The following is a 57,671-nucleotide window of genomic DNA, read 5'->3' on the forward strand; positions in this document are numbered from 1 at the left end:
ATTAATATTCAATTAAATAACAATAAGAAAAGTACATATGCAATAGTAATTTATTTAATGCGTCGGCCCTGTACCGGGAAAAGGAACGTTCCTTTCTGAGAAAGCCAAAGTACAACACCGGACAAGGGGATCGATGCCGTTCAGGGGCACTTCCGCCACCGAAAAGACAGGGCCATCATCTTCGTTACTGTGCGGTTTTGAATGTATTTCACCACAGAGTAATACGGAGTTCCACAGAGTTTGAATCTTTATTGAAACGCAGATGATCGCAGATTTTCGCAAAGGGAAACAAATGTATGATAAAGAACCACAGTCTTTTAATCTGTGTCTATCTGTGTTAATCCGCGTTTTATCAGATAAATAGTACTCTGTGGAACTCTGTGCGATTCTGTGGTGAGTTTCATTTCTGATCTATAATGAGTTAAATTCAACTACTGATTCGCATGGTTCATAAACTACTATTCCATCTGTTACCAACTATAATTCCGCTAACTTTTGTCCTCTCTTGTCATTTTGTCAGTCTTTGTCTGCCAAACCAACATCTTTCCAACATCTTTTCGCTTTGGCACAGTTTTCGCAATTTGTTTTTCGTCCTTCCAAAAGGATGATGAATAATATAATTATGTATAACATATAAAACAAAAAAGTAACTATGAACATTAAACCATTAGCAGACAGAGTGCTTATACTCCCTGCACCTGCAGAAGAAAAAACAATTGGCGGTATCATTATTCCTGATACAGCAAAAGAAAAACCTTTGAAAGGTGAAGTTGTGGCAGTAGGTCACGGTACAAAGGACGAAGAGATGGTATTAAAGGTAGGTGACACCGTTCTTTATGGTAAATATGCCGGAACAGAACTTGAAGTGGAAGGTGCAAAATACCTTATCATGCGTCAGAGTGATGTTCTCGCTGTTTTGGGATAATTCATAATTGAAAATTAATAATTTATAATTGATATAGACTTATGGCAAAAGAAATATTATTCAATATCGATGCCCGTGACCAATTGAAAAAAGGTGTCGATGCTTTGGCAAATGCAGTAAAAGTAACACTTGGCCCGAAAGGACGTAACGTAATTATTGAAAAGAAGTTTGGCGCTCCTCACATCACTAAAGATGGTGTAACAGTGGCTAAAGAAGTAGAACTGGCAGATGCATACCAGAATACGGGTGCACAGTTAGTAAAGGAAGTTGCTTCTAAAACAGGTGATGATGCCGGTGACGGTACAACAACTGCAACTGTTCTTGCTCAGGCTATCGTAGCCGAAGGCTTGAAGAATGTAACTGCCGGTGCAAGCCCGATGGATATCAAACGTGGTATGGATAAGGCTGTTGCCAAAGTGGTTGAGTCTATTAAGAACCAGGCTGAAAAAGTAGGTGACAACTATGACAAGATTGAACAGGTTGCTACTGTTTCTGCCAACAATGACCCGGTTATCGGTAAATTGATTGCTGACGCCATGCGTAAAGTTTCCAAAGATGGTGTGATCACTATCGAAGAGGCTAAGGGTACTGATACTACTATTGGTGTAGTAGAAGGTATGCAATTCGACCGTGGTTATCTGTCTGCTTACTTTGTGACTAACACAGAGAAAATGGAATGTGAGATGGAGAAACCTTACATCCTTATATATGACAAGAAGATCTCTAACCTGAAAGATTTCTTGCCTATCCTTGAACCGGCTGTACAGACAGGCCGTCCTTTGTTGGTGATTGCAGAAGATGTAGATAGCGAAGCACTGACTACTTTGGTTGTGAACCGTCTGCGTTCTCAGTTGAAGATTTGTGCTGTGAAAGCTCCGGGCTTCGGTGATCGTCGTAAAGAGATGTTGGAAGACATTGCTATCCTGACAGGTGGTGTGGTGATCAGCGAAGAAAAAGGGTTGAAACTGGAACAGGCTACTCTCGAAATGTTGGGTACTGCTGACAAAGTGACTGTTTCTAAAGATAATACAACCATCGTAAACGGTGCTGGTGTAAAAGAAAATATCAAAGAACGTTGCGATCAGATTAAAGCACAGATTGCTGCTACTAAATCAGATTACGATCGCGAGAAACTGCAGGAACGTCTGGCTAAATTGTCAGGTGGTGTAGCAGTTCTTTATGTTGGTGCTGCTTCTGAAGTAGAGATGAAAGAGAAGAAAGACCGTGTAGATGATGCACTTCGTGCAACTCGTGCTGCTATCGAAGAAGGTATCATCCCGGGTGGTGGTGTAGCTTACATCCGTGCTATTGATGTGCTGGAAGGTATGAAAGGTGACAATGCCGATGAAACAACCGGTGTTGAAATTATCAAGCGTGCTATTGAAGAACCGCTTCGTCAGATTGTAGCTAATGCTGGCAAAGAAGGAGCTGTAGTAGTTCAGAAAGTTCGTGAAGGAAAAGGTGACTTCGGTTACAATGCCCGTATGGATGTTTACGAGAACCTGCATGCTGCCGGTGTAGTAGATCCTGCTAAGGTAGCCCGTGTAGCTTTGGAAAACGCAGCTTCTATCGCTGGTATGTTCCTGACTACTGAATGTGTAATTGTAGAAAAGAAAGAAGATAAACCCGAAATGCCTATGGGCGCTCCCGGAATGGGAGGAATGGGTGGAATGATGTAATATCATCCCATGATTAAAAAGAGAAGCCGCTTCAGATAATCTGGAGCGGCTTTTTTGTTTTATCAAATAAGTTCTGTTTCTTCCGGAAAGTCATTACGGACTTCCGGAAGCAATCAGAATATAAATTTAAGGGATATTGGGATTGGCATTGGTTTCACTTTCCGGAATCGCATATAGATAGTATGAACTGTTCGGAGTAAATTCTGTTCCATTAGGGAATGCTACTTCGTAGTGTCCGATTGGCTCGTTCTCTTCATACGTGCCATCTTCCTGCCAGCAATCTATCAGGTATTTAGTATCTTCCGGCTTGTCACCAGGAATGATCTTGATACCTTCTATCTGAGCCATTTCTTCTTTAGTCAGCATTTCACGTTCCAGGGGTTTTTGAGTTCTTAAGATGTCAGTCATGCTGAATCCTTCTCCCCATAGTTCGCGACGGCGTTCTACTAAAATTTCCTCAACGAGGTCTTGCTTGTTTTTTCCTGTTACATCATAATCGGTCAGTCCTCTTGCGTTTCGCAATGTGTTGAGCGGAGCCACAGCATCTGTAATAGATGTTGTATTGTCTCTGGCCATAGCTTCGGCTTCAATCAGATACATTTCGGCAGAACGCATGACAACAATGTCACCAGTCTGGTCAGCGCGGATACGGAATTTACAATATCCCATATATCCTTCTCTCATCCATTTGAATAGTTCTCTACGGATATCATTCTTGGAGAACAGATTATAGAAATGAGGATCTGCCATAAAGCTATTATAGGAGTCGGGTTCCTCTGCATCTACATAGTAGAAGTTGTAGCTGGGATCGGACTGAGTCGTAGATTGAGGATGTCCCCATATCCATTCAGAATTACTTATATCATTGAAACCTTTATAGGTAGCAGCGTCTTTCATTAAAGGATATCCTTCCTGAGCCGCTTTTGCTGCTTTCGCCGCTTCTTCATATTGGCCTGTCAGTAAATAGGCACGTGCCAATAATCCGTTGACTACACTTACATTGGGTTTGTACTTTTCCTGTGCTGTGGATGGAGTAAAACCGTCCAAATCAGTTTTCGCCTGTTCGAGATCCTTAAAGATTTGTGTGTATATCTCTTCTACGGTAGCTCTGCCTTTAGGTTCTGTTTTTGATGTAGTAGGTTCTGTGTACAGCGGAACACAAGGCGCACTTTTATCTTTCAGGTACGTGAACTGATAATGCTGTACAAGATGCAGATAACAGAAAGCACGCAAAGCAAGTGCTTGTCCTTGTGCATACCGGAAGTCTTCATCTTCTGTATCTCCTTTGATGGAGATTACAGAATTGCAGTTGTCTATGGTCTTATAGAATGTAGTCCATGCAAAACTGGCTCTACCTGCAGTTGGAATAGAAACCTCATTTAATTTGTAAGTCGCACTAAATCCGTATGTGTTGGCAGTACGTAAAACAACATCACTACCCATCATGTCATCTGCTAAAGATAAGGCACGATAACCAATGTTTGCATAAGTTGTTCCGTATTCCATTAAGTTATACCATGCACCGATGAATATACGTTCGGCATTTTCGGGAGTAGGAGCCAGCCCCGAATCAACGGAATCTGTTGGAGTATGATCAAGGAAATCACCGCTACATCCGGTTACCATCAGTAAACCTGTAGCAAGTATAGCTGTATTCTTTATTAATTTTTTCATATTAAATTGTTGAATGCTGATTAGAATGAAACATTAATACCACCTGTTATCGATCTCATAGCAGGATATCTGTAATAAGTAACTCCTGTTATACCTTGTTCCGGGTCTAATCCCTGATGTCCGCTTAGGGTTAATAAATTATCTCCCTGAACAAAGATCTGAAGATTGCTCAAACTTATTCTTCTTATTAATGACTGAGGAAGAGAATAAGATAACATCACATTCTTTAGACGTAAATATGAGTTATTGTACAGGAATCGCGTAGATGTACTGGTCCACTGGTTGCTTGTTGTACTAAGGGCGGGAACATCAGTATATCTGTTTTCAGGAGTCCAGCGATCTAACATTTCTGTTGACCAGGAGCGTCCGGCGGCAGAACCTGAGTGAAGAATCATTATTTTATCACGGTCATAAACATATCCGCCAATGCTATAAGAGAACATAGCCGATAACTCAATACCTTTATATGAGAATGAAGTATTGAAACCACCATATACTTTAGGTAAAGACGATTTGTTGACAAAGTAATAATTAGCTTTGCTATAATCATTGGTAGTAACTTTGATTGTATGGCCGTTTTCGTCTTTCTGATTCATATACCACAATGGTTCTCCATTGTCGGGATTGACTCCGGCCCATTCTTTGAGATAGAAATCATAGACAGAACGACCTTCCTGCAGTTTTGTGAAACTACCCTGAGGCATATCTTTCAAAGGCAATTCCGTTACTTTATTCTTGTAGTGGGTTAAGTTTAATCCCATATTCCATTTAAAGTCTTTCACGTCGATGATTGTACCTTTCAGTTCAATCTCGAAACCCGTATTTTTCAATGCTCCCACATTTTCATCAACGGAGGTGTATCCGAGTGAAGAAGCCAAAGGACGTGAATATAACAAATCTTTGGATTTACGTTGGAAGAAGTCGAAAGAACCCGATAGACGGTTGTTCCACAAAGAGAAGTCGATACCGACATTGAAATTTAAGTTGGTTTCCCATTTCAGATTAGGAGTAGCCAGACGGTCGGTTACCAATCCGCTTTCGTTGTTGTTCGAAATGATGGTATATAGACCGCTACTTGCATAATACGAGCCTAAATTGTCGTTTCCTTGTGCACCATAGCTTGCTTTCAACGTCAGTGCAGACAACCAGTTTTCGGTACCTTGCATAAAGGCTTCACGGTTTATTCTCCAGGAACCACCTACCGACCAGAAGTTACCCCAACGTGTCTCCGGAGCAAAACGTGAAGAACCATCGCGACGGTAAGAGCCACTCAGATAATACCTGTCTTTATAATCATACTGAGCATTCATCAGATATCCTACTAAAGAATAGTCAATGCGGTATCCTGAACCTCCTGTCACCTGTGAGCCTACAACCAACTCCGGATAATCAGGAATAGCCATTTTAGAACGTGAGGCTGTTAATTCGTCATAACGATAGGAGTATGCTTCTTGTCCTGCAAGGATGTTGAAGTGATGATCGCCTATTTTCTTGTCGTATGAGATAATATTATTCCAGGTCCATGAAAGTGTACGGTCATTTTCCCGGCTGGAGCCACCTCCTGTATTAACAGCAGGACCAATTTTAGGATTTGTGTAGTCCAATGAATTGAAATTGATCAGGTCAAAGTTGAAACTTGTCTTAAACTTTAGTCCTTCAATGAATGTCACTTCTAAGAATGTACGGGCTGATACTTCATCTCTCATACGTTCTGATTTGTCTAAAGGCAGTGTTGCCGGCAAGTTCCAGTTCGCATTGTTTGCACGGTATGAACCGAAGTCCGGAACCAGTTCGCCATCTTCTGTATCAAAAGAACCGTCTGCTTTCACTTTATAGATAGGGTAGAAGTTGGGCATTGTACGTCCTGCATTGATAACATTACTTGTTTTAGTATCAGATGATGTAGGGTAGTTTTGTTTAGAGTGGGCAAAACTGATGTTAGCACCTCCTTTTAACCATTTAGTCATCTCACTGGTGACATTGGTGCGGAGATTAAAACGTTCATAACCTGACTCTAAAGCAATACCCTTATCATTCAGGTAGCCTGCTGAAAAATAATACTGGTTTGTTTTGCTACCGCCGGAAGCATTTAGGCCAATTTCTGTACGCAGAGCCTGTTGTTCCATGGCATCCTGCCAGTCGAAATCCCATAACGGAGTTGCTCCTGCCAGCAATTTTCCATCTGTGCCTACCGGCTGAGGATAGTTGGTCCCGTAAGGGTTAGGGCCACTGTTCATCAGTCTTTTTACTAAGTTGGCAGAGGCTGCGGCAGCTGCTGCTTCAGGTGTTGGATAGTTCTTTTTGTCTTTGGCATATTGATTGCGCATTGCTTCCCAATATAGCTCAAAATAATCATTTGTACCTACCCTGTCATAGTCTCTGATAGCTCGGTTGGACCCTCCGAACGTAGCTTTAAGGTTTACGCTTGTTTTTGAATCAGTTTTACCTTGTTTGGTAGTAATGATGATGACACCATTGGCACCACGCGAACCATACAGAGCAGCAGATGCAGCATCTTTCAATACGGTCATAGATGCAATGTCTTCAGGATTAATAGCATTAATACTACCGTCGTAAGGAACTCCGTCTACTACATATAACGGAGAACTTGATGCATTGATAGAACCAATACCACGGATACGGATATCGGCATCAGTACCGGGCTGTCCACTGGTTGCACTGGCCTGTAATCCGGCTACTGTACCCTCTAATGCCTTTGATATACTGGATGTTTGCAGTTTAGCGATGTCTTCTCCTTTTACAGTGGCTGCAGCACCTGTGAAACTGTATTTTTTGGCAGTTGCATAGGCTACAACCATTACCTCATCCAGTTCTTTACTATCGCTTTCTAACGCCACATTGATTACTTGTTTGTTGTTGACTGCTATTTCAACTGTTTTCATTCCTACAAAACTAAAAACCAATGTTCCGTTAGAAGGAACCTGAATAGAGTACTTACCGTCAATATCGGTAATAGTTCCGGTGGTGGTACCTTTCAATAAGACAGAAACTCCTGGCATGGGTTCTCCATCTGCTGTTGCAATACCTGTTACGTGTAAATCTCTCAGTGTTTCAGCATGAAGTATTCCTACTGAACAAATGAGCAAGAACGCTGTCAGAAAGCGTAAATAGATTCTCATAATTAGTAATGTTGTTTTAGGATTAATAATAAAAAAGAAATATAAAGTTTAGTATCTGTTTGAAATTTATTTTATTGGCCACAGAGCTGCAGTGGTAGGGAGTATTTTTATTCTGTAGTGTTGCTGATTCTCCTGTTATGTTGTTTCTCTGTGTGCAAATCATTTATTTCTAAACAGATTATTAATATTAATTATAGTGAAAGCGGTGCAAAGATATAATATATATAATAATAATTAATAAAGTCTGAAGGTTTTTATTAGCAGGAAGTTATGAATATCTTCCGTTTTTGTATATTTATTGATGTTTTATTTATGTATTTCAGAGCATGAAGAAATGAAAAAGCTGTTTTTCTTTGATTTTATGTTAGTTCGTGATATTTAAGATAAAAGCAGGATTGTTGGAAGATGTTATTTGAGATTTATTGGATACAGAGTTAGAGCCTGTTTAAATTTTGCTCAGCATTAGCTTCGCTCAAAACATCTTCTATTATTAAATCTAATGTATAGTCTTTTGAGAGGAAAATTTAAACAGGCTCTTAGATTGTTCTATTTTATTGTAGCTATTAATGTTTTGTGTATAAGTAATTCATCCGTTTGTTATTCAGAACGTTTATAAAGTAAACGGGGAGGGTAGACTGCCATTATTTTCAATGCAGCTAAAGATAATAAATGTGATAATCTGATTTTATATTCATTCAACAAAATCAGGTTACGACCATTGCTTAGTATGTTAAGGAAGAGTTTTGAGACGATTCTTATTCTAATTTTGATGAAATGACAGATATTTGTGGGGGGAGAGTGGATCAGTAGTTATTTTACTTTTATATGATCGAATCCTTCTCCATAGACTCCGATAACGGCACTTTGTGAGACAAAAGCGTTTGGATCAATGTCCTTGATAATTCGGAATATGATGGTTGATTCTCTCTTTTTGGCCAGAATAAACATCATCTTTTGTTCTTTTCCTGTATAAAAGCCGGTAGCATTAATTATAGTTACCCCACGATGTGGATATTCGTTGATTTGTCTTCCTATCTCTTCGTATTTGGTGGAGATAATAAAGAATTGAACAGATTGTCGTGCACTGTTTACCACCTGATCCAGCACAAAACTGCAAACATAGAGGGTTACATATCCGTAAACGACTTTTTCCCAGTCCTTCAGGATAAAGTAGCTGGATGAGATAATGATGAGGTCACAAATGAGCATAACTCTTCCCAATGTGATGTCCCGGTATTTATTGATAACGGCAGCGATAATATCGGTTCCTCCGGTACTTCCGTTAGCAGAAAAGGCAATACCAATGCCACTGCCACAGAAGGAAGCTCCCAGCACGCAAGCCATGAAGGGTTGATCGTGTAATAGAGTTACTCCTGCTGTCACTTTTTGAATGAGCGAAAGGAAAAAGGTGAGTGTTAGTACGCCAAATATCGTTTTCAGGCTAAATTTGAATCCTAATACTTTGAGAGACACCACTAATAAAATAGCATTGATGGCAAAGTATGTATATTGTACCGGAAAACCGGTAGCAAAATAGACAATGGAGGCGATACCGGGTACTCCTCCGGTAGTGATGTCATTGGGAAGTAAAAAAAGGGTCCAGCCAATTCCGTAGAGAATCATTCCTAAAGCTATCATAAGGTAGTCTCTTGCTTCTCTGGTTATAGTCTGTCCTGAGGGTTTTGATAGGATTGTTTTCATTGATATAGCCTTTGTATCTGTCCGTAATTTATTTTTTTATCCGTTTCTTTTTGTATGTGCTATAAGGACACACTGTTATGTGATAACCCTTTATATGAATAATTGACTTTATTATATTTTAACAATATAAATTCTGCTGTATGGAGTGTCTGTACATCCCTACACAATAAGAGTGTACGCCTTTGTAATGTAAAGGTGCACACTCTTCCAATTATAACTGAAGGTTTGCTTTTTTATTGCAAATCTACATATTATTACTGATCTTATTTCAGAAAGAAGATTTTCTAAAATACTTCTCTTATGTGTTTGTAATTTGAATTGATTGTATCAATTACCTCTTGTGAGCGTCCGTTAATCAATAGTTTGTACATGGATTGTGCAAAACCGACCATTTGTCCTATTTCAATTTTAGGAGGCATGGCTAACGCATTCGGATCAGTCATGATATTAACCAGAACAGGACCGTCTATCTCGAAGGCATTGTATAGGGTAGTGAGCACTTTGTCGGGATCTGATACATTAAATCCGGTCATTCCCATTGCTTCTGCTACTTGTGCAAAATCCGGATTGAGCATGTTGGTTTGCCAGTCCGGCAATCCGTCTACTTCCATTTCGAGCTTCACCATGCCTAAGGAACGATTATTGAATACGATGATTTTTATCGGAAGCTTATATTGTACAACGGTTTCCAGGTCGCCGAGTGTCATGGACAATCCTCCGTCACCACAGAGTGCAATAACTTGCTGGTCGGGGCGAGCCAGTACTGCACCGATGGCTTGTGGCAATGCGTTTGCCATTGAGCCGTGATTGAAAGAACCGAGCATATGGCGTCTCTCTGTTGCTTGTAAATAGCGGGCGCCCCATACACAGGTCATTCCCGTATCAACGGTGAAGATAGCATCATCAGAAGCTAACTTGTCTATTTCGGACATGACGTACTCCGGGTGAATCAGATTTTCTTTTCCTCTGTCTTCGGTGTAAGCAATCAGATCTTTTTTCACACCTTCATACCGTTTCAGTTGCTTTAACAGGAATGAGTTGTCCTTTTTCTGTTGTAACATCGGCAGAAGTGCTTGTAGTGTTGATTTTACATCTCCACATAAGCCGATATCTACTTTGGTGCGGCGTCCCAGTCTTTCAGCTTTTATATCTATCTGAGCGATTTTTATGTCATCGGGCAAGAAAGCAGAATAGGGGAAATCTGTTCCTAACATAACCAGTACTTCTGCTTCATGCATGCTGTAGTAGCCCGAAGGCATTCCCAGAAGTCCGGTCATACCCACTTCATAAGGATTATCATATTGTACTTCCATTTTTCCTTTAAAAGTATAGGCAACCGGGGCATTGAGCCTTTCGGATAGTTGAATAACTTCGTCGTGAGCCCCTCTGCAACCAATACCGCAAAATAGTGTGATACGTTTGTAGTGATTCAGCATTGCTGCCAGTTGTATTAAGTCTTCTTCTGCAGGACAGACCGAAGAATCTTTTGGATAAATATGAACGGAAGAATCTATATTAACTGCCGATTTTTTTGCCAGGTCACCTGGGAGTCCTATTACGGAAACTCCTTTGCGGGTGGTTGCGGTTTGTAGAGCGGATTGTAACATACGGGGAAATTGTTGAGGAGTTGTTGCCACTTCGTTGTAATAACTGCAATCGCTGAACAATTTGATTGTATTTGTTTCCTGAAAATATTCTGTTCCGAATTCTCCGGTAGGAATAGTGGAGGCAATAGCCAGAACCGGTGCACCTGAGCGTTGAGCGTCATAAAGCCCGTTTATCAGATGAACATGTCCGGGACCACTGCTTCCTGCACAACATCCTGGTAATCCGGTTAGTTGTGCTTCTGCACCGGCTGCATAGGCACCTGTTTCTTCATGGCGGACATGTATCCATTTTATTTCTTCGTTTTGCCTTACGGCTTCATTCACTTCGTTTAAGCTATCGCCTGTGACTGCGTAAATGCGTTTTACACCTGCTTCAATCAATGTCTCTACAAGTTGATTTGCTACCTTCTTTGCCATATTTGTTATTCAGTTATAGGTTAATGTAATAATGAAATAACATATTGTAATGGAAAAAGGTTGTACGTTTAACGTATGCTAAGAACAGTAATGTATTGGCCTATAAGATGATAATTGTGTTAAAAATGCCTTGTGTAATAGATTTTTAGTACTCTTGTAATAACTATATTTGTGCTGATTTGTTAACTTTAAAGCATAAATGGTAACCGATTGTATTTTAACCCCTAAATAACTGTATTAAATGGATAAAATGGAGATAGGCTTGAATGCCGGGAAAGTTTGGCAATTACTTTGCAACAATGAAAAGTGGAGCTACGGTAGCCTTAAAAGGAAATCCGGGCTGAAAGACAAAGAATTGGGAGCAGCTCTTGGCTGGTTGGCCAGAGAAGATAAAATTGAGTTTGAGCAGCAGGAAGAAGAACTATACATTTATCTTTGTGTGAATGTTTATATCGGATAGTTGAGCATAAGAGGGTATGTCAAAAGTTGTATTAGCTACCAATAGAACGCAGATTAACGCTAATTTGTGCAAAGATAAAATTGCATCTGCGCCAATTTGCGTTAATCTGCGTTTCTAAAGTCACATATTGATAGCTTTATCAGGCTTTTGACATAGCCTATGTCAGCTTGTTTATTGTTCCTTGTTTTTTTTACTGATTTTGTTTTCAATAAGGAAAGCAGTGATAAGTCCTGCCCCTCCGAATAGCAATACGCTGGCACCATAAATGATGCTGGTCATTTGGCGTACATTCCAACTGATATTTTCCATAAATACATAGCGGGGAATAGAGATTGCACAGATAATGAACCCTATTAACAGTCCTAATCCTATACCGAGCATCAGGCATCCTCCTTTTAGTGCACCAAAAGACCGGTTGTGACTGTAGTCTGGCAAAGAAAATTTTCCATTCAGGTCCGTGGTTGTAATTTTGTCACTTAGCTTTTCAATAATCGCCATTCGTTCGCGTCTGCAAACAAAGAGTTCAAACAATTTATAAATTCCCAGTGTGATAATTCCCATAATAAGCGGAACCATAATAAAATCCATCATAATTGTATGTTTTTAAATGAATAATTTCGTTCTTTGTACTGTTTGACGCAGAAGAAAGGAAAAGGTTACAATCAGTAGTAAGTAGATAGTAGTAAGTAGCCAGTAGTTGGTAATTAGAATCCTTTTGGAATGGCAACGCCAATATGCTGCATAGATTCTTACTACTTACTACTATCTACTTACTACTGATTGTAACCTTTTTCTTCTCCTTGCGTCTAATGGATATCATGGTACAGAACGAAGAAGCACAATACATCGCACGAATCCTGAATGGAGAAACAGAATGTTTTTCTGTCTTTCTCGATCGTTACGGTCGTCCTCTTTATTCATTGATTGTGCAGATTGTGGGTTGTCCCGAAGATGCTGAAGAACTGGTACAAGATGTGTTTTTGAAAGCTTTTAAGAATCTGAGTGGATATAAGGGAGATTGTATTTTCTCTACCTGGCTGTATCGGATAGCTTACAATACGGCTATATCGGCTACCCGTAAAAAGAAGCATGAATTTCTTTATATAGAGGAGAATGCCATTAATAATGTACCGGATGAAAAAGTGGCAACTTTGTTTGAACCAACGGATGATGAAGAGCGTATTTCCCGCTTGGCACATGCTGTTGATTTGTTGAGTGTAGAGGAAAAAGCGCTAATAACTCTTTTCTATTATGAAGAGAAATCGATAGAAGAGGTTGGAGGAATTTTAAAATTAACCGTTGCCAATGTTAAAGTGAGATTATACCGTGTTCGGAAGAAGTTATATTTACTAATGAATGAGGGTTGATTATGGATGTGAATGGAAATAATACTATTAAGAAAGCTTTGGAACGGAGGCAAACGACTGGACTTCCTTCCAATTTTTCCTTCCGTATGATGGAACAAGTACGGGCTGAGGCTCTGAAAATGGAAAGACGAAGAAAACGGATCACTGTTTTTTCTTTGAGTATTGCCGTTACTGTATTGATAGCATTGGTAGTGTATTGTTTGTTTTTCTATTTAGACTTTAGTGTGGTTGATTTTATACCTCGTTGGAAACCATCAGGAGCATCCTCCTCACTTTTAGGATTTTACAGCTACATCGCTCTACTATCTTTGGGACTGTTGGGAGCTGATTATTGGATTAGAAAAAAGAAAAAGTCAGCCTATAATAAATAAGTATAAGTAATACATCACAATTAAATGATTATTTAGCGGGTTATTATTGAAACGCAGATTAACGCGGATGAACGCAGATTTTCTGTAAGGGATATTATTTTCAAGCATAACGCAGCAACCTAATTTGCGAAAATCTGCGTTCATTTGCGTTTCAATAAATTCGTATTTATAGAGTATACTAATTTTGAATCAGTACTTATAAAAGAATTATGATTATGAATAAATTTTTTGCAAACTGGGATTTGGATCAACTTTTAGAGAATATTAAAGATATGGGTAAAAGTCTTGGCCGCACTTCAATGCGTCCGGTATTGTCTCTTTACTATGTGTTAAGGAGTCCGGAAACGCCACTGTCGGATAAACTTTTGATTGCTTCTGCTCTTTCTTATTTAGTTTTACCTATTGATTTGATATCTACAAGGCGGTGGCCGGTGATCGGATGGGTAGATGAAATGGCAGCCATAATGATAGCATATAAGAAAGTAAAAAGACACATTACTCCTGAAATAGAGTCCAAAGTGGATAATATATTGGAGAAATGGTTTCCGGCTTTAAAATATGAATTAATATCTTAATCTGCCTTGATTTAACATTATTAACGGATTTTGGAACTATTATTTTTTATCTGTATAAAAGTACGTATTTTTCATATCAGAAAGTACGTACTCTTTGTATATAAAAGTACGTATTTAATACATAGTTAAGTACGTATTTTGGCTTACCATATTATACAGGCTTGACAGGCTGAACTATTCCTTGTTAAGCCATCGTTTTTCTTTTATCACTCTCCTATGTTATTGTACGATTCTCCGGAATATTTTAATTGTTAAAAATCGATCTGTTTACTACCCTGTTTTCTTATATTCCTGTCTTATGATAAATACATTAAAACTTTGAATAAACTATAGTCAATTATGAAAAACCATCACGTGAGCAGGAAAGCAAAGGTGTTTTCTGCCTGTTTTTTCTTGGTAATAATAGGTTTGTGGAGCACTACTATAGAAGCACAGGAGCAATATGCCTATAAGTATAATGTTACTTCCAATGGAGAAGATACGCTTTATTACCGATGTTTACAACCGGATAATCTTTGCTCCGGAAAGAAATACCCTTTGGTTTTGTTTTTACATGGTGCGGGAGAACGTGGGAATGACAATGAAACTCAACTAAAACATGGCTCTGGATTATTTCTCAATCCGGTAAATAGAGAAAAGTTTCCGGCTTTTGTAATATTTCCGCAATGTCCTAAAAAAAACTTTGGTCCTTTTATTACTGAGCCTTCTAACTTTAATGGAAGTAGTTTCCCGGAAACATTCGAGATGAGCCCTTTTATTACTCAGGTGAAAAACTTATTGGATGATTATATGAGTAAGCCTGAGGTTGATAACGGCAGGATATACGTTATTGGTTTGTCGATGGGAGGAATGGGTGTCTACGATATGGTATGCCGGTTTCCGGATCTTTTTGCAGCGGCTGTTTCTATTTGCGGATCTGTGAATGTACAGCGGTTACCAAAAGCAAAGAAAGTATGTTTTCGGATATTTCACGGAGAAAAGGATATGGCTGTGCCTGTAGAGTGTTCCAGGCAAGCTTATGAAGTATTAAAAAGATGCGGTGCTAAAGTCGAATATATTGAATTCTATGGATGTGATCATCTTTCCTGGAATCCGGCTTTTAATTTTCCTGATTTTATGGATTGGCTATTTGAGCAGCAGAAGTAAATAATGAGTTTTTGTGAATAGTACAAATGTTTTTATTTATCTTTGAAGTACAACAATCAAATCTTTTACTTAATTTGGCTAAAATAATAAGCCGATCTGGGAATTAACTATGGCTATTACACTAAAAGATGCCGTTATTATCACTGATAATAATGTCATAGAGCATTTGAAAAAGGGAAATGAGTGTGCTTTCCGTTTTATTTTTGATAAATATTATGATTACCTGTGCTTGATTGCAGATAGTTATCTGAGGGATAATTTTATATCGGAAACGATAGTAGGAGAAATCATTTATAATTTGTGGGAAATAAAAGAGAGTGTGGATATTAAATATTCACTGCGGTCGTATCTGGTGCGAAGCGTGAAAAACCGATGTATCAACTATCTTCAGCAGGAATATGTGCAACGGGAGGTCAGTATTAATCAATATGAAGATAAAGCGGCTATCGAAGAGCTGTTTTTTATCGAAAGTAAACATCCGTTGGAGAGTTTGCTTGAACAGGAATTGGAAAATAAAATAAATGAGGTGATAAATAGCTTGTCGCCCGAGTGTCGGCAAGTATTCCGGATGAGTCGTTTTGATAATATGAAATATGAGGAGATAGCGAGTACGTTGAATATCTCTGTTAATACAGTAAAGTATCATATGAAAAATGCGTTGATGAAGTTAAGGGCAGAATTAAAGGATTATGTGATATCAATTCTTGTGTTATTAACGATCATTTAATAATTTTGAAACAAAATAGAAATATCAGACTACACAAAAACACGAGATACTTGTCTTAGTTATAGATTATGGAGAAAAATATAACAAATATAGATAGCTTAATACTCTCTTTTCTGGAGAGGAGCATTTCTTCCGAAGAATTACAGGCTTTGAGGAAATGGGTAAAGGAGTCTGCCGAAAATGAAACCTATTTCCGGCGGTTTGAAGAGTCATGGTTAGTTTCTGCCGGTTCCGCAGAGAAATCCCGTTTTCATAAAGAACAGGCTTACAAGAACTTCGTGGCCCGCATTAATAGTACTAATAAGAAAATAAAGAGCAGGACTTTTCCTCTTCGTAAGGTGTTTTACTATGCAGCCTGTGTACTTCTTATTTTCATGGCAGGAATTGGAACGCAATACTTATTTGAACGCTTTCAGGATAAAGAACTTCTGACTTATTCTTTGGAAGCTCCCCGAAAAGCAAAGGTGAAGATGAGTTTGCCGGACGGAAGTTTGATATGGTTGAATGCGGCATCTACTTTGTGTTATAACAACGAGTTTGGAGTAAGTAACCGTGATTTGACTTTGCAAGGTGAGGGATATTTTGAAATCAGTAAGAATCCTGAATTACCTTTGATTGTAACTTCGGGCAATGTAAAGGTGCGAGTACTGGGTACTAAATTTAATGTACAGAACTATCAGGATGATGATGAGATTCGAGTGGCACTTCTGGAGGGTTCTATTGATTTTTCCGATAGCAGATATGATAAGTCTATTGTAATGAAACCCAATCAGTTGATAACCTGCAATAAAAGAACCGGGGTCTTGACTTTGAAGGATATTAATGCTGAGTATTCTAATTCATGGATTCATGGTGATGTTTTCTTTAATGAAGAGAAGTTGGGCACTATTGCTAAAGTTTTAGAGAGGGCTTTTGACGTAGCTATTCATTTTGAAAATGATGATTTGAAGAACTTGATATTCTATGGAGACATCACGATAGAAGCTGATAATATAGTACAGATTATGGACATTATGGCAGCTACGAATAAGTTCAATTATCGTTATGATATGGATAAAAAGGAGATTCGTATTTATCATTAGTTTTTCTTTCTTCTTCTGACTCTGTCCACCACAGAGTCGCACAGAGTTACACAGAGTTTTAAATCTCTGATGAAACGCGGATGAACGCAGATTAAAAGACTGTAGTTCTTTATCATCTATTTGTTTTTCTTTGCGAAAATCTGCGTTCATCTGCGTTTCAATAAACCATCGCCTGTCGCACCTCCCCGTGCGGGAAGCACAAAATACAATTCACATGAAAGAGCAGCGCAAATGTTTCGTTTTTTACTGCATTGTTTTTGTATTCATAATTCAGCCTTTATCTCTTTATGCTAAAGATTATCTGACGCTGGGTAGTGAACAACAGGGATGGAGAGTACTCATTCATCCCGAAAGTGGAGTTATTCATCAATATCAGCAGCAAATAGGGAATGTATGGGAAATAATTCCTTTCAGAGAGGATACGTTGGCCGGTCCGGCCTGGAAAGGCATACGGCTGTCTCCATCCTCTGGTCAGACCGGCACTTTTGAAGCAGAAACAGGAGCTATCCATTATGCACTCCGTTATCGTCCTGCAGCAGATCATTTGATTGTAGAGTGTATACTCTCCAACCGGGGAAAAGAAATCTTTGAACCGGAGTATTCCCGTCTTTTTATTGGAATAGACTCAGAGATGAAAACATTTCCGGAGTGGGACACTAAGTTCTTTCCTACTTTACTACGGTGTGAGAAAGATTTTACCTGGGGATATTTCATGTCTCCGAGGCAGGTTATTATGGGAATTGGTATAGAAGAACCGGTTGCTTCCTATGCATTGAATTATGTATATGAAGGTTTGTTGGAGTGGAAATGGGGACATCAGATAAAAACTGCAAGTCTGGACTTGCTGCATTGTCTGCCTTTACCGGAACGACATCCGCAGAACAAAATCTTGCTGAAACCTGGCGAGACTAAAAAGTGGATACTCCATTTGGGAGGTATCGGTCAGTTGTCCGAAGTGAAAGAAACCTTGTCTCAATGGATACAAGCCCCGATGATTGAGTGTGACAAATACACGATCAGTGGAAAAGAGAAGAGTCGTCTGTATATTCACAGCCGGTATCCTTTGAAAAGTCTTATTGTAAAAGCTCCGGATGCTACATTAACCGAATTATCCGTTGATAAGGTTTCTGAATACTTATATACAGCCAGTTTCGTTCCTTCTGCTCAAAAAGGAGTTTATCAGATTAAGGCCACAACCACAAACCGGAAAACTGCAGAAGCAAGTATTTATGTACGCCATCCCTGGTCATGGTACATGAAAAATGCCCGCGACTTTGTTGCGCAGAATCCGCCTTTGTTCTCCAATGGTTGCGAAGCTTTCTATGGTTACTATACTGCTTTTCTTGCCGCCCGGCATTTTCCGGATACTTCTAAAGATAAGGGACTTGAAGAACGGTTCAACCGTACACTTCCGTTTTTTATAGATACTCTGACCTGGATTCCGAAGAAAGAAGCAGCACCGGACCGGGTGCAAAACTTCTCTTCGCTGATTGGTATGCTTGTTGATTTATGGGAGGCGACAGGAGAAATTAGTTATTTGGAGAAAGCGGCTCATATTGGTGATTATCTTTGTTCGGAGAAGGTTCAGTCCGCGGATGGTGCCTATCGTTCTAAAGGAACACATTATACAGCTGTAATTTATCCTGCAAAATCCATGCTTGAGCTGGTTGCAGCCGAAAAGAACTTTATGGGGCTTCCCCAATGGAAAGAACGCTACGAAAGGCATCAAAAGTCGGCCTACAAAGCAATCGACGATCTGTTGTTGCGTCTGGATGATATTCAGACAGAAGGAGACATGACTTTTGAAGATGGGATGATAACCTGTAGTGCTTTACAATTGGCTTTGCACGGTTTATCTGAAGAGGATTCTGTCAAACGTCAACAGTATACGTCGGCAGCAGTTTATTTGATGGACAAACACCAGTGTCTGGAACAGTTACTCATTCCCGATTGTCGTATGCGGGGCGGGACGCTTCGTTATTGGGAAGCGCTCGATGTCTATTTCGTTCCCAATCAGATAATGAATTCTCCTCACGGTTGGACGGCCTGGAAAATTTATGCTTCTTATTACCTTTATTTATTGACGGGGAAAGTACATTATCTTACTGATTTTATGGATACGTTAGGAGCATGTGCTCAGATTATGGACTTGAATGGGCATTTACGCTGGGGATTTGTTCCCGATCCTTATATAAAAGGGATGGTTTGTGTGGAACGGAGTGACAAACGGCATGACTGGCATCCGGTAGATTCTATTGTTGGAGAGCAATATCTGGATATGATCAGTCCCTGGTTACGCCCTGATGACGAGAACTCTGTTTGTGCTTTTGGCGAACGGGGTGGTTCGGGAGATAATACAGTACAGGAAATTTTTAAAGTAATGGAGGAGTGTACCCTGACTTCTGCCTATGTAGTGATAGATGAAACGGGCAGGATACAAAGTTGGAATTGTTCGGCGGGGTATGAAAACGGAGTTCTTCGTATTGTCCCCGATGAAGATTTGATTAACGCTATTCATCTTAATTCATTCCGTAAGATAGAGGTGGAAACCAGTCTGGCAGGAAAACGCATCCGTAAAAGTTGTTTGCCCGGCATGAGATGGGTAAGAGATGAGCTTTAATTCAATATTTGTTCTCTTAGAGATACTTTTCTTTTATTCCTGAACCTCCTTTTTCTTATCGGCGAGGAACGATGTACGAGATGTACATATAAAGCAGTACGAGATGCACATGTCGTACTGTATGACATGTACATCTCGTACATCGTTCCTCACCGGCTTTCGATCGGTTTCGTTAGAACTTCCGGTGGGTTTTATTCTATTGAAATATATTTTAAAAAAGTCGGTTTTCAGACTACACAATTTCTTCCCGTACCTGTCTCTTATATAAACCGGAATACTTCGATCTATGTATACTATGTTTTGAGATTCCTGCTTTATTGTTTTTTCCGTATTAATCTTATTTAATCCTTATGATGAAAAAAAAATTAGGACTATTTACATTACTGCTGTTTTGCTGGTGTACCCTGATCCAGGCACAGAATGTATCGCTTAACCTAAAGAATGTAACGGTTAAGGAAGCGCTTGAAGCCGTAAGAAAACAGACCGGGAAGTCTTTTTTCTTTAATGTAAATGACGTCAATATGAATCAGCGTATCACGATGAATATTAAAGACGAATCTTTGGAAAAAGTTCTTGCACTTATTTTGGAAGGGCAACAGTTGAATTATGAAATAAAAGATAATCATATTATTCTTTCCAAATTACAAGCGAAGACTCAAGTTGAGAAAGAACTTACTATAAGTGGAAGAGTGACGGATGCAACCGGTGAATTATTGATTGGCGTGAATGTAGCCGTGAATGGAGTAGGAATGGGAATTACCGACATCGATGGTAATTACCAGATGAAAGCGCCGGTAGGAAGTACGCTTACTTTTACCTATGTGGGCTATAAATCCCTTTCCGTAAAAGTGAAGGAGCGGACTACCATTAACGTAAGAATGGAAGAAGATAATAATGCATTGGACGAGGTAGTAGTGATTGGTTACGGTACGCAAAAGAAGGTAAACCTTACCGGAGCTGTAGGTTATACCGATTCAAAAGCGATAGAAAACCGTCCGGTAGCCAGTTTAGGACAAGCCATTCAAGGAGCTATTCCTAACTTGAATATATCCTTCGGATCAGGAAAACCGGGAGAGGTTACCAATATGAATATCCGTGGTTTTGCTTCGATCAACGGAGAGTCTAAACCACTGATTCTGATTGACGGAGTGGAAGGAAGCATTGATAATCTGAATCCGCGTGATGTTGAGTCAATCTCTGTATTAAAAGATGCTTCCTCGTCAGCCATTTATGGAGCCCGTGCACCGTTCGGAGTTGTTTTGGTAACTACGAAAAAAGGAAAAAGCGGTAAGATGCAAATCAGCTATAACGGTCGGTATAGCTTTTCTACCTCTACCACTAAGACTGATTTCATCACTACCGGTTATGATGCTGCCCGGTTGGTAGATGGATTTATGCGCTCTTATAATGGAAACTCGTATACCCGGTATACGGAAGATGATTATAAAGAGTTGGAAGCGCGTCGTTATGATAAAGTAGAGAATCCGGAACGTCCCTGGACAGTTGTACAGAATAGGAGTGGAAAAGATACCTATATGTATTATGCTAATTTTGACTGGTATAATTATCTGATCGATGCAAGTCGCCCGACTTGGGATAACAATGTTAGTATCTCAGGAGGAGATGATAAAATCAACTATTTAGTTAGTGGAAATTTCAATACGCAGAGAGGTATTTATGTGCAGAATTCCGATCGGTATAAAACTGGAAACCTCAGGGCAAGGCTAAATGCGGAAGTTACTTCCTGGTTCTCGCTTAGTTTCACTTCCAGCATGTTTTCTTCCAAATATTCAGCACCGGGATTAGGGCATGGAAACAACATACCGAATTATACTTTCCATGCAATGCCTTTCCTGATGCCATATAATCCGGACGGTACTCATGTGTTCCAAACTCCGGTGATAGGTGAACAGCCGTCAGACGGTGTACACATTATGACAGCAGACGGTTTCTCTAAATCAGTAGAAGATAAAAAGCAATATACCAATTCGGTAGGTGCTATTTTCAAAATATATAAGGGGCTTTCATTCCATGCCAATTATACTTTCAAACATAATATCGTAGATTACATGGAGCGTACGGCTATGTCTCAATTTTCACAGTATCCGGGTGAATTGGAAGAAGTTACGGGCTCTTTGTTTAAGAATAAGTTACGCCAGCTGGACGAACGTATTTATTACCATAGTACAGATGCTTATTTAAACTATGAGCAGAGCTTCCATGGACACAACGTGCGTGCTGTAGCCGGATTCAACTATGAACAGAACGCTTACAAACGGATTTATGGTACAAAATTGAATATACAGTCTAATACTCTGAATGACTTTAACCTGGGAGAAATAGGTAAAGATGTAACTTTAGAGGGTGGACAAACAGAGTGGGCTATATTAGGTTATTTCGGTCGTTTGGGATATGACTGGAAAGGTCGTTATCTGGCTGAATTTAATATGCGTTGGGATGCTTCATCCCGTTTTCCGAAAGATAAACGGTCCGGGATATTTCCTTCGTTCTCTGCCGGATGGCGTGTGAGTGATGAAAACTTTTTTGAACCCCTCAGAAATGTTGTTTCCAATCTGAAGATCAGAGGCTCTATCGGATCTCTTGGCAATCAAGCCATTGCAGTAAAAGAAAGCCAGAAGAATTTACCTGCCAATTGCTATCCGTATATACAGTCATTGAATATGGCTTCAATGGGAGGTTATTTGCTTGATGGAGAACTTCTTACTTATGCCAATGTAGGCGATCCTGTATCCGGTAACTTTACGTGGGAGACAATTGTTCATAAAAACGTTGGTATTGATCTGGGGCTTTTCAATGACCGGTTGACTTGTAGTGCGGATTTCTTTATTCGCGATACAAAAGATATGCTTGTTCCCGGGAAATTATTACCTGCTTTATACGGAAGGGATGCTCCGCGCGAGAACGCAGCTGATTTAAGGACAAAAGGGTTTGAGGTGACGATAGGTTGGAATGATAACTTCTATTTGTTGGGTAAACCTTTCAATTATAATCTTTCACTTAGTTTGGCCGATAGTCGTTCGCACATTACAAAATACGACAATCCCCTGAAAGAATTCAGTGCGCCTTATTACGAAGGAATGGAGATCGGAGAAATCTGGGGATACCATATTGAGGGCTTGTTCGCGACAGATGAAGAAGCGGCTGCTTATCAGGAAGCTGTAGATAATAGTTTTGTATGTAAGAATATTCTTGAAACTGCTTCTCAGGACTACAGAGGCTTGAGAGCTGGTGATATGAAGTTCGCCGATCTGGATGGGAGCGGTCGGATTGACGATGGTGAGAAAACTGCAAATAATCGCGGTGATATGCGCGTGATCGGTAATTCACGCCCCAGATACACATATAGTGGAAATGTCGGTTTCAATTGGTTGGGATTTGACTGTTCAGCTTTCTTTCAGGGAGTAGGTAAACAAAATCGTTATCCGGGTGGCAATGCTATGTTGTTCTGGGGTGGATATGCCCGTCCTTATAGCTCATTTACTCCGATAGATCTTCCGGATAAAATTTGGTCGGAAGATAATCCGGATGCTTATTTTCCCAAGATGCGTGGATATTCTGCACAAGGAGATCGTTCGTTGGCAAAGGTGAATGATCGTTATCTACAGAATTTGGCCTATTGCCGTTTGAAGAATTTCACATTCGGCTATACACTACCTAAGGAGTGGACCTCAAAAGTAAAGATGGATCGTGTAAGATTCTATTTCAGTGGTGACAACTTGCTTACGTGGACCAAACTGAAAAGCAAATATATTGATCCGGAACAATTCTCGGCAGATGCTGATGCACGGGTTTATCCTTATGCCAAAACATTCTCCTTCGGATTGGATGTAACTTTTTAATAAACTTTTAAGAATATAGATGGATATGAAGAAATATATATATGCCTTTTCGTTGCTTTTATGCACCAGCAGCTGTGCTGATATGTTGGATCGCTTCCCATTGGATTCTCTTTCTCCGGAAACTTATTATAACAATGAGCAGGAGTTGAAGACCGCCACAAATAATTTTTATGGGATGTTTCCGGGAGCTCCGTCCGGATATGGTGAGAAAGAAGATGTAGTATGTACTTTCAACCTCTCTTCGGAGGTGCTCGGAACCCGTACCGTACCTACCTCCGGTGGTGGATGGGATTGGGGATATCTGCGGAATATCAATTTTTATCTGGAACACTCTTCCCGTTGTACCAATCAGCAAGTACGGGAGCATTATGATGGAATAGCCCGTTTCTTTCGTGCTTATTTTTATTTTGAAAAAGTGAAACGCTTCGGTGATGTTCCTTGGTGTGACAAAGCACTTCTCTCTGGCGATGAACAATTGAAGAAACCGCGTGATCCAAGAGCTTTTGTCATGGATAAAGTACTGGAAGATATTGATTATGCCATTGCACATATCTCTGATAAAGTAGAACTGTATCGGGTTACTAAATGGACGGCTATGGCTTTAAAGTCGAGAATATGTCTGTTTGAAGGTACTTTCCGCAAATACCATGGGATCGACGGCTCTGAAAAATTCCTGGATCTGTGTATTGAGGTATCTGATGATTTTATTAAAACAAGCCCTTATTCCATATATAAAGATGGAGAAAAACCTTATCGCGACTTGTTCTCTTCGATGAATGCCATAGCGCAGGAAGTGATTCTGGCGAGAGATTATGACAAAGAGAAGGGTGTTATGCATGAAGCCAATTACAATACAATGGCGCCTACCTATGGCCGTCCCGGTATGAATAAGAAGGTAGTGAACAGTTATCTGATGACTGATGGCAGCCGCTTTACCGATAAGGCAAATTACGAAACGATGGAATATTATGATGAAATGCAGAATCGTGATCCGCGCTTGACACAAACAGTTGTAAGCCCGGGGTATACGCGCATTAATAGTGATATTGTAGAGTCTCCGAATTTTAACTCTTCTGTTACCGGATATCAGATTATAAAATGGGTGACCGATGCTTCGGGTGACGGTTATTTAGGATCGTCCAACGATTACATTCTGTTCCGTTTGAGTGAAGTGTATTTGAACTTTGCTGAGGCTAAAGCCGAGCGGGGTACACTGACACAAAGTGATTTGAACAATTCTATCAAACACATCCGGGATCGTGTAGGGATGCCTAATATAGATATGGCGGCAGCCAATGCCAATCCTGATCCTTACTTGAGTGCGAAGGAAACCGGATATGTCAATGTATCCGGTGCCAATAAAGGAGTTATTCTTGAAATTCGTCGTGAACGCACCATCGAACTGATACTTGAGGGCTTCCGCTATTATGATATCATGCGTTGGAAAGAGGGCAAAACTTTTGAACAGCCTTTTAAAGGAATGTATTTCTCGGGACTCAACGAAGGAGAAGGCGAAAACAAGTTTGGAGTATTCGATATGAATGATGGAACGCTTCGCGATAATGCCAAGGTAGATATCTGTATTTATACAGGCAAAAGGCCGTCAGGAGCATTAGTGAAAAACATTCGTAAATTCTATAAACTTGGTGATGAGTTTAAATTGACTGACGGAACATCCGGAAACATCATTTGCCATGACATCGAAGATGAACCTCGTACATGGCGTGAGGATCGGGATTATTTCTATCCTATACCGGTTCAGGACCGGGTACTGACTAATGGAAATATTACGCAGAATCCGAATTGGATTGATGGATTGGATTTTTAAGAATTAAATAGGAGCCGTTTAATGGCGGCTCCTGTTTAACTAAATAATTGTTTAACTATTAATGAATAAACTTATGAAAAGTATTACTTTAATTGGAAAGAAAGTATTGTCAACCGTATTACTTTCTTTATGTGTAACAACAGGTTTTGGACAACATATTTTCAATGTTGATCCTGTACAGGCTGCAGAAATAGCAGCATTTATGAAACAGCCTTCAGCTGTAGAAGGAAAATGCAATGCAGAGGTTTTGGGAATTGTAACCACTGCTTCTGAATTTAGCTGGGATGATATTAATACATGGAAAAATGCGGATGGAAAGGTTTGGGCTGACGGAGCGACAGCAGATTATGCTCCTACTGTATTTGGTTTTGGATTCAAAAAAAATGCTCCTTACAATGGTGGAGCATCCTGGATTTGCTTAATTACTAATAAGGATGACGACAAATGGAATCCTGCTATTCCGGGAGTTGCTGATTTGAAAGGTAATTTTATACTTAGTAATTGTAATGCAACTACAGTAAAAATAGCCAATTCACAAATTAATACTATAAAAATATGTATGAATAACCCTACTGAGGATTGTTATATAAGTACAAAACGTAATTCGAATCTCGAACAGTTAGATATCAGCGGCTCTACCGGTAAGTTACGCCAGATTGAGGCGTACAAGAATAAATTTCGGGACGAAACTTCTCTTGTAGCCGATAATTTAGGAGAAAAAGTACTAATTGACTGGCTATTCAATATAGAGAACAATCTCTATACCTTTTCTACATTGCCTAAACATCCGGTAACCGGTGCTATCATAAAAACAGGTTATAAAGATCAATGGTTGGCTGCCGGAGGACTTCCTATCGGTGAGTATAATGAAAAAGAAAAGATATATGAAATTAAAATTGGAGATGATATAGATTTGTCACAAGAGTATGATATTGATGGAAAGATGACTGTCTATACCTGGAAGAATGAGGATGGGGAAACGATAGTACCGTCATCGGCTACGGCGGACGGATGGTTCTGTTTTGAAACAGATGATTTTGCAGGTAAAACTTTCCGTTGCGAATTGAGAAATGAATCATATCCACTCCTGGCATTAAATACAGTTTGGGTGAAGGTGGTTAAAGAATATAGTGGTACAGGTATTCGGAATGTGGATCAGGAAGTAGTTAAAGTAGGACCTAATCCAGCAGAAAATACATTGAATATTTATACTTCCGGTGTAAAAGCTGTTCGTATTTATTCTTTGACAGGTCTGTGTGTTAAGAATGTTTCTGATGTAACGAACGCAATTGATATTTCTGAACTTGCAGCAGGTTTGTATACTGTTAAGGTACTTACTTCGAACGGAGAAAAAGTTGCTAAGATAATAAAAAAATAAGAATATTGATTATGTGAAATATGGAAGATATATCAATTAGGTTATAATTGATATATCTTCTAAAATAAAGAAACGATTATGAAAAAATATCTACTTCTTTTAGTTGGAGCCTTATGCTTTTGTTTAAACATTGTTGCTCAGACTTATCCTAAAAAGGCTAATGTAATACGATTGCTTACTTATAATTCGCATTATTGTAAAGGAGGTACTGATCCAGGAAATATCAATAGTTATAATACACAACGGTTTGCTCTTGTGATTAAAACGCTTGATGCAGATATCGTTTCTTTACAGGAATTAGACAGTGCGGCTAATAGTCGTGGAAAACGTTATTTATTAAATGAAATAGCACAAGCTACAGGACTTAATTATACTCCGGTTTACGGCAAAGCGGCTAGTTACGATGGAGGTAGTATAGGATGTGGTACATTGGTAAAAAAGGATTTGACTATAACTAAAGTGAAAAAAATTCCTTTGCCGGGTGATGAGCCTAGAGTAGTGGTCAGAACGGATTTTGAAGATTTTGTCTTTATGAGCACTCATTTCGATTTGAATGATAATAAACGTATTCAGGGAGCGGGGATTATCAGTACTGAATTAGATTACATTCGTAAACCGGTTTTTCTGGCCGGTGACCTGAATGATTCACATCGTTGGGGAAATGGTGGAATTGCATTTCCTACTTTAATGAATTGTTTTGAAATAGCGAGTGATACGGAGGGTAATTCGATTCCGGGCAGGACAGATAATAGTGCACTTATCGATTATGTCCTTTTTCGGGATTATAACAACTCCGGAATAAAAGTGGTTGATACGCATATTGTAAGGAGTTTAACAATAAACGGATCAAATGTGGATCTAAAAGATGTTTCTGATCATTATCCGGTTTTTGTAGATGTAGAATTACCGGGTGCAACCGGAATAACAGACCAAGTGAAGAAAAATGTTCAATTGTACTATGATTCAGAACATGAGTCTATAACAATTTTGTCTTCAGAAGATATTGATAACGTAGAAATATATCAAATCACCGGACAAAAAATAAAAGAGGTATATGGTGAAAACACTGATAGAGTAAGTTTATCTGGTTTGAACAAAGGAATTTATTTGGTAAAGATTATAATTGGCAATAAATATATTGTAGAAAAAATAATGAAGAATTAACGGTAGAGCGGAGCTTATATTAGGAATAAAACTACTTTGGAGTTGTATTTTAATGATATGACTTCGATGGATACTGTAACTCTGCTTGTAGCAATCACTTAGTGATGTATAAGTTTGGTAAATAATTTATAGAAATATGATAACTCTGGATGTGATGGTTAAAAAAGTGATATCAACATTAGTATTCGTTCTGTCTGTTATTACGTTGTCTGCTCAGACATATTCCAAAGAGCCGGGAGTCATACGTATGATGACTTATAATGTAGCTTATTGTAGAGGGTTTGACGGATATCAGGATGGAAGTAAAACCGATAAGCAGAATACGGAACGGATTGGGAAGATAATCAAGGCACTTGATCCGGATGTTGTTGCTTTACAGGAATTGGATAGTGGCAATATAAATAAACGTTTCTTACTGGAAGAGATTCAAAAGGCTTCTGGCATAGACTACGAGGTTATTTATGGAATGAGTGATTTGGCTGACGTGGGAAATTATGGATTGGGTATTTTAATAAAAAAGAAATATCCAGTGTTGCAGGTCCGTAAATATAAGTTGCCGGGAACAGTGTACGGTTCCAATCCTCCGATTAAGAATAAGGATCGTTTAATGCTTCGCATTATGACCGACCGTTTTTATTTCATGTGTACACATTTGGATTTGAATGATGAGCAGAGAATCATTAGTGCCGGTATTATCAATAATGAATTGGAATATATGCGTAAACCTTCTTTTTTAGCTGGAGACTTGAATGATTCTCATCGATGGAATGGGGGAGCTTTTACAAATTACTTTAATGATACATGGGATTTATTTAGTACAACAGAATATACAATCAGCAATCCGAATAATAAAAATACTATAGATTATATTTTGTATCATGCTTACAACGGAGAAAGTCAGTATTCGGTCGTATCAACCCATGCGGTGAGAGGTATGCTGCAAATCCCCAATGAACCAACTCAGATACTGGTAGAGTATGCATCGGACCATGTACCTGTTATTCTTGATATCAGAGACAATAAATCAGTAGGAATAAGTGACTTGGAAGAAGATTCATTTTTTATTATCCAAAAAGAAAATAGTTTGTATGTTGACAAGTGTATGGAAGGCGATTTCTCTTATAAAATATATTCTATTTCAGGTGGCTGTATCAATATTGGAAGCGTGAATGAGAATCGTCAACTTATACCTATTGGGCAGTTACAAAAGGGAACTTACTTTTTGACTTTACATGCAACAGGTGGACACATGGTTTATAATCAAAAGTTTATAAAGTAGTAACACGAATGCTTCAGTCCGTTTGATTTATTGTGACTTAAATATTTAATATTATGCTAAAGATAGTTGTTTCATTTTTTATGTCGGTCCTTTTTATGGTGACTTTATCTGCACAAACATTTCCAAAGGAAAAGAAGGCAATAAGGATATTAACTTACAATACTCATTATTGTAAAGGAGCTACAGATCCGGGTGAGTTGACCAAGGATAATATTGAGAATCTTGGTAAAGTGATAAAGGCTTTGGATGCGGATGTGGTTGCTTTGCAAGAGTTGGATAGTGCTGCTGTAGGTAGAGGGGCGCGTTATTTGTTGAAAGAGATTGCTGATGCAGCTGGTAGCGGATATGTACCTTATTATGGCAATGCAGCTCCATTTGACGGAGGTAGTATAGGTTGTGGAGTATTGGTAAAGAATACGTTGCCCGTTAAGGGGATACAGGTCATTCATTTACCAGGTGATGAAACCCGGGCAGCGGTAGCTGTGGAATTGAAAAATTTTATATTTATAGGTACGCACTCAGATCTGAATGACGAGAAGCGTAGGGAAGGAGCTCAAATAGTTTGCGATTGGATCGGGAAAAAAAGTAAACCGGTATTTCTTGCCGGTGACTTGAATGATTCTCATCGCTGGCCCAATGGTGGTGTTGCATTCCCGGTGTGGATAAAGTACTTTGATATTATTAGTGATACTACAGGAAATTCTATCCCGGGACGAACAGACTCCGAAGCTCTAATTGATTATGTCCTGTTGCTGAAAAACAGAAAAGCTTCAAAAATAAAAGTTCTCCGGACACACATTTTACGTACTGTTTCGGTGGATGGTAAGAGTGTGGATACAGCTACTGTGTCCGATCATTATCCCGTTTTTGTAGATGTGAAGTTCTAAAAATAATAGTTGTCCGATAGCAGGTCTCTCCCCCTTACGAGTAAAAATATCTCGTAGAGACACTTGCATGATCTTAATTAATTAAAATATATGCTGATGCGAAGAATCCTCTTACTTTTTTTTACATCCATGGTAATGTATGGATGTTCAATGTCTACTGAATCTGATCAACCTGTTAGTGAATTAGCAGAACGGTTATTGCCGGACAATAATTCTTCTTCCTTCGTCTTCGAGAAGCTTTCTTCGGATTCCGACTTTTTTGAACTGGAGCAGGCTGCAGATGATAGAATTATCATCAGGGGGAATAATGGTGTATCTATAGCGCGGGGATTGAATCATTATTTGAGGAATTATTGCCACAAATCGGTTTCGTGGTGTGGCAATAACTTATCAGAGTTACCCGTGCCCTTGCCACCGGTTAGAGAAAAAGTGAGAGTTACGGCTTCTTTTCCCTATCGTTATTATTTGAATTACTGTACATACAGTTATTCCATGGCTTTTTGGGATTGGGAACAATGGGAGAAAGAGATAGACAGAATGGCACTTCAAGGTATCAATATGCCGCTGATGGCTGTGTATAGTCAGTATGCGGTATGGCAGAATACGTTGCGGAGATTAAACTTCAGTGAAGATGACATACGCAAGTTTTTGCCGGGAGCAGGTTATGAAGCCTGGTGGTTAATGGGAAATCTTGAAGGTTTTGGTGGTCCGGTAACTCCGGAATTTATAGCACGACAGACCGATTTGCAGCAGAAGATGTTGAAGCGAATGAGGGAGTTGGGAATGAAGCCCGTGTTTCAGGGATTCTATGGTATGGTTCCGAATGCATTGAAAGAAAAATTTCCCGATGCCCGCATTAAAGATCAGGGGATATGGGGTACTTACCAACGGCCTGCATTTCTGGATCCTACCGATCCACTTTTTGATAAACTTGCTGCTATCTATTATGAAGAGCAAAAGAATTTATTCGGTGAAGCACAGTTCTTTGGTGGAGACCCTTTTCATGAGGGAGGAACCTCTGAGGGAATTAATGTGAAACTTGCTGCGCAAAAGATATTACAGGCTATGCGAAAAGTAAATCCGCAGGCTGTGTGGGTATTACAGGGATGGCAACACAATCCGGTAAAAGAGTTAATGGAGGGGTTGAAGCCCGGTGAAACCATTATTCTGGATTTGATGGCTTGCGAACGCCCGCAATGGGGGGGAGTTAAAACTTCCATGTTCCACAAGCCGGAAGGACATTGGAATCATCAATGGATATGGTGCGCTCTGCCCAATTTCGGAGGAAAAACAGGATTGCATGGTAAGATGAGTAGTTATGCGTCAGGACCAGTCTTTGCCAAACACCATCCGATGGGGAAAAACATAAGTGGTATTGGCACGGCTCCCGAAGGAATAGGGACCATCCCGGTTGTCTATGATATGGTGTATGATATGGCCTGGCGAACGGACAGCATTCATATTCCTCAATGGCTTGACAATTACACCTATTATCGGTATGGGACAGAGGATAACAATTGTAACAAGGCCTGGAAATTATTATCCGAAACAATCTACGAATGTCATAATGAGTTGGGAGGTCCTGTAGAGTCTTATATCTGTGCCCGTCCTTCTGATACCATTCAGCATGTATCTACCTGGGGAAATGCCGTGATGTTTTATGATCCGATGAAGGTGGTAAAAGCGTGGGATCTTCTTTATCAATCGCGTAAGAGATTTAATCATTCGGATACGTATGAATACGATTTAACGGATGTCACTCGTCAGGTTTTGTCCGATTATGCCAAATATCTGCATGAAAGAATGGTGCTGGCATTTCAGAAAAAAGACAAAGAACGTTTTATGGAATATAGTGGCAAGTTCCTGAATATTATAAAGGATGAAGACCGGTTGCTATCTACGCGTAAGGAGTTTATGTTGGGTACGTGGCTGGCAGAAGCAGAAAAGGCAGGGTGTACACCGGAAGAGAAGAGACGCTTTGTTACCAATGCCAAGAGGCTGATTACGACCTGGACGGATACTGATTCGGATTTGCATGACTATGCTAACAAAGAATGGAGTGGTTTATTGATCGATTTTTATCTTCCTCGCTGGGAGGCTTATGTGACATACAAAACCAGTTTGCTATATGGAAAGAAACTGCCGTATCCGGATTATTCCAAAATGGAACAGGAATGGGTACTTACTAATTCAACTTATCTTTCGCGGGTGAATCCTGAAGGAACCATAGCCGTTGTTGAAGATCTATATAAACGTTACCATACCGAAATAGAACAAAATTATCAGAAAAATTGAAAAACAAGTATATGATGATAAAAATGAGTATATCCCGGTTGTTATTTTGCAGTAGTTTATTCCTGTCGGGAATATCTGTGTTTGCTCAGGAACTTCCTTATAAGCAACCCAATCTGCCCATAGAGGAGAGAGTGAATGATCTTTTAAGTCGTATGACTCTGGAAGAGAAGGTTGCACAGATCAGACATATCCATTCCTGGAATATATTCAATGGACAAACATTGGATACAGAGAAACTGAAAGCCTTTTCTAAAGGAATGAGTTGGGGATTTGTAGAGGGTTTTCCGCTTACAGGTACAAATTGCCGGAAAAATATGCAATTAGTACAGAAGTTTATGGTAGAGAATACCCGGCTTGGTATACCTGTATTTACAGTTGCGGAGTCGTTGCATGGTTCTGTACATGAAGGTTCTGTCATCTATCCTCAGAATGTGGCTCTTGGTAGTACGTTCTCTCCGGAACTGGCCTATCGTAAAGCTGCAATGATAACGAAAGATCTGCATGCCCAGGGGATGCATCAGGTATTGGCTCCTTGCATTGACGTAGTACGCGATTTACGCTGGGGGCGTGTGGAGGAATCTTTTGGAGAGGACCCGATTCTTTGTGGTCTGTTTGGAATTGCAGAGGTAAAGGGATATATGGATAATGGCATTTCGCCAATGCTGAAACATTACGGACCACACGGCAACCCTCTTAGTGGTTTGAATCTGGCTTCTGTAGAATGCGGGCTCCGTGATTTACACGAGGTATATCTTAAACCTTTTGAAATGGTGATTCGGAATACATCTGTCCTGGCGGTAATGTCTACCTATAATTCATGGAACCGTATTCCTAATTCTGCTTCTCATTATTTGTTAACTGAAGTACTTCGTAATCAGTTTGGATTTAAGGGATATGTATATTCTGATTGGGGAGCGATTGAAATGTTGAAAACATTGCATTATACAGCCCATAATTCGGAAGAAGCAGCCATGCAGGCTTTTACTGCCGGACTTGACGTAGAAGCTTCCAGTAACTGCTATCCGTTATTGGCTGATCTTATTAAAGAAGGCAAACTGGATGAAGAGATTCTGAATGAATCTGTCCGCCGGGTATTGTATGTGAAGTTTAAAATGGGGCTTTTTGAAGATCCTTATGGTGAACAATACGCTCATTGCAAGATGCATCCGCAGGAAGGAGTGCAGCTTTCAAAAGAGATAGCAGACGAATCTGTAGTATTACTGAAAAATGAAAACGGACTTTTGCCACTAAATGCCGAAAAGTTAAGATCGGTAGCAGTAATCGGACCTAATGCCGACCAGGTGCAATTTGGTGATTATACATGGAGCCGTAATAATAAAGACGGAGTGACTCCATTGGCTGGAATCAGACAGCTGTTGGGGGACAAAGTAACGGTGCGTTATGAAAAAGGGTGTAGTCTGGTCTCTCTGGACACCAGTGGGATAAAGAAGGCGGTTGAGGTAGCCCGGCAAAGTGAGGTAGCCATTGTTTTTTGTGGTAGCGCCAGTGCCGCTTTGGCTCGTGATTATAAAAGCTCCACTTGCGGAGAGGGGTTTGACTTAAATGACTTGAACCTAACCGGAGCACAGAGCCAGTTGATAAAAGAGGTTTATGAAACCGGAACACCTGTAGTGCTGGTCTTAGTAACCGGTAAACCTTTTACTATTTCCTGGGAAAAGAAACATATACCGGCCATTTTGACACAATGGTATGCAGGAGAACAAGCCGGAAATTCGATTGCTGATATCCTTTTTGGCAAAATTTCTCCTTCGGGCAGGCTTACTTTTTCTTTCCCCCAGAGTACGGGACATTTGCCTGTTTATTATGACTATCTTCCTTCTGACAAAGGTTTTTATAAAAATCCCGGAAGTTATGAAACTCCGGGGAGAGATTATGTTTTCTCCAGTCCCGATCCTTTGTGGGCGTTTGGGCATGGGCTTACTTATACATCCTTTGTATACAAGTCTATGGAAACGGATAAGGAACACTATGATCCAACTGACACGATATATGTAAAAGTAGATATAAAAAATACTGGGAAAAGAAATGGTAAGGAAGTGGTTCAATTGTATGTGCGTGACAAAGTGAGTACGGTGGTCACTCCTGTTAAGCAGCTTCGTGATTTTGAAAAGGTATTGGTTGAGGCTGGAAGTACCCGGACTGTCCGGTTGAAAGTTGCCGTGAAAGATTTGTATATTGTTGATGCCGGAGACAGGAGGATAGTTGAACCCGGCGAGTTCGAACTGCAGGTAGGAACTGCTTCTGACAACATCCTTCAAAGAAAAACGGTGATAGTAGGTGATTTTGAACGTTCGGCTTCTGCTGAAGGTATGAAAGTAGCTAAAAGTAGCAAGAATATTTCTATTCATGGTGAAGTGCGTGATGTACAGGCTACTCTGATTGCTGGTGTGAATATCTATGCCGGGAGTTCAGGAAAACTATTGGGGCAGAGTGATGATAAAGGGCAGTATCGGATTGATGCGGGAAACCATGAGATTTTGGTTTTTAGGAAAAAAGGATACCAATCTTTGGAAGTTCCTGTAGACAATTTAGGAATTATCAATGTCCGTATCAATTATGGAGAAAATTAAATGAATTGTTATTATCAATAAAACTTAGAATATATGCGAATTAAATCTTTTTATCTGATACTCTTTGTCTTGGTGACATTATTCTCCTGTGAGAACAAAAATGAAGTGAAATCTTACAATGAAGGGCTTCATATTGTGCCCGAGCCTAAAATGATAGAGCAACAAACCGGTGAATTTACATTAACATCTCAAACTGCTTTTGTTACTGATAATGATAGTCTAAAAACGGTTGCCGGCTATTTTGCGGAAAAGATACAACACTCTACCGGACATCGTCCTGATATTGTGAAAGAAGCAAAAGATAACTGTATCCGATTGACTCTGAATCCTGCTTTAAGTATGAAGGACGAGGGATATAAGCTCATTGTTACTCCCCGTGAAATCTCTGTTCAGGCAAAGTCTGCACACGGTATCTTCTATGCTATGCAGACTGTAATGCAACTTCTGCCTGCAGAGATTGAAAGTGAAGAACCGGTGAAAGATGTTGCATGGACACTTCCTTGTGTTGTAATAGAGGATGAACCGGCTTATCCTTATCGGGGAATGATGCTTGATGTTAGCCGGCACTTTCATGATGTGGATTTTGTGAAAAAACAATTGGACGTGATGGCAATGTTTAAGATAAATCGTTTCCATTGGCACCTTACGAATGATCATTTGTGGACGATTGAAATAAAGAAATATCCGAAACTGACTGAAATAGGTTCTATCCGTCACAATGCCGATGGTACCATTCATCAAGGTTACTATACACAGGAACAAATAAGAGAGGTAGTGGCTTATGCTGCCGAACGGTTTATTACTGTTATCCCGGAAGTAGAGTTACCGGGGCATGCCTTGGCTGCTTTGACTGCTTATCCGGAGTTGTCTTGTACCGGAGGTCCTTTTCAGCTTAGAAACAAATGGGGAGTAGAGGAAAATGTGTATTGTGCGGGCAATGAGCAGACTTTTAAGTTTCTTGAAGATGTATTGGAAGAGGTGATCCCATTGTTTCCGGGAAAATACTTCCATATCGGAGGAGATGAATGTCCGAAAAAGAAATGGAATGCTTGTCCGAAATGTCAGAAACGCATACGGGATGAGAAGTTGAAAGATGCACATGGACTGCAAAGTTATTTTGTACATCGTATTGAGAAAGTACTTCTTGAACACGGAAAGAGTATGATAGGCTGGGACGAGATACTTGAAGGAGGTTTGGCTCCTACGGCTACAGTGATGTCATGGCGTGGAGAAGAGGGGGGAATAGAAGCCGCCTCTATGGGACATGATGTCATCATGACTCCTGCCAAATGGTTGTATCTTGATTTTGGGCAGGGTAATATTGAGGTAGAACCTATTGCGATTAATTTTACAACACTACTGAGCAAAACATATAACTATAATCCTGCTTCGGAGAAAATACCGGCAGATTTACGTTCCCATGTTCTGGGTGCCCAGGGTAATATGTGGACGGAATATGCCACTACTCCGGATTATACCGAATACCTGCTTTATCCCAGAATACTGGCAGTAGCCGAACTGACCTGGACTCCTTTGGAGAAGAAGGATTATGCCTCCTTTGAACGCAGGTTAAATAACCAGTTGGTACGTCTGGATGAACATCACATCAATTATCATATTCCACTGCCGGAAGGTCCGATGGCAGATCGTGTTGCTATTGTCGGAACAGATACACTGAGCTTTTCGAACAGTCGTAATCTGCCAATGGTCTATACGCTGGATGGAAGTGAACCAACGATACACTCGACAGTTTACAATGACCCTATTATTGTCAGTGATAATCAAGTGATACGTATTGCTACTTTTTTGCCTTCGGGCAAGATGAGCAGAACCCGGGTGATTGAAGTAGTGAAAGAAGATTTACTTCCGGCATACAAAGATGATACGAAACCCGGCATACAGTTGACACATGCCGATGGAGATTTTTATTATGTAAAGGATACAGAAAATGCTGTATGGAAAGAGTCTAAGGCAGTAACGGATTTCGAATTAAAACCGGTTTTGGAAGATAAAGGGGCATTTTGTTATTCTGGATATTTTGAGGTTCCCTGTGATGGAGTCTATTATTTGTCAACCGAAATGGATGAACTTCAGGTAGACGGGAAAGTTGTATTGAGCAATGATGGTAAGCTGATACGTCATTCTCATAGCCGGACTTCCCTTGCTTTGCAGCAAGGAAAACATGCATTCCGTCTGTTGTTTATTAATAATAATATCGGAGGGTATCTCCGTGTGTGGAACAATAAAGGTTTTATTATAGGACAAAAAGGTGAAGAGTTGAAATTACCGGTTTCATTTACACATTGAGTGTGAGTTGTTTTTAGGATAATAAAGGAGAGCTACTTTTTTCAATCGGGATAAAAGTAGCTCTTTCTTTTATAAATCTTTATTTAGAGGCATCCTTTTTCTGAGAATAATTTTATTCCTTTGCAGAAAATTTTATTCAAAAAGACTATGAGAAGTTTTGCCTCTGATAATAATTCCGGTGTGCATCCTGCTGTAATGGAAGCACTGATGCAGGCTAACCGGAATCATGCACTGGGTTATGGTGATGATCCATGGACAGAAGAAGCGGTCCGGAAAATTAAAGAAACCTTTACTGCCGATTGTGAGCCTCTGTTTGTATTTAATGGTACGGGAAGTAATGTGGTTGCTTTGCAACTAATGACAAAGACTTACCATTCGATTCTTTGTGCTGAAACAGCCCATATATATGTAGATGAATGTGGTGCTCCGGTAAAGATGACCGGTTGTCAGATTCGTCCGGTAGCTACACCGGATGGCAAACTTAACCCTGAACTTATTCTTCCTTATCTTCACGGTTTTGGCGATCAGCACCACTCGCAGCCAGGTGCTGTTTATCTCTCTCAGTGTACCGAACTGGGTACTGTTTACACACCTGAAGAATTAAAAGCTATTACCTCATTGGCACATCAGTATGGAATGCGCGTTCATATGGATGGTGCACGTATTGCAAATGCTTGTGCTGCCCTCAATCTCTCTCTGAAAGCATTGACGGTAGATTGTGGTATTGATGTTCTTAGTTTCGGTGGAACCAAAAACGGTTTGATGATGGGAGAGTGCGTTGTTATCTTTGATGATACATTAAAAGCGGAAGCAAGATTTGTACGGAAACAGTCGGCTCAATTAGCTTCAAAAATGCGTTATCTCTCTTGTCAGTTTACCGCTTATCTGACGAATGAGCTTTGGTTGAAGAATGCTTCTCATGCCAATGCCATGGCTCGTAAACTTTATGAGGCTTTGAAAGATTTTCCGGGCGTTTGTTTTACTCAAAAGATGCAGAGTAATCAATTGTTTTTGACGATGCCTCGTTCGGTAATAGACAGAATGCTTCAATCCTATTTCTTCTATTTCTGGAATGAAGGGAATAATGAAATTCGCCTTGTCACCTCATTTGATACAACAGAAGAGGATATTGACCAATTTATTCATCTGCTAAATATCTGATAATAACTTATTTTTGAGCAGGGAGGGAATAAAACAGGTTCGTCTGACAAATAACCGGTTTGTTAATATTGTTAATGTGTTTTTTTAACCCTTTGGGCTTGCTTTGCATAAGTGTACATTTTAGCATAGTAAGAATGTACAATATAGTATGGCAAAAGTGTACAATTAACACTCGGATAAGTGTACACTCTTGCCTGTCTTTAAACAGGAGGTTTATATTCGTTATAAATCAATAGATTACATCAGAATAAACGTTTATATTCTCTCTCACATTTCTGCTTGAAAAAATCCGGTGATTACTTTTTTGATAACTACATATTTATCGGATAAACTATAAAACAAAGGTTCGGGCCTTCACAGGTACGAACCTTTTTCATGATAACCTAATAAACTAACCTTTTGTACCTTTATTTATATTCCTGTTGCTGTACGTAGGGGAACAAATCTATAGCCTTTTTTCTTGAGAGCTTTTATCATTGTTTCTAAATAATTATTGTAGAATTTGTCTGTTCGCAAGTCGGATGTTCCAAGGTGTATTAGCAGTAAATGTCCATTTAGACCTTCTTCTTTTTCTAACTGCATGATTCTTTCATAAATCATTTTACTGCTTTTGTAGTTTTTCATATCCGGGGTAGTATAGTCTGCATTGCTGCCACTCCCCGGAGTGAAATTGATAAGTTGTATACCCATGGCTTTTGCCCATGCTGCTATCTTTTTATTATAGTATTCATAGGGAGGAATGTAGAGTGGGGCATCTTTGTACTTAATTCCTGCTTCGCTGAGTGTTTCATAACTTTTCAGCATATCTTTTTCAAACTCCTCACGTGTGACGAGGAGTGAATCTCGATTCTCCCAGGGGCTATATAGTAAATGTCCATAACTATGACTGCCGATGTAATGTCCTTCTGCTTTTAGTTTTTGTACTACTTGCGGGTAAAGTTCAAAAAACTCACCGGTGAAAAAGAAAGCTCCTTGTATTTTCTGTTTATTCAATATACGAATGATGGCATCAGCTCCATCTGCCTTATTGGCTGCTGTAAAAATAAGTGTGAGTTGCTTTTGAGAAGGGTCAGTACGTATAATACCTCCTTCGCTATAGATGTTTTTATCATTGTCGGATTGGGCTTGTCTCATTCCTTCTTTTTGAAGGGCAGACAAATAATAGGTCAGGCTGGCAGTTCCATCCATTGTCGGTTCGTTGGTAGAATAGTCGTGTGTGCTGTCATGGTATACCATTGTGCCAGGTTGGAAGCGTTGATAAGTTTCTCCGGTGGAAATGTTTACTCCTCTCAAACTGTTGAATATGTTGGTATAAACAGGACCGTCAACAAGTCCGCCAGTCGCGTTTCCTGTGTTGTTGGTAAAGTAGGAAGAGTGAGGTTCTGAAGGATAATCCCCATATAAAGGGAGTTCTACAATCATGCTGCTTCCCCAGGGGTTACAACCAAATAGCCAGTCGCGCAGAGAGGCTTCCATCTCCTCGTATGTAGAATCTCTGGTAACTTCTCTATACAATCTGCATTGAGTTAACATGGCTGTGGTAAGATTATTGGAACACCAGATAGCAGGGATGCCGTATAGGAATGGATTTTGCCGGGCTTTTTCATAAGTACGTTGAAGTCCGGTACGGATATTGCGGATGAATTCTTCATTCAACCGTGTATTGTTTTCAGTTTTTGCCAACCAGTAATGCCCCATGTTCATAAATGGATACCATTGATAATGTCTGGCGCTGTCTGCGCCCATCCAGGGAGTTACCGGTTCACGTCGTCCATATTCTATAGCTTGTTGCAGGTATCTATTGTTTTGGGTTGATTTATATAATTCAATAGCTGCCAACTCCATATCGTCTGTCCAGTTATCTTCTTCGTAGATATAGGGCGAACGGACAGAGGCAGTCTGGCAGACTCCTGGCTTTTTTATGCCTTCTTCATAGGCGGCATCGGCTTTCTTTTCAATCTCTTGAGCAAATTCCGGATAAAAGTCTTTTAAAATTCGGGCACCTAATGCAAAGCAAGAAGCAAATTTCCCGGCAGTGCTGGCTATGCCTGTTGTTGCATTCGTAAATTCACCGCGCACCTGTTTTTCACCACTACAGAAATAAACCGGTCTTCCTTTTCCGGGGCCATAGCCATAGTCTACCTTGTCATGATTGGGCAATCGCATACTGGCATGGTCGCGATCATCGGCAATTTGGTTGTACATTTCTCCGGTAGTCGGATTCATTCTGTTTAGCCAGTTGAGTCCCCATTTTATTTCGTCTACAATATCAGGAATTCCATTCGCCTTTCGGTGTCCGTTCGCATCGTAATAATCACTAAATGCTTCTGGATTTTGTTGGTAAGCAAACATCATTTGATAAATGGCATTGGCTGAAGTAGTAGTGTATTGAAGATAATCAGCTGCATCATGCCAACCTCCGCGTACATCGATTTTTGTTCCGTCTTTGGTGGGATGGCAGATGATATATCCGTCATCCATATGGCAACTATCTTTTAGGTATGGATTATAACCACAACGTTGCTGGCGCATATAGTTAAGTAAAAAATCGGCTGTTCCATTGTATACCTGATTATTTATCGGGAAATGAGGAGACTGGGTATTACCGGCTTTTAGATAATAGGTACCGGGATGATTAAAATCACTGAAATCTATTCGAAATGTGCTTTTCATACTCCCAAGTGTACCTGTTGGCTGGATGGATGTAAATGTAGATACCGTTTTTCCAGTGAAGAGATCGATAAGTGAACACTCTTTTACACTGGCATCTTCTTCACTTAGGAATACTGCTACTTTTTTTGATTCAGGCAGATAACCAAGCTGATTGATCCGAATCCATTCGTCTGCCCGTACGGTAATGGCACAGAGAGTGAATACAACAATAGATATCCAATGTTTTAGCTGCATATTGGGGGAATATTTGCTTAAGGTTAAAGATGCGTTAAGTTGTATAATGCAAATAAAGCAGATTAATTTAACTTTAGAGACAAATTCTTTGATTTATTAATAACTATTTAGTGTTGTTGATCTATTTTTAATATTAAACGTGCGCTGGTTTTTGATGTAATATATGAACATAAATGTAGTAAAGGTATCAATGAGATATATTAAAGAAAACTATTATCTTTATAATAATAAGGGATTTGGTCCTTTGTCTGATCGTTGATTTAAAGAATATAAATTTTTAAGATGTCCGGAAAAGAAGAGATTAAATATTAGTGGTTTTCTAAACTTATTTATATATTTACCCTCTTAAATATCAAGGTGCAAACTTATGGCAAACAATCTACTATTAATCCCTGACAATGGGCCTATGAACAGTTACTTATGGCTTTTTATTTTATTGATTATATTATTTATAATCATATTTTATTTATTATATCGACTTCATCATTTAAAGAAAATTGTTGCGAGAAACAGGGATTATCGTCATTTTCTGTCTGATATATTAGATAATCTTCCTTTTCCTATCATGGTAAAAGATATCCGGAATGAATTTCGTTATGCTTATTGGAACAAAGAATCGGAGGTCCAATCGGGGATCAAACGTGAGAAAGCGATAGGGTACAATGATTATGATATTTATGGAGAGGAGAGAGGGCGACATTATCGGAGCATTGATGAAGAGTTAGTCAGAATAGGAAAGCCTTATCGGTCTGAAGAGCGGTATTCAACTACAGATGGTGTAATACATGACACAATTGTAATGAAATCGATTCTTTCCTGGGAAGCATTAGGTAAATGGTTGTTGGTAGCTCGTTGGGACGTTAGTCAGTTGAAAAAATATGAAAGAGAGATTACGGCAGCTAAAGAAGAGTTAGAAGAAGCGATTAAAAAGCAGAGCCTTGCATTAAAGAGTATCGACTTTGGACTGATCTATATTGATAAAACTTATAGAGTGCAGTGGGAGGAGACAACGCACATCAAGAGTCTGGTACCGGGTAGACATTATACTCCGGGATTAATTTGTTATCAAACCAGTGCCCTGAGAGACAAACCTTGTGAACATTGTGCATTTAAGGAGGCCATAGAACAGGGGATAATTGTTCGTCATACCATTCGCATCGATAAGGTTGATTTTGAAGTGACGGCTACTCCTGTATATGCTACGGGTGGAAAAGAGGTGATAGGCGGACTATTGCGTTTTGAAGATATTACAGAAAAGCTGAAGATAGAACAAGACTTGCGGGAGGCGAAAGATAAAGCAGAGGAATCTAATAGGTTAAAATCCGCTTTTCTGGCTAATATGAGTCATGAGATACGTACTCCTCTTAATGCGATTGTAGGGTTCTCTGATATGATTTGTCAGATAGATGATCCGGCAGATAAACAGGAGTATATGAAGATTATTATTGCAAACAACGAACTGTTATTACAACTTATTGATGATATTCTGGATCTATCGAAGATTGAAGCAGGTACAATGGATTTCTCCTATTCCGTTACTGACATTAATGAACTGATGGGCAATATATGCCATCAGATGGAGCAGAAAGACCACTCTCCGGAAGTGCAGATCTCTTTTATAGAGAAAGCGCCTGCTTGTGTGATTAATACAGACAGGGTACGTTTGTCTCAGGTGATGATTAATTTAATGAGTAATGCAATGAAGTTTACTGAGCGGGGAAGTATTTCTATTGGATACCGCATAAGTGAAGCAAAGGATGAAATATATTTCTTTTGTAAAGATACCGGTATGGGCATTGCTGCGGATAAACTGGAGCTGGTCTTTGAGCGTTTTGTGAAACTGAATGCTTTTGTGAAGGGAACCGGATTAGGGCTGGCGATTTGTCGGGTCATTGTAGAACGTTTAGGAGGAACTATTGGCGTTGATTCGAAAGAAGGAGAGGGAGCCTGTTTCTGGTTTCGTATTCCGGTTATTTTTGTTTCATAAAGAGTAGAGTCTGAAGATTTATTAAAAAATGAATCCAAATGCTGTGTTGGCGTGTTATTTGTGAACGTTTAAAGTAGTAGAACGTTTAAATATATAAAAGCATGGCTTATATAGATTATTATAAAATTCTTGGAGTAGACAAAAGTGCTTCTCAAAGTGATATTAAGAAGGCTTTTCGAAAGTTGGCCCGCCAGTATCATCCGGATTTGAATCCAAACAATCCAGGTGCAAAGGATAAGTTTCAGGAGATCAATGAGGCAAATGAAGTGTTGAGCGACCCGGAGAAGCGTAAGAAATACGATGAATACGGTGAACACTGGAAGCATGCCGATGAGTTTGAAGCTCAGAAACGTGCTCGTCAACAGGCTGGTGGTAGTGGTGGATTCTCCGGCTTTGGAGGAGGTGATGATAATGCGTATTGGTATTCTTCGGATGGTCAGGGATTTTCCGGAACCGGAGGCGAAGGGTTCTCTGATTTCTTTGAATCTATGTTTGGAGGTCGCGGTAGAGGAGGCCGTAGCAGTGCGGGATTCCGTGGGCAAGATTTTAACGCAGAACTTCATCTCTCTCTTCGTGATGCTGCAGAGACTCATAAACAGGTATTGACGGTGAATGGTAAGAATGTACGTATCACTATTCCTGCTGGTGTAGCCAATGGACAGGTTATCAAACTGAAAGGGTATGGTGGTGAAGGCGTTAATGGGGGGCCTGCCGGCGATTTGTATATCACGTTTGTGATTCCTGAAGATTCTGTGTTCAAACGTTTAGGCGATGATCTTTATATCGATGTTCCGTTGAACCTTTATACAGCTGTATTGGGAGGTGAACAGGAAGTTGATACACTGAATAGTAAAGTGAAACTGAAAGTGAAACCTGAAACACAGAACGGTACGAAGGTACGGTTGAAGGGGAAAGGTTTCCCTGTTTATAAGAAAGAAGGACAATTTGGCGATTTGATAGTGACCTATAATGTCAAAGTGCCTACTAACCTGACAGATAGGCAGAAAGAGTTGTTCCGGGAATTACAGAGTATGAACTAAAAAAATCAGCACTATGCAGACCGAATTAATTATAGTCAGTGAATATTGTCACAAATGCCATATTGAGCCCTCTTTTATAGAGTTATTACAGGAGGGTGGATTGATTGAAGTACATATCGAAGGTGGCGAACACTATCTGCTTGTGTCACAGCTTCCGGAGGTGGAACGTTATAGTCGTATGTATTATGACCTGTCTATCAATATGGAGGGTATTGATGCCATTCATCATCTATTGGAAAGGATGGAGAGTATGCGTAAAGAAATCAATTCGCTTCAAAGCCAGCTTTTGGTATACAGAAGACATGGCCTGGAAGAAGTAGAATGGTAATGAAAGTTGGAGATTAGTTCCTATATGAACTAAATTTCTGCCGGTTATATAAAACAAAAGCTCCGTCTTATTTGAACGGAGCTTTTGTTTTATATAACCGGAACTCATATTTATGAGTGTGTAAACTGAACGTTTTCAAGCATATCGTCTAAATCCTGTTGGGCAGCTTCATCATTAATCAGCATAACGAACGCATATATTGTTTTCTTTTCAGGAGAGAAATAATAAAGAACAGTTTGCAGTATTTCATAACCTTCTTCATCAGGTGCACCGAAATGCTGCATATTGTCAGTTTTTATAAAATTCAAACCATTGATTGTAAGTGTACTGCGCTTATAATCTTTTGATGGCTCATTTTGGGCATTTCGTGGAATACTGAGAGATAATTTTTTATTGTATTCGTATATTTCGTCTGTATCATATTGTGAAACAGTGATTATAAGGTGATTGGTAGCATTGGTCCAACGTTGTTGAAGTAATATTGTTTCATTATCTTGGCGGGTAGTTTCTGCCGTCTGCCAGTTGGAAGGATAACGAAGCTGTATGCCTGCCTTTTCACTACTGAAGTTTAACCACGTATCTGAGGCGGTAAAAGGAGCGTAAGGTGGTAGTTGATCTTTGCTGGTGATACGTTTGCTTATGGGTTGTTCTTTCTGATTTTCATACTCTTCCGATTCATTGGATTCACCGGTAAGATAAGCTTGTACGAGTCCGTTATCCCATTCGTGACGCAAATCCTGATAGTCGGAGGGAACATTTTTGTTGAGGACCAGAAGTCCTATAAGGTATATCAATAAGATTCCGGCTTCTCCTCCCATCGTATAGTATTTTTGCAACTTTAGTCTCTTTTCGTTGAGTGCCATTACATAGACGAAACCTAAAATGAATCCACTGATTAATCCTCCTATATGGGCGGCATTATCTATACCTTCTTTTAATCCGTATATCAGATTGTAACCAACGAAAATCAATATGCTTGAAAGTAATGCATTACGTTGTGCTTTCTCTATATGATGGAAACAAAGAAATGCCAGAAATATTCCGTATAGACCAAAGATTGCTCCGGAGGCTCCGGCGCTTATTGTTTCGGCATGCCAGAAGAGGCTGGACACTGCGGAGCAAAGTCCTGTTAATAAGTAAGCGGCAAACATACGTCGTGTTCCGAGTATCGGTTCGAGCAGCACACCGATGTAAACCAACGCATACATATTCATCAAAATATGAATGATGCCTATATGTACAAAATTGCAAGTAAGTGTACGCCACCAGCTACCGGTTAGTGTAAGTGGTCCGAAATCGGCTCCCCATTGTAGTAGTTCGAGGGTTTTAGGTTCAAACAGGTTGACACCGGAGAGAGTCATAAGAATAAAAACGAGCACATTAATGCCCAGTAGAATGGGAGTAGCTATAAAACCTTTGTGTGGGAGAAACATCGAATTTCGTTCTTTCTTTTCTTCGTTGACGTCGTCGGATCGGATCAGTTGTTCTTCTTGTTGGTCAGAGTTCATTGCCATGTGATGTGTGATGTTAATTATTATTGCTCAAAAATACGGAATAAACCTGTAAAGTGAAGATTATAGAAGTAATATATTTATTACTTTATGGCAGGGTAGGTTGGGTATGAAAAGGAGGGTGTGTCAATAAAGTAAATTAACCATCATTAAAACGCAGATTAACGCTAATTTACGCAAAGATTAAATTAAATCCGCGGTCATTTGTGTTAATCTGCGTTTCTAAAGTTACATATTGATAACTTTCTCAGACTTTTGCCTCACCTTCCTTATTCTTAAATTGATTGCTGTTTATTTTCTGTAGTAAGCCAAATCGTCTTTATCGAATTTACGAATAAAGTTGATATGTTTTTCTACTTCACTTTCAGCATAACGTACATATACTTGTGCAGATGTTCCGAAAAGTTCAGCGTTCTTTGAAGCATCCTGTACGAGCAAGTGTCCCATAATGATGTGAGCAGCCATTTCTACCAGGCGACGTGCGCAGAAGTCGAGTAATTCCTGGTCTTTAGCCTCTGTAATCTGAGCAACACAAGCGGCGTATTTGCTTGCCATTGTTTTCAGGCGGTTGTGCAAGCCTTCCATTTCGGGAGCTACCGGCATGTTCTCGTACTCTTTGATACGATTGAGGTAGGCACCGGTAGTCACGTAACGGATAGCGGCTACTACCTGCAATTGAGTAGTTCCTTCGTAGATGGAAGTGATACGTGCATCACGATAAATACGTTCGCAGGCATAATCTTTCATAAAGCCCGATCCCCCATGTATCTGGATACAGTCATAAGCATTCTGATTGGCAAATTCACTACCCATACCTTTACCCAGTGGTGTGAAGGCGTCTGCCAGTTTAGCAAAAGTCTTTTGCTCAGCACGTTCTTCCGGAGTCAGTTTACGTTCTTTGGCTATATCGTCCAATGCCTTGTAAACGTCAACGAAGCGGGCAGTCTCGTATAATAGTGTACGTGAAGCGTCCAATTTTGCTTTCATCAATGAAAGGATTTCAGCTACAGCAGGGAATTCGATAATTGCTTTACCGAATTGTTTGCGGTCCTGTGCATAAGCCAGCGCTTCATTGTAAGCAGCCTGTGAGATTCCTACAGACTGGGCAGCGATACCCAGACGTGCACCGTTCATCAGTGCCATTACGTATTTGATAAGACCTAATTTGCGGTCACCACAAAGTTCAGCCTTAGCATTTTTGTATACAAGTTCGCAGGTAGGAGATCCTTTGATACCCATCTTGTTTTCAATACGGCGAACATTCACTCCACCATTACGTTTGTCGTAGATGAACATGGATAAACCACGGCCATCATGTGTTCCTTCTTCCGAGCGAGCCAATACGAGGTGGATGTCGGAATCACCGTTGGTGATAAAACGTTTTACACCGTTCAGATACCAGCATTGGTCTTTTTCGCTGTAGGTTGCTTTTAACATTACAGCCTGCAGGTCGGAACCGGCATCCGGTTCTGTCAGGTCCATAGACATGGTTTCACCTTGGCAAACTCGGGTGATATAACGTTTCTTCTGATCTTCGTTTGCAAATTCATAGATCGTTTCAGCACAATCCTGCAATCCCCAAAGGTTCTCGAAACCGGCATCACTGCGGCTTACGATATCGGCAGCCATGATGTACGGAGTAATTGGAAAATTCAGTCCACCGAAACGGCGTGGCATAGCCATACCCATCAATCCTGCTTTGCGGCAAGCTTCTAGGTTAGCTGCTGTACCATTGGCATATGTTACACGGTTATTGGCACATACCGGACCTTCATGATCAACGTTTTCGGCATTGGGAGCAATGATGTCGCCACAGATTTCACCTACAATTTCGAGCACTTTGTCATAGCTGTCCATTGCATCTTCAAAATCTATCGGAGCATAGTCGAAGTTATCTTTATCAGCGTAATTACGCTCTTTTAGCTCAACAATTCTCTTCATCAGCGGATGGCTGAGATGATGTTTTAATTCGGGAGTATCTAAATAAAAATTGGCCATTTTAATAATAATTTATAATAAGTAATTAGTAGTAAGTATTTAGTAGTTTTAAATCGATGCAGCTATTGATATTACGTTGCCGAAAAGATTTTAGCTACTAACTACCAGATTCTAAATTCCAATTTATTTATGAAGGTAAATGAAAATTAATTGGTAATGTATAGCTGATGCGTTTGGCTTCTCCATCTATCTTGCCGGGAGTCCATGTATGAGTACGGCCGATAGCTTCGACAATGCGCATTGCTTCTTTGTCAAGCAAAGGATCGACACCCGAAATTAATCGGGGAGCCGTCATATGCCCCTTTTCGTCAATCACAATCTGGAGAATAACTTTTCCCTCTGTTTTGGCTCTGACAGCATCAAGCGGGTACGCTAAGTTGTCCTTTAACAGTTTGGCCAGTGCATCTATACCTCCGGGAAATTCCGGTGCTACAAAGTAAGGCTCAAACGGTAATTCGTTGCCATCGGCAGCCAGAAGCTTTCCATCTGTACATTTGTCGTTCAGATATGATTCTTCTCTGCGTAGCTTCCCATCCGGATAGTATCCTACCAATTTTCCTTCCATCTTTCCATCTTTGTAAGTAATAATCAGTTTTGTATTTCCTTCCGGATAATAAGCTATGCTTTGACCTTCCAGACGATTCTCCTTATAGATGTTTACCAGACTGTCTTTGCCATTGGCATACAAAAAAGTGCAGACTCCGTTTCTCACTCTGTTTTTCGGCTCTTTTGTGTAAGCAGAATAGTGACCTATTCCTTTAAGCCTGCCATCAAGTGTGTAGAATTCTACCTTTGTTTGCTTCTTTTTAGCTTTGGAGATCACTGCATATTCTACAGCTTTCTCCTTGTCGGTAGTCCATTGGAAGTGTTTATCCACATAAACTATTTTTTGGGCCGAAAGCGTACTGCTACCTGTAAATAGTAGTACTGCTATGATAGTCAGAAATACACCTTTCATATTACCCCTGTTTTTGGCTATTTGGAATTTTGTTTATAATACTTTATCATCTTCGGCACAACCTCTTCGATAGAACCGTTGATTACATAATCGGCAATCGTATTGATCGGAGCTTCCGGATCGTTATTGATAGAGATAATAATACCGCTTTCCTGCATACCGGCAATGTGCTGGATTTGTCCGGAGATACCGCAAGCGATGTAAAGTTTCGGACGGACTGTCACACCGGTCTGACCAATTTGACGGTCGTGATCGATAAAACCTGCGTCTACTGCAGCACGGCTGGCACCTACCTCAGCATTCAATACTTTTGCAAGATCGAACAATAAGTTGAAGTTCTCTTTAGAACCTACTCCATAGCCACCGGCGATGATGATGGGCGAACCTTTCAGATTGTTTTTAGCTTTTTCTACATGGCGTTCAATCACTTTTACTACATAATCCGTATCAGCAACATATTTTTTTACGTCATGACGGATTACTTCTCCTTTGTAATCAGCAGAAAGAATTGCTTTTTTCATCACACCTTCGCGAACGGTAGCCATTTGCGGACGGTGTTCCGGATTCACAATTGTAGCTACAATGTTACCACCAAAAGCCGGACGAATCTGATACAACAGGTTTTTGTAAGTCTTTCCTTCTTTCTTATCCTCGTGGTCACCGATTTCAAGTGAAGTACAATCGGCAGTAAGTCCGCTGGTCAATGCAGAAGATACACGCGGACCAAGGTCACGACCGATAACGGTAGCACCCATCAGGCAGATTTGCGGCTGCTCTTCTTTAAACAGATTTACCAGGATAGAGGTATGTGGGAGAGAAGTATAAGGATAAAGTCCTTTACCATCAAATATGTGGAGTTTATCTACTCCGTATGGCAGGATTTGTTTTTCAATATCTTTGAGACCGGTTCCGGCAACTACAGCTTCGAGTGCGCAATTCAATTCGTTAGCTAACGAGCGGCCTTTGGTCAGAAGTTCGAGGCTTACGTCTGCGACGATACCTTCTTCTATTTCGCAATATACAAATAAGTTATTCATATCTTTTAAGTTTTGAGTTTTTAGTTTTTTAGTTTCTGAGTTTTTTAGTTTTTAGTTTCTGAGTTTTTTAGTTTCTGAGTTTTTGAGTTTGAGGGATCCCCCTTGATTAACTTAAAAACTTGTCAACTTAAAAACTTATCAACTTATCAACTTAAAAACTTATCAACTTAAAAACTTATCAACTTATCCAATGGTATGGTTAGCTAACAGTTCAACAATCAGATTCTCTACATCATGGTCACTGCCACTGATGGTTTTACTCTCTTTTGCCTGGAACACAATGTTCTGGATGGACTTTACTTTTGTAGGTGAACCGCTAAGACCGCACTGTGCAAGATCTCCGTTCACATCGGCTACACTCCATTCTGCTAAATTCAGGTAGTCACGGTTGTCATACAGCTCGGTGTAATCCAGATTACCCTGCTGTTTTTCAGTTACAGTTTTGGCGTGTTTGTACTTCTGTACGAGTTTCGCATTGCGTGGGCGGCAGGGAGCTGCGCTTCCGTTTACAGTGATCACAATGGGTAACGGACCTTCTACGGTTTCGATACCTCCGTCAATATGACGTTTCACAGTAATGCGTCCATCAGCTACTTTCAGGATTTCTTCGGCATATGTGATCTGAGTCAGACCTAATTTCTCTGCTACTTGCGGGCCTACTTGTGCAGTATCTCCGTCAATGGCCTGACGACCGCCGATGATGATGTCACACTTACCTATTTTCTTGATGGCTGTAGCCAAAGCGTACGATGTAGCCAATGTATCGGCACCGGCAAAAGCACGGTCAGTCAACAAATAACCGTTATCGGCACCACGGAAAAGTCCTTCACGAATAATATCGGCTGCACGGCCCGGTCCCATGGTAAGGATGGTAACGGTTGAGCCTGGATGGGCATCTTTCAATCGGAGAGCTTGCTCAAGAGCATTCAGATCTTCGGGGTTGAAGATGGCAGGGAGTGCCGCACGGTTAATAGTTCCGTCGGCTTTCATGGCATCTTTCCCAACGTTACGTGTGTCGGGAACTTGTTTTGCCAATACAACAATTTTCAAACTCATGCTATTAATTTTAGTATTAGTATTTCTACAAGTTAGTAGCCAGTAGTCAGTAGTAAGAATCTTGCTATCAAACTATCCGGTTAACTATCAGCGTGCAAATTTACGGAAACAGTTGGTTCTGACAAGAAAACCATTAAGAAAATGCACAGGTTTAAAGTTTTTGAGCAAAAGATCAGGAGGGAGAATGTAGATTTCCGCTCTTCATTTTTGTTAAGATTAAGATAGCGAATCCAATATGTTGGGTTCCGCATAAACCACATATCCGGGATATTCCATAGCTTCATCCAACAACAATAAAATAATATTGGCATGTTCTGTCACCCAAATGGCAACAGGATAACCATCTTTCTTTTGTTCAGAGAACAATTTGTCATACAGTTGCCACATCTTATCAGTTTTATCCTCATACGTTGGAGTTGAATAGAGCTTGCAGAAATAATCATAAAGAACATGGTAACTTTGAGTAATGTCGTTATGAAAAAGCCTTACTTCAGCAAATGGGACAGTACCGCTAAGGCCGTATGTGGTCATTAAATCGGGACTGCTATTCAGTACATCTGCATAAGAATACCAGGCTTGAGAATCTTTAGTGATGTCACTCCAATTATAAACCAGAAAATCTTTGTTGTCGGTGATGGAGATATCGAGCTGATGACGGAAAATTGTCTTATTGTCTTTCCATGCAGTCAGGTAAGTTTTATATTCACTGGGATACTTGAAGCAGTGTCCCCACTTCAAGGTCAGATGGCTATCCATCCAATCTTCTCCTTCTTCATGTTCAAACACTCGAAAACTACCATTCAGACCATCTACTGTCCAAACGATTGAATCGCATATAGCAGAAAGTTCACTGGAATTGATTGACTGCGAATTTTTATTATAGAGATAAAAGTTCATCATATCAAAAATGTTTCCTTTCTGTTGCTCGACGGCAAGAAGAGGCATTGGATATTCTGTCACTTTCACCTTTATTGTAGCCGTTTGTCTCGTTTCATGGTCGATGACTACTATGTCAGTTTCGCCTTTCTGTTTGCCTTTAATTTCTATTTTAGCTTTATAACTGCCAAATTCCCAAGTATAAAGGACGTCAATCAGGTCTGAGTTTTTAACATCTAACGTAGTGTTTTCATGGGCAGTCAGGTCTACGACAACACTGCGCCCCTGCATCACTTCGCAGGAGTTTTTAGAGAGTTCCAAATGATACTCAGGATTATTATCATCACTATTTTGGCTACAGCTTGTACTAAAAACAACAAATAGAGATAGTAGTAGACTACCTAATGACAGGCTTAGTTTGTTTTTTGTTCTCATAATTATATGCTCGTATATATAACGGTACAAAGTTAAGAATATCAAATGAAAAAGTCTTGAAGTGATTCAATACTTTCATTCTTTCCGTAATTTTCTTCGTATATGGCTAATGGTTTCGGATGTTAGCCCAGCAGGAAGAGATACTATTTCCTTTAGAGTGGTATATTGTGGTAGATTTGGGCAACGCTGTAACGTAACAAATTGATGTCGTATCGTTTTAAGAATTGAAAGAATTTTTAGCGCGTATTTCAGTCTGCATCTTCTTCCATGGTTTCAATCAAAAAACTAACCGGACGAAAGCCGTCATTGCACGATATCATGGCAGACTTTTCATTTTTCATCCAGCCATTGTATAAATTGCTGCCGCCATGTGCTAAAGTCATCACAAAAGGTGACATACTCTCCCAGGCACTATCACACATCTCTTTGGGTTTCTCCCAACCATTGGCTATAAAAACTTGTCCCTCTTTCATATCACAAGCATGTTCCATAGGATTTTCATACTTCTCCATCAAATCTTGATAACAAGCTATTCGCATAACGGTAATCTTACATTTTTTCATAATTATATTATTTGGGGAGGTTAAAGTGGTATTATAAGCTTATTCCAAATACAAAATATACCTGGTTTTCGTGTGGATTTACTATGAACTTGCCAGAGATAGGAAGTGAGAAGCTCTTGGTGAATTTTAGTTCTTTGGTAGCTGATAAACCTATATTGACCACATTAAACTTATCAGCGTACATACCCTCCCAGGGAGTGAATCCGGCTTCGATGGCAAGGTCAACTCCCTTTACATTAAAAGGGTAGGAGAGTTCGCAATAACTGGACCATGCCCGTTTATCGTTTTCACGATAATCATTACCGGCAAAAGTAGTGTACCAGGCAGCAGTCAGAGGAAATCTTTCACTGATAGTATATGCTGCTCCAAATTCAAACGTATGGCCACTGCTGTGTGCCGAATAGTTGAAATAGTCAAAGGGCTCTTCTTCGCTTTGTTCGAAATAATTGGTAACGCTCAGAGTGAATCCTTTAAATTCGTATTCTAATGTAAGGTCTATCTCGTTGTTTTCATTGCGAAATTCAGTAGATCCCCATGCCGAAAGAGTGAAATCTCCCAGACTTACTCCTAAGGTAGGCTGTACGGAGGCATTACCGCATTTCATACCTCGCCATATATAATTGCTAACGAAGTCGGCATTGACAAAAACTTCTTGTGCCTGCATTATGAAAGGGCAAAGGAGTAATAATATAAATATGATTCGTTTTTTCATCCTGTTGGTTGTTTTTTTAAGTTGCAAAGATAATGCAAAGATTGATTGGATAAAAAAGATTCTTTTACTTCATTTTAAACTTAGTATTTTAACTACTATTTAAAATGCATATTAACGGTGTATTAAAATGCATAGTTTGGACTAATAAAGTACGTACTTTTTTATCCCTTGATTATCAGGTGTTTCTGGACTTTATAAAAAGAAAAAACGGCAACCCGCAAAATTGTTTATGCGGGTACACCGTTCTTATATTGTTACTCTCTGCAAAATTGCAGAAATTTCCCGTTTGCGTATCATCTTTGATAGGAATACCTACATTCCGGTAGGTGAAAGCTATAAAGAGCGTTTTACGGAGTATATTGAAAAACTAATGTAGTTCTTATTTGATACCTAACTTTTTCGCAATTTCTTTAGGAAGAGCATCTTTGTGCACCAGAATATTCATTGTCTTGTAAGCAACGAATGCTTTGGAAGCATACCATATTCCGTCGTATTTACCGCTTGGGCCCCAAGAGTTCTTTACCATAAAGTACTCTTTGCCATTCTGATCTTTGGCAATACCGTAGATTACCATACCATGGTCATCTGTTGTTTCCCAGTTATCAAATGCTTGTTGACGCATCTCCTGAGTTACATTCATTTCCGGCAAAGGACGTGCAGTCAGTTCCTTACGCTTATCGGCGGCAGTAAGTCCTGTCCAGCGAGCCATATCAGAACCTGTCAGCTCGGCACCTTTTGCTGCATCCGGCATAACGGCGATACCATCGCGGGTAAAACCTTGTTCACTTACATCACTTCCCCATGCAAAAGTATACCCTTTCTTTACTGCATTATCCATTACTGCCATAAATTCATCCAACGGAAGATTCCATGATAAACCATTGCGCCAATTGTCCTGAATTTCAATAGAGAACTGGCTATAGAAAGGATGGTGTGTGTATGAAGTCAAAGATACATAGTCATCCGGATTTATACCTAATGATTGTGCAAAAGTTTGCGGAGTGTATTCCTTTCCTTTATAAGTGAATTTTTCCGGACACTGTCCCAGGTATGTATCATAGATGGCACTGATACCTTTTTGCCATACCGGAGTCAGTTTGGTTAGTTTTCCCTTGGCAATAGCATCTACATAAGCACCTGCTACGGCATCCAGCTCATTGTGTACCGGCAGTGAGTCGCCATACATAATTCCCGGCATAGCTTCTTGTGGTACAAGGCCGTAATTCTTCAGACAGTACATGATATCATAGAAACTGCCGCCTGGTGAAAAAGAACTGTCACCATGATAGCGAACATAATTGCGTGCACGGTCTACCATTGTATGATGAACCACGAACATTTCAGAGAAATCATATTCTCCTTTGCCCATCCGGAGCAATTCTGATTCAAGAAAACCAAGGGCAGAGAAGCTCCAACACGTACTCGAACGGTTTTGATTTTTGATAGATGTAATCGGATTTTCTTTAACTGTAGTGAAAACGAAGCCTTCTTCTTTTGTGTCCTGAGCTTTCATGCTCATACTGCAAATACAGAGTGCTGCCGCAACAAGAATTGTCTTTTTCATTATTATGTTGTTTTTATTATATTTATGCGACAAAGATACATGAATAACTTTGAAAATGGAAATAATTATTGCAGTTTTGCCCGGTATTGGTGTTCTGATCTTGTTGGGGAGATACATTAATTTCATTAGATTCATTGCCGAATCTTGTTCATTTGTTATTTTTGATCGAGAAGCAAATATAAATTGCACTTTGGCATAAAAAAATGAATGAGTTCATTTTATTCTGCTTCCGGTTTGCATTATCTTTGCAAAAAGAAAAGAACTATGACTCTTGACAATCAGACCGGACTGGTGCTTGAAGGTGGAGGTATGCGAGGAGTATTTACTTGTGGCGTACTTGACTATCTGATGGATCGTGATATTCGTTTTCCATATACAATCGGTGTTTCTGCCGGAGCATGTAATGGGCTCTCTTATATGTCTCGTCAGCGTGGACGTGCAAAATACAGTAACATCGATCTGTTGGAGAAGTACCATTACATTGGTCTGCGCCATTTACTCAAGAAACGAAATATTATGGATTTTGATCTTTTGTTTACTGAGTTTCCCGAGCATATCCTGCCCTATGATTATGATGCTTACTTTTCTTCTCCCGAACGTTTTGTGATGGTGACTACAAATTGCCTGACCGGAGAAGCTAATTATTTTGAAGAGAAAAGCGATAAGAATCGGGTGATTGATATTGTAAGAGCTTCAAGTAGTTTGCCATTTGTTTGCCCGATAGCCTATGTAGATAGTGTTCCGATGTTAGATGGTGGTATTGTTGATAGCATTCCTTTGCAACGTGCTATTACGGATGGATACCTTAACAATGTAGTGGTTTTAACTCGTAATCGTGGTTACCGAAAAGAGAATAAAGATATTAAAATCCCCTCATTTGTTTATCGTAAATATCCCAAAATGCGTGAAGCCCTGAGTTGCCGTTGTGCTGTTTATAATGCACAGCTCGAAATGGTGGAACGTATGGAGGATGAAGGACGGATAACTGTTATCCGTCCCGTTAAACCTGTGTTGGTAGATCGCATTGAAAAAGACATTCACAAACTGACCGAATTCTATGAAGAAGGTTATGCCTGTGCCAAACGCATATTTGAGGATATTACCTTTTAATAAACTAACCGGTAACTCAAAATGAACGATTAGGCGATTATTATGGAGTATCCTCCCCGGAACGTTTCGCCTGCTGCCAGGTGTTGCATCCAGTCCTTGTCTTTGTATTCTCCGGTGTGGTGTGCACGGTCGCAGCGGCCATACCATGGTTCGATACAAACAAATGGTGCATTCTTAGTTGGTGGTGACCAAAGACCTACTACTGGAGCTGTGAAGCGCAGACTCAGATAAGGTTTCTTTTCTTTGGTACAGAGAATTACTTCTTTTATCTGGCTATTTTCTATTATCAGAGCATCTTTGTCAAAGGTATGTGTGTCTATTGGCAGTAGTCCGTCTGACGGGAGCTCCAACAAATACTCTTTATTAGGGTCTGCACAACCTTTTTCGGAGATAAGAATGTATTTTATTCCTTCCTTTTTATCAAATTCAAAGAATCCGCGTTCGGCATTGGACTCGTTAAATTCCGGAAAATAGAATGCCGGATGAGCGCCTATCTGGAAGTACATTTCTTTATCTCCCGTATTTTTCACCGTCCATAATACGTCAATTTGTTTTCTTTGTATACGATATCCTATTTCGAGGCAGAAAGGGAAAGGATATTTCTTTCGGGTCTCTTCATTATCTATTAGTCGGTAACGTACTTCGTCAGGTTGTTCAAGTATGAGTTCGAAATCCATGTCGCGGGCAAATCCATGTTGGGTAAGATGATAAGTTACACCTTCGTGGTGATATTCATTATCCCATACGCTACCTACGATGGGAAATAACACGGGAGAATGACGTTTCCAAAAGGCAGGGTCAGCTTGCCATAGATATTCTTTTCCGTTAGAGATAATGCTACATAATTCGGCTCCGTGAGAGGATACCTGAATGGAAAGTTGTGAGTTGGATATTGTTTTCATGATTATCCGATCTTTATTATATTAATGCTATCTGTTATTTATCCTTCAAATGTAGCATATTTATTATTTAATCTGATAATCTCTATTGCATATTCTGTATAATAACTGATTGGAATTATTTTAGTATATATATTCTGTTCGTACTTTTGTTAAAGTATTGCCGGAACTAGTTTGTATTTTATATCTTTTATTGGTTGGTTACTTCCCATGAATTATAAATTCTACCTTTTAACTTTAAAAGTGCTTTGTTTACGGCTCCATGTATCAATATTGATATAGTATGAAACAAATATGGCATGTTATTTTATGTTTTCCGCAATATCTTTGCCATAGGATTTCTACTAAGAACAACTTTATTTTTTTATTTCTTAAATTTTAATATTATGAATGAGGGTAAACATGTATTTCAGAATTGCATAATCTTTGCACTTCTTTTTCTGCATTTT

At 39.7% G+C, this 57,671-nt stretch carries 40 protein-coding genes and 1 pseudogene; 25 read left to right on the forward strand and 16 right to left on the reverse strand.

What is annotated here, in order from left to right; genetic code table 11:
* The first annotated feature begins 652 nt into the window (after nt 1-652).
* Together ACESQI_RS17970 and groL are read left to right on the forward strand one after the other, a co-directional pair.
* Nucleotides 653-925: a co-chaperone GroES gene (locus ACESQI_RS17970; RefSeq protein WP_002560908.1), complete on the forward strand. Its 273-nt coding sequence runs from the start codon at nt 653-655 to the stop codon at nt 923-925.
* A gap of 41 nt (nt 926-966) precedes the next feature.
* The gene (groL, locus tag ACESQI_RS17975) at nt 967-2,604 is read left to right on the forward strand and encodes a chaperonin GroEL (protein ID WP_002560909.1); all 1,638 of its coding nucleotides are present in this window, start codon (nt 967-969) and stop codon (nt 2,602-2,604) included.
* 126 nt (nt 2,605-2,730) lie between these two features.
* Here groL and ACESQI_RS17980 read toward each other — a convergent pair whose 3' ends face one another.
* From ACESQI_RS17980 to ACESQI_RS17995, 4 genes are all read right to left on the reverse strand, one after another.
* On the reverse strand, nt 2,731-4,278 hold the full coding sequence (locus tag ACESQI_RS17980; protein ID WP_195661303.1) for a RagB/SusD family nutrient uptake outer membrane protein: 1,548 nt from the start codon (nt 4,276-4,278) through the stop codon (nt 2,731-2,733).
* Nucleotides 4,279-4,298: 20 nt separating this feature from the next.
* Nucleotides 4,299-7,418, reverse strand: coding sequence for a TonB-dependent receptor (locus tag ACESQI_RS17985; RefSeq protein WP_002560911.1), 3,120 nt, complete (start codon nt 7,416-7,418; stop codon nt 4,299-4,301).
* Between the two features lie 810 nt (nt 7,419-8,228).
* Complete coding sequence (locus ACESQI_RS17990) at nt 8,229-9,119, reverse strand: YitT family protein (protein WP_002560912.1); 891 nt, start codon at nt 9,117-9,119, stop codon at nt 8,229-8,231.
* 284 nt (nt 9,120-9,403) lie between these two features.
* Nucleotides 9,404-11,143, reverse strand: coding sequence for a thiamine pyrophosphate-dependent enzyme (locus ACESQI_RS17995; protein WP_234130151.1), 1,740 nt, complete (start codon nt 11,141-11,143; stop codon nt 9,404-9,406).
* 241 nt (nt 11,144-11,384) lie between these two features.
* Here ACESQI_RS17995 and ACESQI_RS18000 point away from each other — a divergent pair, with 241 nt between their 5' ends.
* The gene (locus ACESQI_RS18000) at nt 11,385-11,603 is read left to right on the forward strand and encodes a winged helix-turn-helix domain-containing protein (protein WP_002560914.1); all 219 of its coding nucleotides are present in this window, start codon (nt 11,385-11,387) and stop codon (nt 11,601-11,603) included.
* 171 nt (nt 11,604-11,774) lie between these two features.
* On the opposite strand, the gene ACESQI_RS18005 is transcribed toward ACESQI_RS18000, so the two are convergent.
* Nucleotides 11,775-12,194, reverse strand: coding sequence for a DUF6249 domain-containing protein (locus ACESQI_RS18005; protein ID WP_198286378.1), 420 nt, complete (start codon nt 12,192-12,194; stop codon nt 11,775-11,777).
* A 227-nt stretch (nt 12,195-12,421) separates the two neighbouring features.
* Here ACESQI_RS18005 and ACESQI_RS18010 point away from each other — a divergent pair, with 227 nt between their 5' ends.
* From ACESQI_RS18010 to ACESQI_RS18090, 17 genes are all read left to right on the forward strand, one after another.
* Nucleotides 12,422-12,970, forward strand: coding sequence for an RNA polymerase sigma factor (locus tag ACESQI_RS18010; RefSeq protein WP_007486096.1), 549 nt, complete (start codon nt 12,422-12,424; stop codon nt 12,968-12,970).
* Between the two features lie 2 nt (nt 12,971-12,972).
* Entirely contained in the window at nt 12,973-13,341 is a 369-nt protein-coding gene (locus tag ACESQI_RS18015) for a hypothetical protein (RefSeq protein ID WP_007486098.1), read from the forward strand.
* Nucleotides 13,342-13,556: 215 nt separating this feature from the next.
* A complete protein-coding gene (locus ACESQI_RS18020; RefSeq protein WP_002560918.1) occupies nt 13,557-13,916 on the forward strand; it encodes a YkvA family protein in 360 nt (119 codons plus the stop codon).
* A gap of 339 nt (nt 13,917-14,255) precedes the next feature.
* Entirely contained in the window at nt 14,256-15,062 is an 807-nt protein-coding gene (locus ACESQI_RS18025) for an alpha/beta fold hydrolase (protein WP_007486101.1), read from the forward strand.
* A gap of 109 nt (nt 15,063-15,171) precedes the next feature.
* Nucleotides 15,172-15,789 (forward strand): RNA polymerase sigma-70 factor, encoded by a 618-nt coding sequence (locus tag ACESQI_RS18030; RefSeq protein ID WP_007486103.1) that lies wholly within the window; start codon nt 15,172-15,174, stop codon nt 15,787-15,789.
* Between the two features lie 68 nt (nt 15,790-15,857).
* The gene (locus tag ACESQI_RS18035; RefSeq protein WP_373126642.1) at nt 15,858-16,871 is read left to right on the forward strand and encodes a FecR family protein; all 1,014 of its coding nucleotides are present in this window, start codon (nt 15,858-15,860) and stop codon (nt 16,869-16,871) included.
* Nucleotides 16,872-17,085: 214 nt separating this feature from the next.
* Entirely contained in the window at nt 17,086-19,491 is a 2,406-nt protein-coding gene (locus ACESQI_RS18040) for a hypothetical protein (protein ID WP_373126644.1), read from the forward strand.
* Nucleotides 19,492-19,841: 350 nt separating this feature from the next.
* Entirely contained in the window at nt 19,842-23,351 is a 3,510-nt protein-coding gene (locus tag ACESQI_RS18045; RefSeq protein WP_373126645.1) for a TonB-dependent receptor, read from the forward strand.
* Between the two features lie 19 nt (nt 23,352-23,370).
* Nucleotides 23,371-25,179 carry a RagB/SusD family nutrient uptake outer membrane protein gene (locus ACESQI_RS18050; protein ID WP_122200794.1) on the forward strand — a complete coding sequence of 603 codons (1,809 nt, stop codon included), beginning with the start codon at nt 23,371-23,373 and terminating at the stop codon, nt 25,177-25,179.
* Between the two features lie 73 nt (nt 25,180-25,252).
* Nucleotides 25,253-26,557 carry a T9SS type A sorting domain-containing protein gene (locus ACESQI_RS18055; RefSeq protein WP_007486111.1) on the forward strand — a complete coding sequence of 435 codons (1,305 nt, stop codon included), beginning with the start codon at nt 25,253-25,255 and terminating at the stop codon, nt 26,555-26,557.
* 78 nt (nt 26,558-26,635) lie between these two features.
* Nucleotides 26,636-27,721, forward strand: a complete 1,086-nt coding sequence (locus ACESQI_RS18060) for an endonuclease/exonuclease/phosphatase family protein (protein ID WP_002560930.1) — start codon at nt 26,636-26,638, stop codon at nt 27,719-27,721.
* Nucleotides 27,722-27,857: 136 nt separating this feature from the next.
* A complete protein-coding gene (locus ACESQI_RS18065) occupies nt 27,858-29,000 on the forward strand; it encodes an endonuclease/exonuclease/phosphatase family protein (RefSeq protein ID WP_002560931.1) in 1,143 nt (380 codons plus the stop codon).
* Nucleotides 29,001-29,053: 53 nt separating this feature from the next.
* On the forward strand, nt 29,054-29,887 hold the full coding sequence (locus ACESQI_RS18070; RefSeq protein ID WP_373126646.1) for an endonuclease/exonuclease/phosphatase family protein: 834 nt from the start codon (nt 29,054-29,056) through the stop codon (nt 29,885-29,887).
* Nucleotides 29,888-29,983: 96 nt separating this feature from the next.
* Nucleotides 29,984-32,182, forward strand: a complete 2,199-nt coding sequence (locus tag ACESQI_RS18075; protein WP_373126648.1) for an alpha-N-acetylglucosaminidase — start codon at nt 29,984-29,986, stop codon at nt 32,180-32,182.
* Between the two features lie 11 nt (nt 32,183-32,193).
* Complete coding sequence (locus ACESQI_RS18080; protein ID WP_373126649.1) at nt 32,194-34,773, forward strand: glycoside hydrolase family 3 C-terminal domain-containing protein; 2,580 nt, start codon at nt 32,194-32,196, stop codon at nt 34,771-34,773.
* A gap of 33 nt (nt 34,774-34,806) precedes the next feature.
* Nucleotides 34,807-37,080, forward strand: coding sequence for a family 20 glycosylhydrolase (locus ACESQI_RS18085; RefSeq protein ID WP_373126650.1), 2,274 nt, complete (start codon nt 34,807-34,809; stop codon nt 37,078-37,080).
* A gap of 147 nt (nt 37,081-37,227) precedes the next feature.
* Nucleotides 37,228-38,241 carry a low specificity L-threonine aldolase gene (locus ACESQI_RS18090; RefSeq protein WP_122200790.1) on the forward strand — a complete coding sequence of 338 codons (1,014 nt, stop codon included), beginning with the start codon at nt 37,228-37,230 and terminating at the stop codon, nt 38,239-38,241.
* A 411-nt stretch (nt 38,242-38,652) separates the two neighbouring features.
* On the opposite strand, the gene ACESQI_RS18095 is transcribed toward ACESQI_RS18090, so the two are convergent.
* The gene (locus tag ACESQI_RS18095) at nt 38,653-41,148 is read right to left on the reverse strand and encodes a glycoside hydrolase family 9 protein (protein ID WP_373126651.1); all 2,496 of its coding nucleotides are present in this window, start codon (nt 41,146-41,148) and stop codon (nt 38,653-38,655) included.
* 367 nt (nt 41,149-41,515) lie between these two features.
* On the opposite strand from ACESQI_RS18095, the gene ACESQI_RS18100 reads away from it, so the two are divergent.
* The 3 genes from ACESQI_RS18100 to ACESQI_RS18110 all read left to right on the forward strand — a co-directional run bounded on the left by ACESQI_RS18100 (nt 41,516) and on the right by ACESQI_RS18110 (nt 44,503).
* Nucleotides 41,516-43,135 (forward strand): PAS domain-containing sensor histidine kinase, encoded by a 1,620-nt coding sequence (locus tag ACESQI_RS18100; RefSeq protein WP_373126653.1) that lies wholly within the window; start codon nt 41,516-41,518, stop codon nt 43,133-43,135.
* A 101-nt stretch (nt 43,136-43,236) separates the two neighbouring features.
* Nucleotides 43,237-44,175, forward strand: a complete 939-nt coding sequence (locus tag ACESQI_RS18105) for a DnaJ C-terminal domain-containing protein (RefSeq protein WP_002560941.1) — start codon at nt 43,237-43,239, stop codon at nt 44,173-44,175.
* A gap of 13 nt (nt 44,176-44,188) precedes the next feature.
* The gene (locus ACESQI_RS18110) at nt 44,189-44,503 is read left to right on the forward strand and encodes a chaperone modulator CbpM (RefSeq protein ID WP_007486130.1); all 315 of its coding nucleotides are present in this window, start codon (nt 44,189-44,191) and stop codon (nt 44,501-44,503) included.
* Nucleotides 44,504-44,613: 110 nt separating this feature from the next.
* On the opposite strand, the gene ACESQI_RS18115 is transcribed toward ACESQI_RS18110, so the two are convergent.
* The 8 genes from ACESQI_RS18115 to ACESQI_RS18150 all read right to left on the reverse strand — a co-directional run bounded on the left by ACESQI_RS18115 (nt 44,614) and on the right by ACESQI_RS18150 (nt 53,649).
* Nucleotides 44,614-46,017, reverse strand: coding sequence for a rhomboid family intramembrane serine protease (locus tag ACESQI_RS18115; protein WP_373126655.1), 1,404 nt, complete (start codon nt 46,015-46,017; stop codon nt 44,614-44,616).
* Between the two features lie 288 nt (nt 46,018-46,305).
* Nucleotides 46,306-48,012, reverse strand: coding sequence for an acyl-CoA dehydrogenase family protein (locus tag ACESQI_RS18120; protein WP_002560944.1), 1,707 nt, complete (start codon nt 48,010-48,012; stop codon nt 46,306-46,308).
* A 127-nt stretch (nt 48,013-48,139) separates the two neighbouring features.
* A complete protein-coding gene (locus tag ACESQI_RS18125; RefSeq protein ID WP_256142966.1) occupies nt 48,140-48,970 on the reverse strand; it encodes an energy transducer TonB in 831 nt (276 codons plus the stop codon).
* 17 nt (nt 48,971-48,987) lie between these two features.
* The gene (locus tag ACESQI_RS18130; protein ID WP_002560946.1) at nt 48,988-50,007 is read right to left on the reverse strand and encodes an electron transfer flavoprotein subunit alpha/FixB family protein; all 1,020 of its coding nucleotides are present in this window, start codon (nt 50,005-50,007) and stop codon (nt 48,988-48,990) included.
* A 183-nt stretch (nt 50,008-50,190) separates the two neighbouring features.
* Complete coding sequence (locus tag ACESQI_RS18135) at nt 50,191-51,063, reverse strand: electron transfer flavoprotein beta subunit/FixA family protein (RefSeq protein WP_373126658.1); 873 nt, start codon at nt 51,061-51,063, stop codon at nt 50,191-50,193.
* Between the two features lie 216 nt (nt 51,064-51,279).
* Nucleotides 51,280-52,374 carry a hypothetical protein gene (locus tag ACESQI_RS18140; RefSeq protein ID WP_373126660.1) on the reverse strand — a complete coding sequence of 365 codons (1,095 nt, stop codon included), beginning with the start codon at nt 52,372-52,374 and terminating at the stop codon, nt 51,280-51,282.
* 248 nt (nt 52,375-52,622) lie between these two features.
* The gene (locus ACESQI_RS18145; RefSeq protein ID WP_278511436.1) at nt 52,623-52,937 is read right to left on the reverse strand and encodes a TIGR04076 family protein; all 315 of its coding nucleotides are present in this window, start codon (nt 52,935-52,937) and stop codon (nt 52,623-52,625) included.
* Between the two features lie 31 nt (nt 52,938-52,968).
* Nucleotides 52,969-53,649, reverse strand: a complete 681-nt coding sequence (locus ACESQI_RS18150; RefSeq protein WP_002560950.1) for a transporter — start codon at nt 53,647-53,649, stop codon at nt 52,969-52,971.
* A gap of 214 nt (nt 53,650-53,863) precedes the next feature.
* Here ACESQI_RS18150 and ACESQI_RS18155 point away from each other — a divergent pair.
* A pseudogene (locus ACESQI_RS18155) lies at nt 53,864-54,025 on the forward strand (LytTR family transcriptional regulator DNA-binding domain-containing protein); the annotation flags it as partial.
* Between the two features lie 3 nt (nt 54,026-54,028).
* On the opposite strand, the gene ACESQI_RS18160 reads toward ACESQI_RS18155, so the two are convergent.
* Entirely contained in the window at nt 54,029-55,213 is a 1,185-nt protein-coding gene (locus ACESQI_RS18160) for an aminopeptidase C (RefSeq protein WP_002560952.1), read from the reverse strand.
* Between the two features lie 264 nt (nt 55,214-55,477).
* Here ACESQI_RS18160 and ACESQI_RS18165 point away from each other — a divergent pair, with 264 nt between their 5' ends.
* Nucleotides 55,478-56,323, forward strand: coding sequence for a patatin family protein (locus ACESQI_RS18165; RefSeq protein ID WP_278511446.1), 846 nt, complete (start codon nt 55,478-55,480; stop codon nt 56,321-56,323).
* A gap of 29 nt (nt 56,324-56,352) precedes the next feature.
* On the opposite strand, the gene ACESQI_RS18170 is transcribed toward ACESQI_RS18165, so the two are convergent.
* Entirely contained in the window at nt 56,353-57,225 is an 873-nt protein-coding gene (locus ACESQI_RS18170) for an aldose 1-epimerase family protein (RefSeq protein ID WP_373126662.1), read from the reverse strand.
* Between the last annotated feature and the right edge of the window lie 446 nt (nt 57,226-57,671).

Source organism: Bacteroides sp. HPS0048, from assembly GCF_964240755.1.
Taxonomy (GTDB): domain Bacteria; phylum Bacteroidota; class Bacteroidia; order Bacteroidales; family Bacteroidaceae; genus Bacteroides; species Bacteroides nordii.

Excerpts from the sequence above, each read along its gene's own strand:
- ACESQI_RS17970 (WP_002560908.1), top strand. The coding sequence starts at position 653 with ATGAACATTAAACCATTAGCAGACAGAGTGCTTATACTCCCTGCACCT.
- groL (WP_002560909.1), top strand. The coding sequence starts at position 967 with ATGGCAAAAGAAATATTATTCAATATCGATGCCCGTGACCAATTGAAA.
- ACESQI_RS17980 (WP_195661303.1), bottom strand. The coding sequence starts at position 4,278 with ATGAAAAAATTAATAAAGAATACAGCTATACTTGCTACAGGTTTACTG.
- ACESQI_RS17985 (WP_002560911.1), bottom strand. The coding sequence starts at position 7,418 with ATGAGAATCTATTTACGCTTTCTGACAGCGTTCTTGCTCATTTGTTCA.
- ACESQI_RS17990 (WP_002560912.1), bottom strand. The coding sequence starts at position 9,119 with ATGAAAACAATCCTATCAAAACCCTCAGGACAGACTATAACCAGAGAA.
- ACESQI_RS17995 (WP_234130151.1), bottom strand. The coding sequence starts at position 11,143 with ATGGCAAAGAAGGTAGCAAATCAACTTGTAGAGACATTGATTGAAGCA.
- ACESQI_RS18000 (WP_002560914.1), top strand. The coding sequence starts at position 11,385 with ATGGATAAAATGGAGATAGGCTTGAATGCCGGGAAAGTTTGGCAATTA.
- ACESQI_RS18005 (WP_198286378.1), bottom strand. The coding sequence starts at position 12,194 with ATGATGGATTTTATTATGGTTCCGCTTATTATGGGAATTATCACACTG.
- ACESQI_RS18010 (WP_007486096.1), top strand. The coding sequence starts at position 12,422 with ATGGTACAGAACGAAGAAGCACAATACATCGCACGAATCCTGAATGGA.
- ACESQI_RS18015 (WP_007486098.1), top strand. The coding sequence starts at position 12,973 with ATGGATGTGAATGGAAATAATACTATTAAGAAAGCTTTGGAACGGAGG.
- ACESQI_RS18020 (WP_002560918.1), top strand. The coding sequence starts at position 13,557 with ATGAATAAATTTTTTGCAAACTGGGATTTGGATCAACTTTTAGAGAAT.
- ACESQI_RS18025 (WP_007486101.1), top strand. The coding sequence starts at position 14,256 with ATGAAAAACCATCACGTGAGCAGGAAAGCAAAGGTGTTTTCTGCCTGT.
- ACESQI_RS18030 (WP_007486103.1), top strand. The coding sequence starts at position 15,172 with ATGGCTATTACACTAAAAGATGCCGTTATTATCACTGATAATAATGTC.
- ACESQI_RS18035 (WP_373126642.1), top strand. The coding sequence starts at position 15,858 with ATGGAGAAAAATATAACAAATATAGATAGCTTAATACTCTCTTTTCTG.
- ACESQI_RS18040 (WP_373126644.1), top strand. The coding sequence starts at position 17,086 with ATGAAAGAGCAGCGCAAATGTTTCGTTTTTTACTGCATTGTTTTTGTA.
- ACESQI_RS18045 (WP_373126645.1), top strand. The coding sequence starts at position 19,842 with ATGATGAAAAAAAAATTAGGACTATTTACATTACTGCTGTTTTGCTGG.
- ACESQI_RS18050 (WP_122200794.1), top strand. The coding sequence starts at position 23,371 with ATGGATATGAAGAAATATATATATGCCTTTTCGTTGCTTTTATGCACC.
- ACESQI_RS18055 (WP_007486111.1), top strand. The coding sequence starts at position 25,253 with ATGAAAAGTATTACTTTAATTGGAAAGAAAGTATTGTCAACCGTATTA.
- ACESQI_RS18060 (WP_002560930.1), top strand. The coding sequence starts at position 26,636 with ATGAAAAAATATCTACTTCTTTTAGTTGGAGCCTTATGCTTTTGTTTA.
- ACESQI_RS18065 (WP_002560931.1), top strand. The coding sequence starts at position 27,858 with ATGATAACTCTGGATGTGATGGTTAAAAAAGTGATATCAACATTAGTA.
- ACESQI_RS18070 (WP_373126646.1), top strand. The coding sequence starts at position 29,054 with ATGCTAAAGATAGTTGTTTCATTTTTTATGTCGGTCCTTTTTATGGTG.
- ACESQI_RS18075 (WP_373126648.1), top strand. The coding sequence starts at position 29,984 with ATGCGAAGAATCCTCTTACTTTTTTTTACATCCATGGTAATGTATGGA.
- ACESQI_RS18080 (WP_373126649.1), top strand. The coding sequence starts at position 32,194 with ATGATGATAAAAATGAGTATATCCCGGTTGTTATTTTGCAGTAGTTTA.
- ACESQI_RS18085 (WP_373126650.1), top strand. The coding sequence starts at position 34,807 with ATGCGAATTAAATCTTTTTATCTGATACTCTTTGTCTTGGTGACATTA.
- ACESQI_RS18090 (WP_122200790.1), top strand. The coding sequence starts at position 37,228 with ATGAGAAGTTTTGCCTCTGATAATAATTCCGGTGTGCATCCTGCTGTA.
- ACESQI_RS18095 (WP_373126651.1), bottom strand. The coding sequence starts at position 41,148 with ATGCAGCTAAAACATTGGATATCTATTGTTGTATTCACTCTCTGTGCC.
- ACESQI_RS18100 (WP_373126653.1), top strand. The coding sequence starts at position 41,516 with ATGGCAAACAATCTACTATTAATCCCTGACAATGGGCCTATGAACAGT.
- ACESQI_RS18105 (WP_002560941.1), top strand. The coding sequence starts at position 43,237 with ATGGCTTATATAGATTATTATAAAATTCTTGGAGTAGACAAAAGTGCT.
- ACESQI_RS18110 (WP_007486130.1), top strand. The coding sequence starts at position 44,189 with ATGCAGACCGAATTAATTATAGTCAGTGAATATTGTCACAAATGCCAT.
- ACESQI_RS18115 (WP_373126655.1), bottom strand. The coding sequence starts at position 46,017 with ATGGCAATGAACTCTGACCAACAAGAAGAACAACTGATCCGATCCGAC.
- ACESQI_RS18120 (WP_002560944.1), bottom strand. The coding sequence starts at position 48,012 with ATGGCCAATTTTTATTTAGATACTCCCGAATTAAAACATCATCTCAGC.
- ACESQI_RS18125 (WP_256142966.1), bottom strand. The coding sequence starts at position 48,970 with ATGAAAGGTGTATTTCTGACTATCATAGCAGTACTACTATTTACAGGT.
- ACESQI_RS18130 (WP_002560946.1), bottom strand. The coding sequence starts at position 50,007 with ATGAATAACTTATTTGTATATTGCGAAATAGAAGAAGGTATCGTCGCA.
- ACESQI_RS18135 (WP_373126658.1), bottom strand. The coding sequence starts at position 51,063 with ATGAGTTTGAAAATTGTTGTATTGGCAAAACAAGTTCCCGACACACGT.
- ACESQI_RS18140 (WP_373126660.1), bottom strand. The coding sequence starts at position 52,374 with ATGAGAACAAAAAACAAACTAAGCCTGTCATTAGGTAGTCTACTACTA.
- ACESQI_RS18145 (WP_278511436.1), bottom strand. The coding sequence starts at position 52,937 with ATGAAAAAATGTAAGATTACCGTTATGCGAATAGCTTGTTATCAAGAT.
- ACESQI_RS18150 (WP_002560950.1), bottom strand. The coding sequence starts at position 53,649 with ATGAAAAAACGAATCATATTTATATTATTACTCCTTTGCCCTTTCATA.
- ACESQI_RS18160 (WP_002560952.1), bottom strand. The coding sequence starts at position 55,213 with ATGAAAAAGACAATTCTTGTTGCGGCAGCACTCTGTATTTGCAGTATG.
- ACESQI_RS18165 (WP_278511446.1), top strand. The coding sequence starts at position 55,478 with ATGACTCTTGACAATCAGACCGGACTGGTGCTTGAAGGTGGAGGTATG.
- ACESQI_RS18170 (WP_373126662.1), bottom strand. The coding sequence starts at position 57,225 with ATGAAAACAATATCCAACTCACAACTTTCCATTCAGGTATCCTCTCAC.